Source organism: Streptomyces sp. NPDC051987, assembly GCF_040680735.1.
Lineage (GTDB): Bacteria > Actinomycetota > Actinomycetes > Streptomycetales > Streptomycetaceae > Streptomyces.
Map to the genome: position 1 here is coordinate 1 of NZ_JBFAXI010000046.1, position 57,671 is coordinate 57,671.

39 protein-coding genes, 1 tRNA gene and 1 pseudogene (1 of these 41 running past the window's edge) are annotated in these 57,671 nt (G+C 68.8%); 29 read left to right on the forward strand and 12 right to left on the reverse strand.

Annotated features, from left to right (window positions below):
• The first annotated feature begins 537 nt into the window (after positions 1 to 537).
• The 3 genes from AB0M11_RS24005 (at position 538) to pglW (ending at position 8,310) form a co-directional block, all read left to right on the forward strand.
• Positions 538 to 1,530: a DUF3883 domain-containing protein gene (locus AB0M11_RS24005; protein WP_365708696.1), complete on the forward strand. Its 993-nt coding sequence runs from the start codon at positions 538 to 540 to the stop codon at positions 1,528 to 1,530.
• Positions 1,531 to 1,628: 98 nt separating this feature from the next.
• Positions 1,629 to 3,491, forward strand: a complete 1,863-nt coding sequence (locus tag AB0M11_RS24010; protein WP_365708698.1) for a DUF2075 domain-containing protein — start codon at positions 1,629 to 1,631, stop codon at positions 3,489 to 3,491.
• 430 nt (positions 3,492 to 3,921) lie between these two features.
• Complete coding sequence (pglW, locus tag AB0M11_RS24015) at positions 3,922 to 8,310, forward strand: BREX system serine/threonine kinase PglW (RefSeq protein ID WP_365708700.1); 4,389 nt, start codon at positions 3,922 to 3,924, stop codon at positions 8,308 to 8,310.
• A 43-nt stretch (positions 8,311 to 8,353) separates the two neighbouring features.
• Here pglW and AB0M11_RS24020 read toward each other — a convergent pair whose 3' ends face one another.
• Genes AB0M11_RS24020 through AB0M11_RS24030 form a run of 3 tightly spaced genes read right to left on the reverse strand, consistent with a single transcriptional unit; the run spans position 8,354 to position 11,683 of the window.
• A complete protein-coding gene (locus tag AB0M11_RS24020; protein ID WP_365708703.1) occupies positions 8,354 to 9,823 on the reverse strand; it encodes a hypothetical protein in 1,470 nt (489 codons plus the stop codon).
• Positions 9,820 to 11,172 carry an AAA family ATPase gene (locus AB0M11_RS24025; RefSeq protein ID WP_365708705.1) on the reverse strand — a complete coding sequence of 451 codons (1,353 nt, stop codon included), beginning with the start codon at positions 11,170 to 11,172 and terminating at the stop codon, positions 9,820 to 9,822. The genes AB0M11_RS24020 and AB0M11_RS24025 overlap by 4 nt, the downstream gene beginning before the upstream one ends.
• 52 nt (positions 11,173 to 11,224) lie before the next feature.
• On the reverse strand, positions 11,225 to 11,683 hold the full coding sequence (locus tag AB0M11_RS24030; RefSeq protein WP_365708707.1) for a hypothetical protein: 459 nt from the start codon (positions 11,681 to 11,683) through the stop codon (positions 11,225 to 11,227).
• A gap of 261 nt (positions 11,684 to 11,944) precedes the next feature.
• On the opposite strand from AB0M11_RS24030, the gene pglX reads away from it, so the two are divergent.
• The gene (gene pglX, locus AB0M11_RS24035; RefSeq protein WP_365708709.1) at positions 11,945 to 15,697 is read left to right on the forward strand and encodes a BREX-2 system adenine-specific DNA-methyltransferase PglX; all 3,753 of its coding nucleotides are present in this window, start codon (positions 11,945 to 11,947) and stop codon (positions 15,695 to 15,697) included.
• A gap of 66 nt (positions 15,698 to 15,763) precedes the next feature.
• Here the strand turns inward: pglX and AB0M11_RS24040 are convergent, their stop codons facing one another.
• Both AB0M11_RS24040 and AB0M11_RS24045 read right to left on the reverse strand, forming a co-directional pair.
• Complete coding sequence (locus AB0M11_RS24040; protein WP_365708711.1) at positions 15,764 to 15,955, reverse strand: DUF397 domain-containing protein; 192 nt, start codon at positions 15,953 to 15,955, stop codon at positions 15,764 to 15,766.
• A complete protein-coding gene (locus AB0M11_RS24045; protein WP_365708713.1) occupies positions 15,952 to 16,782 on the reverse strand; it encodes a helix-turn-helix transcriptional regulator in 831 nt (276 codons plus the stop codon). The genes AB0M11_RS24040 and AB0M11_RS24045 overlap by 4 nt, the downstream gene beginning before the upstream one ends.
• Positions 16,783 to 16,973: 191 nt before the next feature.
• On the opposite strand from AB0M11_RS24045, the gene AB0M11_RS24050 reads away from it, so the two are divergent.
• Positions 16,974 to 17,369 (forward strand): ATP-binding protein, encoded by a 396-nt coding sequence (locus tag AB0M11_RS24050; protein WP_365708782.1) that lies wholly within the window; start codon positions 16,974 to 16,976, stop codon positions 17,367 to 17,369.
• Between the two features lie 15 nt (positions 17,370 to 17,384).
• On the opposite strand, the gene AB0M11_RS24055 is transcribed toward AB0M11_RS24050, so the two are convergent.
• On the reverse strand, positions 17,385 to 18,491 hold the full coding sequence (locus AB0M11_RS24055; RefSeq protein ID WP_365708715.1) for a hypothetical protein: 1,107 nt from the start codon (positions 18,489 to 18,491) through the stop codon (positions 17,385 to 17,387).
• Positions 18,492 to 18,814: 323 nt separating this feature from the next.
• Between AB0M11_RS24055 and AB0M11_RS24060 the strand changes: the two genes are divergently transcribed.
• From AB0M11_RS24060 to AB0M11_RS24075, 4 genes are read left to right on the forward strand one after another with little or no spacing between them, the layout of a single operon-like run.
• Positions 18,815 to 22,717 carry a PglY protein gene (locus tag AB0M11_RS24060; RefSeq protein ID WP_365708717.1) on the forward strand — a complete coding sequence of 1,301 codons (3,903 nt, stop codon included), beginning with the start codon at positions 18,815 to 18,817 and terminating at the stop codon, positions 22,715 to 22,717.
• Positions 22,717 to 25,482 (forward strand): BREX-2 system phosphatase PglZ, encoded by a 2,766-nt coding sequence (gene pglZ / locus AB0M11_RS24065; RefSeq protein WP_365708719.1) that lies wholly within the window; start codon positions 22,717 to 22,719, stop codon positions 25,480 to 25,482. Before AB0M11_RS24060 ends, pglZ begins: the two co-directional genes overlap by 1 nt.
• Positions 25,479 to 26,810, forward strand: a complete 1,332-nt coding sequence (gene brxD, locus AB0M11_RS24070; protein ID WP_365708721.1) for a BREX system ATP-binding protein BrxD — start codon at positions 25,479 to 25,481, stop codon at positions 26,808 to 26,810. Before pglZ ends, brxD begins: the two co-directional genes overlap by 4 nt.
• Positions 26,807 to 28,936 (forward strand): DEAD/DEAH box helicase, encoded by a 2,130-nt coding sequence (locus AB0M11_RS24075; RefSeq protein WP_365708723.1) that lies wholly within the window; start codon positions 26,807 to 26,809, stop codon positions 28,934 to 28,936. Before brxD ends, AB0M11_RS24075 begins: the two co-directional genes overlap by 4 nt.
• 298 nt (positions 28,937 to 29,234) lie before the next feature.
• On the opposite strand, the gene AB0M11_RS24080 is transcribed toward AB0M11_RS24075, so the two are convergent.
• The gene (locus AB0M11_RS24080) at positions 29,235 to 29,858 is read right to left on the reverse strand and encodes an IS3 family transposase (RefSeq protein WP_365708725.1); all 624 of its coding nucleotides are present in this window, start codon (positions 29,856 to 29,858) and stop codon (positions 29,235 to 29,237) included.
• The gene (locus tag AB0M11_RS24085; RefSeq protein ID WP_365708727.1) at positions 29,858 to 30,052 is read right to left on the reverse strand and encodes an IS3 family transposase; all 195 of its coding nucleotides are present in this window, start codon (positions 30,050 to 30,052) and stop codon (positions 29,858 to 29,860) included. Before AB0M11_RS24085 ends, AB0M11_RS24080 begins: the two co-directional genes overlap by 1 nt.
• A 16-nt stretch (positions 30,053 to 30,068) precedes the next feature.
• Here AB0M11_RS24085 and AB0M11_RS24090 point away from each other — a divergent pair, with 16 nt between their 5' ends.
• Entirely contained in the window at positions 30,069 to 30,242 is a 174-nt protein-coding gene (locus AB0M11_RS24090) for a BTAD domain-containing putative transcriptional regulator (protein WP_365708729.1), read from the forward strand.
• Here AB0M11_RS24090 and AB0M11_RS24095 read toward each other — a convergent pair.
• Positions 30,197 to 31,486, reverse strand: coding sequence for an IS256 family transposase (locus tag AB0M11_RS24095; RefSeq protein WP_365708731.1), 1,290 nt, complete (start codon positions 31,484 to 31,486; stop codon positions 30,197 to 30,199). The two genes, AB0M11_RS24090 and AB0M11_RS24095, sit on opposite strands and share 46 nt — an antisense overlap.
• Before the next feature lie 146 nt (positions 31,487 to 31,632).
• Here AB0M11_RS24095 and AB0M11_RS24100 point away from each other — a divergent pair.
• Positions 31,633 to 31,806, forward strand: a pseudogene (locus AB0M11_RS24100) (site-specific integrase); the annotation flags it as partial.
• Positions 31,807 to 31,810: 4 nt separating this feature from the next.
• On the opposite strand, the gene AB0M11_RS24105 reads toward AB0M11_RS24100, so the two are convergent.
• From AB0M11_RS24105 to AB0M11_RS24115, 3 genes are all read right to left on the reverse strand, one after another.
• Positions 31,811 to 32,944 (reverse strand): ATP-binding protein, encoded by a 1,134-nt coding sequence (locus AB0M11_RS24105; protein ID WP_365708734.1) that lies wholly within the window; start codon positions 32,942 to 32,944, stop codon positions 31,811 to 31,813.
• A gap of 197 nt (positions 32,945 to 33,141) precedes the next feature.
• Positions 33,142 to 35,814 carry an ATP-binding protein gene (locus AB0M11_RS24110; protein ID WP_365708737.1) on the reverse strand — a complete coding sequence of 891 codons (2,673 nt, stop codon included), beginning with the start codon at positions 35,812 to 35,814 and terminating at the stop codon, positions 33,142 to 33,144.
• A 335-nt stretch (positions 35,815 to 36,149) separates the two neighbouring features.
• Positions 36,150 to 36,221 (reverse strand) — tRNA-Arg (locus tag AB0M11_RS24115).
• A 98-nt stretch (positions 36,222 to 36,319) separates the two neighbouring features.
• Between AB0M11_RS24115 and AB0M11_RS24120 the strand changes: the two genes are divergently transcribed.
• From AB0M11_RS24120 to atpB, 18 genes are all read left to right on the forward strand, one after another.
• A complete protein-coding gene (locus AB0M11_RS24120) occupies positions 36,320 to 36,811 on the forward strand; it encodes a response regulator (protein ID WP_365708739.1) in 492 nt (163 codons plus the stop codon).
• 292 nt (positions 36,812 to 37,103) lie between these two features.
• Positions 37,104 to 38,081 carry an ArgS-related anticodon-binding protein NrtL gene (gene nrtL, locus AB0M11_RS24125; RefSeq protein WP_365708741.1) on the forward strand — a complete coding sequence of 326 codons (978 nt, stop codon included), beginning with the start codon at positions 37,104 to 37,106 and terminating at the stop codon, positions 38,079 to 38,081.
• A 19-nt stretch (positions 38,082 to 38,100) separates the two neighbouring features.
• Entirely contained in the window at positions 38,101 to 39,492 is a 1,392-nt protein-coding gene (gene lysA, locus AB0M11_RS24130) for a diaminopimelate decarboxylase (protein WP_365708743.1), read from the forward strand.
• Positions 39,493 to 39,892: 400 nt separating this feature from the next.
• On the forward strand, positions 39,893 to 41,182 hold the full coding sequence (locus AB0M11_RS24135; RefSeq protein ID WP_365708784.1) for a homoserine dehydrogenase: 1,290 nt from the start codon (positions 39,893 to 39,895) through the stop codon (positions 41,180 to 41,182).
• A gap of 6 nt (positions 41,183 to 41,188) precedes the next feature.
• Positions 41,189 to 42,247: a threonine synthase gene (gene thrC, locus AB0M11_RS24140; protein ID WP_365708745.1), complete on the forward strand. Its 1,059-nt coding sequence runs from the start codon at positions 41,189 to 41,191 to the stop codon at positions 42,245 to 42,247.
• A gap of 452 nt (positions 42,248 to 42,699) precedes the next feature.
• Positions 42,700 to 43,641 (forward strand): homoserine kinase, encoded by a 942-nt coding sequence (thrB, locus tag AB0M11_RS24145; RefSeq protein ID WP_365708747.1) that lies wholly within the window; start codon positions 42,700 to 42,702, stop codon positions 43,639 to 43,641.
• A 406-nt stretch (positions 43,642 to 44,047) separates the two neighbouring features.
• Complete coding sequence (gene rho, locus AB0M11_RS24150; RefSeq protein ID WP_365708749.1) at positions 44,048 to 46,111, forward strand: transcription termination factor Rho; 2,064 nt, start codon at positions 44,048 to 44,050, stop codon at positions 46,109 to 46,111.
• 279 nt (positions 46,112 to 46,390) lie between these two features.
• Positions 46,391 to 48,103, forward strand: a complete 1,713-nt coding sequence (locus AB0M11_RS24155; RefSeq protein WP_365708786.1) for a trypsin-like serine protease — start codon at positions 46,391 to 46,393, stop codon at positions 48,101 to 48,103.
• 228 nt (positions 48,104 to 48,331) lie between these two features.
• Positions 48,332 to 49,447, forward strand: coding sequence for an LCP family protein (locus tag AB0M11_RS24160; protein ID WP_365708751.1), 1,116 nt, complete (start codon positions 48,332 to 48,334; stop codon positions 49,445 to 49,447).
• A 209-nt stretch (positions 49,448 to 49,656) separates the two neighbouring features.
• Positions 49,657 to 49,881: a 50S ribosomal protein L31 gene (gene rpmE / locus AB0M11_RS24165; RefSeq protein ID WP_030049623.1), complete on the forward strand. Its 225-nt coding sequence runs from the start codon at positions 49,657 to 49,659 to the stop codon at positions 49,879 to 49,881.
• 115 nt (positions 49,882 to 49,996) lie between these two features.
• Positions 49,997 to 51,073: a peptide chain release factor 1 gene (gene prfA / locus AB0M11_RS24170; RefSeq protein WP_365708753.1), complete on the forward strand. Its 1,077-nt coding sequence runs from the start codon at positions 49,997 to 49,999 to the stop codon at positions 51,071 to 51,073.
• 42 nt (positions 51,074 to 51,115) lie between these two features.
• Entirely contained in the window at positions 51,116 to 51,961 is an 846-nt protein-coding gene (prmC, locus tag AB0M11_RS24175; protein ID WP_365708755.1) for a peptide chain release factor N(5)-glutamine methyltransferase, read from the forward strand.
• 61 nt (positions 51,962 to 52,022) lie between these two features.
• Entirely contained in the window at positions 52,023 to 52,670 is a 648-nt protein-coding gene (locus AB0M11_RS24180) for an L-threonylcarbamoyladenylate synthase (RefSeq protein WP_365708757.1), read from the forward strand.
• A complete protein-coding gene (locus AB0M11_RS24185; protein ID WP_365708759.1) occupies positions 52,667 to 53,350 on the forward strand; it encodes a protein-tyrosine-phosphatase in 684 nt (227 codons plus the stop codon). The genes AB0M11_RS24180 and AB0M11_RS24185 overlap by 4 nt, the downstream gene beginning before the upstream one ends.
• 230 nt (positions 53,351 to 53,580) lie before the next feature.
• Positions 53,581 to 54,819, forward strand: a complete 1,239-nt coding sequence (glyA, locus tag AB0M11_RS24190) for a serine hydroxymethyltransferase (RefSeq protein WP_365708761.1) — start codon at positions 53,581 to 53,583, stop codon at positions 54,817 to 54,819.
• Positions 54,820 to 54,968: 149 nt separating this feature from the next.
• A complete protein-coding gene (locus AB0M11_RS24195) occupies positions 54,969 to 56,423 on the forward strand; it encodes an MraY family glycosyltransferase (protein WP_365708763.1) in 1,455 nt (484 codons plus the stop codon).
• Between the two features lie 302 nt (positions 56,424 to 56,725).
• On the forward strand, positions 56,726 to 57,157 hold the full coding sequence (locus AB0M11_RS24200) for a hypothetical protein (protein WP_365708765.1): 432 nt from the start codon (positions 56,726 to 56,728) through the stop codon (positions 57,155 to 57,157).
• Positions 57,158 to 57,367: 210 nt separating this feature from the next.
• Positions 57,368 to 57,671: the 5' end (the start) of a F0F1 ATP synthase subunit A gene (gene atpB, locus AB0M11_RS24205; RefSeq protein ID WP_365708767.1), read on the forward strand. 533 nt of this gene lie beyond the right edge of the window; only the first 304 of its 837 coding nucleotides appear in the window; its start codon is at positions 57,368 to 57,370; its stop codon lies off the right edge, out of view.

A 57,671-nucleotide genomic window follows, 5' to 3' on the forward strand; every position in this document is an offset into this window, starting at 1 on the left:
CTGACCCCTCAATGAAGATCAGGATGATCAGACGATCGCGAGGTGGGTCACCGTTGATCCGCCGTTCAGCGGTCAGTTTTCACCCGTCGCCGACACCCGTGGTGAAGCGTGATCCGACTCCCGCGCCACCTCACTTGCACCCACCGTCTCGATGCGGTCCCCACTGACGGCCCACGCGGGGCGAGCCAGCGATATACGCGTCGTCGGCATTGTCGTTGGTGGGTCGGGCCACTCGGCTTGATGGGAATACAGATCGCGGGTGGCCAAGACCGGGCGAACCAGCGGGCCCTGGTTGAAGCGGGGCCAGTGCAAGCTGACGGGACATCGGCCGGTGATCGGTTCCGTGAAGTTGGGGCGCGACGTCGCCCCTCCCGCCCTGTGTCTGGTCTGCGTTGCCAAGTCGCCGCCCGATGGCCCTAGTTATATGAAAATATGATCGTCATGCGGACTGGTCGTGAAGCTCAGCCGATCGTTTGGACCGATGCAGAGGCAGGCGGTCACGGAGGAAGGCACTTGTCGAGGCGCGAGGACAGCCGCATGGACGACCTTCCTGCCCCCCTCCACCGTCCGCCGCGGACGGCCTCTTTCGTGATGGTCCACGTCGGCCAATCGCGCGAAACCCAGCGCAACCTGCAGTACGGGATCGAAACCCGGTCGTGGGGGTTCCCTCGGTGGAGGCCGGAGTACCGGTCCGCGCGCCCACGCTTCGCAGTGCTGGGCACGGGAGTGGGGCCGCGCGTAAAACTCGACGTATGGAGTACCAAAAGGATCACTCTGTATCTGTTCGAAGTACGTGAGAACTTCTACGAGGCAGAGGCTCCTCACTGGCCGGACGAGGAAGCCGAGAACGCAATCAAGTACCCGGTGCGCTTCGGCATCGAGCCGTTGGCTGTACTCCACGAGGTCGGTCTCGATGAGGACGGGCCGCTTGGAACGGCTGCCAGTGACGCCATACGTGTTTCAGGGACTCAACAAGGCGTAGGCGTGCTCGTCGACATGGATCCGCAGCCGTTGCTCGATGTGGCCGGGATCCGGGCGAACTGGGCCGAACAGCAGGCGGTGGCCCTGAACCGCACCCCCGGCTTTACCGCGGAGCAGGTGAAGCCGCCCAAGCCACCGAAGCGGCCCTCCAGTGGAGCGGGCTTCGTCTCCGACCCCAAGAAGCGCAAGGCCATCGAACTGCACGCGGAGGACATGGCAGTCGCTCACTACGAGGGGGAGGGTTGGACAGTCGAACGCCTGGGCAAGCCGTACGACCTCCAATGCACTCGTGGCGGGGAAGAGCGCCGCGTCGAGGTGAAGGGGACAACGGGAGCGGCCACGAGCGTCGATCTGACGATCAATGAGGTCGAGCATGCCCGGGACCCGCAGAACACCGTGGACCTGTTTGTGGTCAGTGACATCAAGGTGGACATGCAGACCGACAACTACAACGCGACTGGCGGCAGGGTGTTGCACCTTCATGACTGGGCGCCGGCTGAGGAGGACCTGAGGCCGCGGAGCTTCGAGTACCGACTACCGCTCGCCTGACTGCTCAGATGCACGTTCAGGGGGTTCCGGAAGCCTCCGCCGGCCCCTCGCCTTCGAGCCCACCGCCCTTATGGAGATCGTCCGTGCATCTTCTTCGCATGTCCGCACGTGCACTGTTCGATCGGTGCAGTGGCGGAGCCCTCTTCGAGCGGCTCGCGCAGAAGTACCGCGCCGTGCTCTTCCAGAACCCGTCGCCCAGTGAACGACGCTCGTGGGAGAACAGCCTTCCGGCCCTGGCAGAGGTCCTGTGCGACGCGGGCCTTGATGACATCGATGTGCTGATCGAGTACCGATTACCCCTTACCAGCCTGCGCGCAGACGTTGTCCTCGCCGGCTCCCACCCCGCGACGGGCAGACCGTCTTACGTCATCGTCGAGCTCAAGCAGTGGAGCGAAGCGCACCTCGTTCCTGGCACTGACAACCTCTGCTTAGTAGCGGGGATGCACAACCGGCCGCCGACTCTACATCCTGTGGTCCAAGTACGCCGCTATTGCGATTACCTGCAGGACTTCACCAATGTACTGAGTGATCAAGAGGACGCCGTCGCGGGCGTGGCCTATCTGCACAACGCAGTCGATCAGGGTGTCAGTGAACTATTAAGATTGCCTGACGCGAGTGCGCAACTTTTCACGGATACCTCCCGCGGCGAACTTATTAAGTATCTGCGGACCCGTCTCTCTGCCTTGGATGGTTCGCCAGAAGGAGATTCTCTCCTGGCTAGCCCTCATACTCCCGGTCGTCAGCTAATGCGTGCCGCTGCTGCCGAGTTAATTGACGGCGGCGAGTTCATCTTGATGGATGAGCAAGAGGTTGCGGCTCGTTTGGTGAAGCGGGCGGCGGACCTGTCGCGACAGTCCGGCCAAAAGGAAGTCATAGTGATATCCGGGGGTCCTGGTTCGGGTAAGAGCATCATTGCGCTGCACCTCATGGGACACCTCGGAAGGAACGGGCGAAGCGTTGTCCACGCCACCGGCTCCAAGTCCTTCACCACGACTCTCCGGCACGTCGTCGGCACTAAGAACGGCCGTATTCCAAAGCTCTTCCGTTATTTCTTCGACTTCACAAACGCTGAACGAAACGGGCTGGATGTCCTGATCTGTGACGAAGCCCATCGCATTCGTCAGCGGTCGGAGAGGCAGGGCCCGTACGCCGGGCATCGGAGCGGTCGAAGTCAAGTGGAGGAACTCATCGACGCAGCCAGGGTCCCCGTCTTCCTGCTCGACGAGCATCAGGTCGTGAGGCCGGGGGAGATGGGACGTGTCGAGACTATCGACGAGGCTGCTCAGGCGCGAGGCTGCATTGTTCGCCATGTCGATCTCAACAGCCAGTTCCGATGCGGTGGGAGTCGTGCCTACGAACACTGGGTCCTCCGTCTCCTCGGCCTTGAGCCTGGTGGTCCGATCCAGTGGCAGCCTGAGGAAAATTTCGAGTTACTCGTCGCCGAATCGCCCGAAGAGATGGAGAGCTACCTCCGTGGCCGACAAGAATCGGGCTACACCTCTCGCGTGACGGCGGGATTCTGCTGGCAGTGGAGCGATCCGCGGAGTGACGGCAGCCTGGTCGACGACGTGGTTATTGGGGAATGGCGTAAGCCCTGGAACGTTAGAGGTGAGAAACCTGTGGGTGGGGCACCCGTATCCTCGCTGTGGGCCACTGATCCGTCAGGCTTCGGGCAGATCGGGTGCATTTACACGGCCCAAGGATTCGAGTATGCCTGGAACGGAGTGATCTTCGGTCCTGACCTGGTGTGGCGCGGAAATGGATGGCGCGCTGTTCCTAGAGAGAGTAAGGACTACTCCGTGAAAAAGGCGACGCCAGAAGCTTTCGGTCACCTTATTCGAAATACATACAAAGTGCTACTCACGCGGGGGCTGGCCGGTACCGTACTATACTCAACCGATCCCGAGACTCGGGCCATGCTGGCTAGCCTGGTCCCGACTGGGATAAAGCAGACTCCGTGAGTGAGTAGCCCTTCGCCACCCACCTGGTTCGCCGGTGCCTTCGAGGAACCGGGCGGCGCCTACTTCCGCATCGTCCCTGCACGAGGCGAGCGCGACAGTTTTTTCCCTGCCGTTCGAGGACGAACCGCTCTCACTGATCCTCGGCAGGGCGTTCCTCCTCGCGCCGACACTGAGATCGCCCACGAATCCAGCCTCACGCGGATCGAGCGATGTGCCTGATGGCCACCGTGATGTCCCGGGGCGGGACCGCGACAGGCAATCCGGTCACCGAGCGGGAGGTCGCCGGGCGGCAAGGGGCACAGCCGTGAGAGAAACACAGATCCGGGCTATCGGTAGGCAGCGGTAAGGTCAACCAGGGAGTTTCGTCCCGAGCAGGGACCGGGAAGCAGACAGCGGAGGTCGGACGGTGACGGCAGGAGACTCGCGTCCGGTGCCCAAGCCCGGACCGCCGCGTCCGGCGCAGCAGTGGTTCCAGGAGCGGCCGTCTCCGTACCCCTGGGAGCAGGACGCTCTCGACCATGTCCGCCGCCTGATGCCGGCCGCCGAGCCGTATCGGGCCTGGGCCACGTTCTCCTTCACCGCGCAGTCGGGGCGTATCAACGAGTGCGACCTGCTGATCGCGGTGCCCGCGGGCCTCTACCTGGTCGAGATCAAGAGCCATCCAGGGCGGCTGGAGAACAACGGATCCACCTGGAACTTCCACGGCTCCGACCGCACCAGGACGATCAACAACCCGCTCCACTTCAACGACGCCAAGTCGAAAGATCTCAAGAGCAGACTCCTGTGGGCGGCGCGCAAACTGGGCATCCCGGAGCGGTCCGTGCCGCGCGTGGAACCGGCGATCTTCCTCTCGGCTCCGGACCTCGAGAGCCATCTCGACGACGTCCAGAGGGTGAAGGTCTACGGTCGTGACGACCGCCCCACCGGCCTGAAGCGCATCTGGCAGGACTTCCTCGGTCTGCCGCCGGACCGCCCCGACCGCCGTATCACGCCCGACTTCTCCCGGAACACGCTGCCGCGTCTGCTGAAGGCCATCGGCGTCCAGCAGTCCACGGCCCATCTCAGGTTCGGCGACGCCTGGAAGCTGCAGCCGCACCCCCTGGACCGCGGGCAGTCCTGGGAGGACCGCCTGGCCACACGCGACGACGGACTCGTCCAGGAGGAAGGCCGGGTCCGCATCTACCTGGTCGGCGACATGGCGACCGAGGCGGCGAAGAAGTCCACCGATCGTGCCGCCCGCCGCGAGTACCAGGTCCTGCAGGGCGTCACGCATCGCGGCATCGTCGAGGCCGTCGAGATCCGCGAGCATCAGGGCGGACCTGCGATCCTCTTCCGCCACCGGCACACGGACCTGCGCCTCGACCAGTACCTGGCGACCTACGGCGGCAAGCTCACCCCGGAGAACCGCCTCGATCTCGTACGACAGCTGGCCGAGGCCGTCCGCTACGCCCACAACCGCTCCCTCTACCACCGCGCCTTGGCGGCCTCCTCCGTCTACGTCTCCTTCAGGTCCGACGGCACACGCCCCGAGCTGCGCATCACCGACTGGCAGACGGCGGCCCGCGACTTCGACAGCAATGCCACCTTCTTCCGCTCCATCGGCGGCTCGGCGCTCGACGCCGCTCTGATCGAGGACGCGGCCCGTCTCTACCTCGCCCCCGAGACCGACCAGCCGTACGCGGATCCGGCCGACCTGGACATGTTCGGGCTCGGCGCGGTGGCGTACCTGATCCTCACCGGTCAGCCCCCCGCCACGCAGCGAAGTGCCCTGAGCGAGCGCCTGCGCACCGACGCGGGCCTGCATCTGTACTCCGTCGCCGACGGCTTCTCGGACGCGCTCGACGAGCTGGTCTTCAAGGCGACCCGCTCCGACGTCAACGAACGGCTCGGCTCCGCCGAGGAGTTCCTCGACCTGCTGGACAGGGCGGAGTGCGCCAGCGTGCTGCCCGAGGCACCCACCGCCGTCGGGGTCGACCCGCTGGAGGCACTGCCCGGCCAGTCGCTCGACGCGGAATGGTCCGTACGGCGCGTCCTCGGCACCGGCGCCACCGCCCGCGCCCTTCTCGTGGAGCGCGCTGTCGAGGACGAGGACGGCGACGTACAGATCGACGAGTGGGTCTTCAAGGTCGCCCTGGACGAGCAGAAGGCGGAACGGCTGCGTGCCGAGGCGGCCGTTCTCAAGGAGGTGGGCGGCGGCGCGATCGTGCAGCTGCGGGGCGAGGGATTGCGCGAGATCGGCGGACGGACCGTCCTGCAGCTCGAGTACGCCGGTGAGCAGTCCCTGGGTGCCCGGCTGCGAGGCAAGGGCAAGCTGACCTACCACGAGCTGGAGCGCTTCGGCGACGACCTGTTCAGGGCGATGGACCAACTGGCCGCCAACGGAGTCCTCCACCGAGACCTGAAGCCCGACAACTTCGGCATCCACCACAGCAAGGACCGGATCTGGCGCCTGAAGCTGTTCGACTTCTCCCTCGCCGACGCCTCCGAGCGTGACATCAAGGCGGGCACGCGCGGCTACCTCGACCCGTTTCTCGACTCCCTGCGGCGGCCGTACTACGACGACCACGCCGAGCGGTACGCGGCGGCCGTCACCCTCCACGAGATGGCCGCCGGCGAGCGCCCCATGTGGGGCGACGGACAGCTGGACCCGCTCACCAACGAGTCCGCGGAACTGTACGTCGCGTCAGAGCTGTTCGAACCGGCCCTCAGCGACGGTCTCACGTCCTTCTTCCGACGGGCACTGCACCGCGACACCGAACAGCGCTTCGACACGCTGCGGCAGATGCACGACGAGTGGCGCGAGGTGTTCCGGGCGGCCGACGCGACCAGGCCGGCCACCACCCCGGCCACGGTCGGCACCCAGGCCGAGGACGCCGAGGAGGCCCGCGACACCGCCGCGGCGGCGGCGGATGCCGGGACCCTGCTCGAGGCCGCGGGCCTGTCGCCCCGGGCCGTGTCCGTGGCACACGGGCTGGGGGCCACCACAGTGGGGGAACTGCTCGACGTCCAGCCGTACGCGATCTCGAAGGCGCGAGGCGCCGGCGCGCTCGTACGCAAGGAACTCAACCGGCGTCGCAAGCAGTGGGCGGTCGCGCTGCGGCAGCCCGCCGGGGCCGACGCCCGACCGGCCGCCCCGGCCGCGCGCACGGACGGCGACCCCGCGTCGGACGGACCGCTGGTCCTGTCGATCGACGACATGGCGGCCCGGCTCACCCCCGAGCCCGGCCGCAAGGGTTCCCACCGTGCGCCCGTGGTCCGGCTCACGCTCGGTCTGCCGCCCGAGGAGGGCGGCCTGTCGCCGTTGGGACCCTGGCCCGTCCAGGCCCGCATCGCCGACCACCTCGAGATCAAGCAGCCGCCGGTCTCCCGCCATCACCGTATCGAGATCAAGCAGTGGGCCGAGGCGGACTGGCTGGGGCGGGTACGCGAAGAGCTGGTCGAGATCGTGACCGCGGCCGGACGGGTCCTGACCGCGCAGGAGGCCGCCGCCGAGCTGCGGGTCCGGCACGGCGCGGGAGACGACACGCCCGAGCGCACGCTCGCCAGGGCGCTTGCCGTCGTACGGGCCGCCACCGAGGCCGAGCTGTGGGACGGCGAGGGCGCGGAGCAACACGAGCCGCGACTGGCCGTGCACCGGCGAGGTGACACCGTACTGATCGCCCTGGAGTCGCTGCCCGGCACCGACGACCCCAGCCCCCGTGAACTGGCCGACTACACGGCCGAGTTGGGTACGGTCGCGGAGCGTCTGGCGCGCCAGGAGCCGTTGCCGGGGCGGGCCGCGGTGGTCCGCGACCTGCGTGCGGTGCCCGCTCCGGAGGGCTTCGCCCCGCTCGCGGACACCCGGCTGGTCGCCCTGGCGGCCGCTGTCGCCGTGGGCACCGAGGTCACTCCGCGCCTCGAGCTGTATCCCCGTGACCTCAGTCTGGACCGCGCCCTGCGCATCTCCCAGGCGGGAGCGGGAGTACGACGGGACCGTGGCATCTCGGTCGCCGAGCTGCTGGCGCGGCTGCGCGCACGCTTCCCGGTGCTCGACGCGCTCTCCGGGGAGCGGGAGCCGACGTACGTCGAGCTGGAGGACCCGCTCAGGGAGGCGCGCTTCGACCTCCGGTACGACACCAAGCTGGAGCGGTTCTTCCCGCCGACCCTGGAGGCGATCGGCCAGTGGACGTCGACGGGGACGGGCACCAGCTACCTGCCACCCGGGCACGGCGTCCCGGCAGTCGCGGAGGTGGACGGCGATCTGCATGCCGCCACCCGTGCCAGGCTCGCCTCCAGCGTGCAGCGCGGCGGATTCCTCGCGCTGACCGTGAAGGGCAGCCGGCTGCCGGGTGCCGCCGAGGCGGTGGCCGCGGCCTTCCCCGTCGAACGCGTCGACCTGGGACGGGAGTTCCTCGCCGAGTTCCGCGCGCTGGCGGCGGAGAAGGGGCAGGACTGGGAGAAGGTCCTGCGCGCCGACGCGGGCTCCGCGCCGGGGCACATCAAGCGTGGTCTGGCTTCGTTCGTACGTGCGGTGTGGGTGCGCCTGGAGGCCGTACTGCTGGAGCGGGCCGCAGCACCGCGCACGGTCCTCTTCCTGCATGACGCGGGGCTGCTCGCCCGGTACTGGGACGAGGGCGGCCACGACCTCCTGGTCCGCCTCCAGACGGCGGCCCGCCGCCCGGCCGACGACCCGCACGGGCTATGGCTGCTGTGCCCGGTCGACACCCGGACACAGGTCCCGCACCTGGACGGACGGACAGTTGAGGTGATCGGCGGGGACGGCGAACGGGCCTACCTCGACGGCGACTTCCTGGCGACGGTGGCAGCGGCGGCGGCCTAGACCCGCGCCGCTGCCGACAGCGGGCGCAGGTTCCTGCCGGTCGTCATTGCGAGCGCCTGGAAACGCCGCCCTTGCGGCCGATGCCGAAGGCCAGGCGGTAGACGTCGGGGATGTCGACCGCGTAGTCGCGCAGGTCGGTGGCGCCCGCCGCGCGCCGTGTCATCACGCCGAGCCTCTCCAGCTCGTCGATCAGCTCGCGGTGGTTGTCGACGTCCTCCGGCCCGCTGCCCTGCGAGCTGTTCGCCAGAACCTCGCGCAGCTGCGCGGAGAGGGAGGCGTCCCGCCAGTAGGCGAGGACCACGGACGGCTGCATCGGCACCTGACCGCCCCGCAGCTGCTCGACGGCGACGGCGGCCCAGCGGATGTCCTCCGTGATCTCGTCCACGCGGATCTGGGAAGCCGTACTCACGGACTCCCGGATGGCGTCGTAGTGGAGGGCGTGCTCGTGCGTGGGATGCCGGTCCCGGCTGATCGTCGCCGCCGTGGAGACCGCTTGGAGCAGGGTGCGCGGACTCACCTGGCCCCGGCCGTCCTGCAGGTGGTTCGGAAGCCAGGTGTACGTGTAGCCGCGGCGGTGACTCGGGCCCATGTACGGGCCGGCCATCGCGACGAACAGATCGCGCTGACGTTCCGGGGTGGCGATGACGTCGACGGGCGCGATGAACCGGCCTTCGCCCTCCCTGCGCCAACTGCCGGTCGACGCCCGGAACTTCTCCGCCTCCGGGCTCGGGTGATTGCCCAGCTGGTGGTAGAGCAGGCCGTACAGATTCTCCGTCGTCCAGGTCAGGTCGGTCGCGTTGGCTCCGAGTTTCGACGCGTCCGGGAAGTGCTTGGGGGCGCTCTCGTACATGTCCGGGCGGACGAAGATCTTCGCCCGGATCGCGCTGGTGCTCATCCGGAGGTCGAGCGCCACCTCGAAGAGGCCGGACACCAGCCGGTCGACCACCTGCCGGTCGTTGTGGAGGTGCTCCAGGGCGTCGAAGATCAGCAGACAGGTGCGGCCGCTCTTGCGGGCCTCCTGGTCCGTCGTCCACAGGGCGCGTTCGTAGGACTCCATGTGGTCGGCGACCCAGCGGACCCGCTTGTCCCAGCCCTCGATGCGCAGGATCTCCGGGGCCCGGAGTCCGGTCAGGACCACCGCGGACCAGAGGTGCTGGGGCTTGACGCCATCGTCCACGAGCTTGCTGATGACGCTCTTGCTGGGGTGGTGCAGGTTGGGCTCGCCGCCCCGCGCATGCCCCGTGGCGACCGTCATCCGGTCCAGTCGGGGCATCATGTACGAGGCCGCCGCGATCTCGCGCATCCGGTCGTCGCTGAGCACCTTGGTCCACACGGTCTTGCCGGAACCGCGGGCGCCGCGCACCACCGTCACGTCGGGGTCCAGCGCGCGCCGGTGGCTCGACGGAGTGAACAGCCGCGTGACGTCCGGGCTGACGGTGTCGGCGTCGAAGGCGCTGCCGGGAGCGGTGGCCAGCAGCGTCCGGTACTCGTCGGTGGACAGCGAGTCCGTCATGACAGCTCCTCGCGCGGGAAGACCAGTTCATCGACCTCGCTGAGGAACCTCTTGTACGCGGCCTCCACGAAGGGCAGTTCGGGCCAGTCGCGGTCCTGGAGCGGGTCGAGGCCGATCAGGTCATGGCTGAAGAGGATCGGGATGGGCGAGTGCGGGGCCTGGTCGTCCTCGAGGGCGGGGTGGAATGCGTCCAGGTCCGCGCCCTCCGCGTCGTCGTAGAGCGTGTCGGCGAACATCTTCTGAGCGTTGTCGCGGAGCTTGTGCAGGCGCTGTATGTCCCCGGCGGAGCGGAACATGGCGGCCACGATGCGGAGCCGCTCGCGCAGCTCGACGGCGCGGTCCGGGCGTTGCTTCCACTGGGAGAGCAGCATGCCGTAGCCGTACCAGGTGGACGGGTTGTCGACGGCGAAGAGCAGCGACAGCCCGCTGAGCTGGGTCAGGGTGACGGCCGCGATGTCGTGGATACCGGCGCGGCTGTCGAGCAGGACCACGTCCGGCTGCCGCGAGATCCCGGCGACCTGGGCCTCACACGCGGCGATGGCCTCCTCCAGCCGCACGCAGAACGGCTTGGGCGCGCCGCCCGGTTCCGAGGCCGGCAGGTCGCTGTAGATGCGGTTCAGCTTCGCGAGGTAGTCGTAGCCCTCCCGGGGGCGGCCTCCGGCGGGCGCCAGCCAGATCTCGCCGTTGCTGTGGGAGGGCTCGAAGAACGAACTCTGGGTGACGAGCTCCAACCCTTCGGCGTTGCCGACGCCGGCCTCGACCAGGTGGTCGACGATGCCGTACTCCGGCAGCTGGTCGAAGCCGTGCAGGAGTGAGGAGACCCCCGGGGACTCCAGGTCGAGGTCGACGACGAGGACGCAGCGGCCCTGCTCGGCGAAGTAGCGGGCGAGGACGGCGGTGGCGGTGGAGCGCCCGACTCCCCCCTTGAACCCGTACAGCGCGACGCGCCGCTCCCGAACCTCGGGGTGCGGCGAGGCCCCCGCTATGGCGTCCCGGGCCCAGTCGGCGCCCACGACGGTCCGTTCGAGTACGGCGACCCGGCCGTGGTTGCCCGGCTCACCCTCCTCCTCCACGGCGAGTTCGGGAGAGTCGAAGAACATCTCGGGCGCGAACATGGTGGACGCGGTCTGGACGGCCTGGGCGCCCGCGAAGGCCTGGGTGTCGCGTCGGAACTCCTCCGCGAGGGCTGCCAGGTCCTCGGCAGGCAGCGGGTTGTCCTCGTCGTCGACGAGGAGCGACGCACGCCCGAACAGGTCGCGTACGAGGACGGTGTCCCGGCCGGTTTCGGCGGCACGGAAGGCGTGGCCCAGGGCTGCGTTCCACGCGGCGTCGAATCGGGTGGGGTTCATGGGGCGGGCGCCTGCTTTTCCACGTCGGCTGCGTCTTCTGCTTCTGCTTGGGCTACTTCGCCAGCTGGTAGGCGGCGATCACGGTACGAGCCGCCGCGAGGTGACGTTTCACGCGCTGCTCGGATATCTGGCCGCTGTCACGGTAGCGGTGGGCCACGTCCCACTCGTCGGCGGATTCCCGAAAGGGGTTCTGCTGGGGAACCTGCGCGAGGACGGTGGCGCCGCGGTGGCCGTTCGCGAGCAGGAGGAGTTGGTCCCAGACGTGGGGCAGGTGCCCGTGCTGGGAGTCCTTCCACGCCTTGTTGGCCTGAGTCTTGCTCTGCGTCGGCCTGTTCCTGATCGCCGGGCTGTACGGAATGCCGAGCGGGGTGTCCTGCGTGGAACCGAAGAAGTCGAGGAGCATCGCCTTGATGGCGCACTCTGCGGCGATCCCGGCAAGGTGGTCGGCGGAGCCGAAGAGCTGGGACGACTTGGCGAGTTGCGTTGCCGCGTCGTAGTGGGAGCGGCCCACCTCAAAGAAAGAGTGTTGGTGGGCGGGTGTGGGTGCCGGCACGGGCGTCGCGGGCGCCGGGGCCGCGGGCGTGGTCGACGCCGCCGGGACCGGGGGAGGTGTCTGAGCCGTCACGGTGATCACCTTAGCGGCGTGATCATGGCAGATGAGAGTACTTTGCCATGACTCCTGCGGGGGGCTGTTCCGGCCGACGGTGCTGGCAGGATTGGGATGCGAAACCGTATGGCGATGTGCGGTGGGTGACGTGGTGCTGCGAGAGGGATGCGAAGAGTGACGGTCACGGGCCAGGAAGCGCGGGCGGGGCTGGACCAGGCGGCGCTGCTGAAGGATCTGCGACGGCAGGTCGCTGTCCTGGAAGACGATCTGCGGGCTCGTAGTGAGTCCGAGGACGAGTACCGCGTCCGGCTGGAATCCGAGTACCGGCGGGCCCGCGAGGCGCAGCGTACGGCGGCGACGTACGGCGCGTGGCGGGACGAGCGGGTGACTCAGGCCGCCGTCGCGTGGGTGCTGGCCTGTGTCTTCGTACGGTTCTGTGAGGACCATGGGCTCATCGAGGCGCCGTTCATCGCCGGGCCTGGGGACCGGTTGGTCGAGGCGGAGGAGCGGCACGAGGCGCACTTCCGTGAGCATCCTGATCACAACGACCGGGACTGGCTGATTGCCGCGTTCACGCATCTTGCGGAGGCCCATGAGACGGTGGCCGGTCTCTTCGACCGTGCGCACAATCCGCTGTGGGAGCTGATGCCGGGCTATGAGGCCGCGACGGAGCTGTTGCGATTCTGGCGGCGGTGGGACGCGGACGGGCGGATCGTCTACGACTTCTCGTATCTGGAGTGGGACACGCGGTTCCTCGGTGACCTGTACCAGGACCTGAGCGACCATGCGCGCAAGACGTACGCGCTGTTGCAGACGCCGGAGTTCGTGGAGGAGTTCATCCTCGACCTGACGTTGGAGCCGGCCGTCGCGGAGTTCGGGCTGGATCCCGTGGTGGAGGGGCCGGGGGGCGTTGAACGGCGGGGGCTGCGGACGATCGACCCCGCGTGTGGCTCCGGGCACTTCCTGCTGGGCATCTTCGACCGGCTCGTGGAGAAGTGGCGGGAGTTGGAGCCCGGCGCGGATGAGTGGTCGGTGGTGCGGAGGGCTCTGGAGTCCGTCCACGGGTGCGACAAGAATCCCTTTGCGGTGAGTATCGCTCGGTTCCGGTTGCTGGTCGCGGCTATGAGGGCTGCGGGGGCTGGGCGGCTGGCGGATGCGCCGGTCTTTCCTATCAATGTGGCGGTGGGGGACTCATTGCTGCATGGGCGGGATGCGGCGGGTATTCAGACGGACTTGGGGACGTTGTTTGCGGAGGTGGAGGGGGGTGACTCTAGAGGTGGTGCCTTTGTTTACTCTTCGGAGGATGTGGGGGAGTTCGCTTGGAAGGTTGATCTGCTGGGGCGGGGGTCGTATCACGTTGTGGTGGGGAATCCGCCATATATCACGGTGAAAGACAAGCGGGAGAACGAGAATTATCGGGCGGCGTACGACGCCTGTGCGGGAACCTATGCCCTGTCAGTGCCATTTGCGCAGCGACTATTTGAGTTGGCTTTGAAGGGTGCTGGTGGTTCGACGGGTGGGGGTGGTTTCGTCGGGCAGATCACCGCGAACTCCTTTATGAAGCGGGAGTTCGGAAAGAAGCTGATTGAGGTGGTCTTCCGGAACCGGGTTGAGCTATCGTATGTGATTGATACGTCCGGGGCGTTCATTCCGGGGCACGGTACACCGACGGTGATTCTCGTGGGGCGGAACCGCGTACCGAACCCTGATCGGACGGTTCGGGCGGTGCTGGGAGTTCGAGGGGAGCCATCGCAGCCGCGAAATGCGTCTGAGGGGATTGTTTGGCGCGCCATCGTCGATCAGGCAGGTAGGCCTGGGAGTGAGTCAGACTGGGTGTCGGTCGAGGATGCGAGTGCGGAGATCTTCGCCGCGCATCCATGGTCGGTAAGCGGTGGCGGGGCCGGTGCCCTGTTGGCTCGACTGGAGCAGCTTGGGGTCCGGCTGTCATCACGTATGAGTGAGGGGGGGAGGACGACTCATACCGGCTTGGACGACGCGTTCTACCTTCCGTATACCGCTGCGCGTACGCGAGGCCTCCAAGACGGGTGCGTTCCAGTCGTGCTTGGCGACGGTGTGCGCGACTACCTTCTCACAGCGCCGATGCGGACCTTCTTCCCCTACGGGGCAACGGGCGATCCGCGAACCGTTGCCGTTAATGAGGAGGCGTTTCTTTGGCCGAATCGGACAGCACTAAGGGAGCGAGTCGATTTCGGAGAGAATCCTGAATCGCGTGGACTTCGATGGTTCGACCATAGTATGTTCTTTCCGCGCCGCTATAGGCAACCATTTTCGATTGCTTTTGCGGAAGTTGCGACACATAATCACTTCGTTTTGGATCGCGGCGGCAAGGTGTTCAAGCAGACTGCACCCGTAATCAAGTTGCCCGATGCGGCAACGGAAGGTGAACACCTTGAACTACTTGGAGTTCTCAACTCATCCACGGCTTGCTTTTGGTTGAAGCAAGTTTGCCACGACAAGGGAAACCGGGGTGAAGGGGGTGGAATCACAAGCGCGGCGTGGGAGCGATTTCACCAATACAACGCAACCAGGGTCAGTGACTTCCCGTTGCCTGACCGATTGCCCCTTGAGGTAGCTGGCCTTCTGGATTCTTTGGCCCAGGAGCTGACAAAGGCGGAACCTTCCGCTGTCAGTGAAGGGAACATTCCTACTCGTGGCGCCTTTGACGAGGCCAGCACCGGATATGCGCGTATCCGTCGACGCATGATCGCTCTCCAGGAGGAGCTGGACTGGCAGGTGTATGGGCTGTACGGGCTGCTATCTGAGGCTGAAACGGAGCGAACCACCGTACCGTCACTCGACCCGGGCACCATCCCCGAAGTGCAGCTCGGTGAGCGTGCGTTCGAGATTGTGCTGGCCCGGAAGCGGGCGAGTGGCGAGGCCGACACCGCGTGGTTCGAGCGGCACGGGTCGACACCTGTTGTCGAGATCCCAGGGCACTGGCCCCGTTGGTACCGGGACATCGTGCAGGCTCGTATCGACATCATCGAGCGGCGCAAAGACATCGCGCTCATTGAACGGCCCGAGTGCAAGCGGCGTTGGTCGGTCGAGCCCTGGGAGAGGAAGGAGAAGGTGGCCCTACGTGCCTGGTTGCTGGACCGGTGTGAGGACCCCGGGCTGTGGTTCAGCCTGCGTGACGGGGTGAATCAGCCCCGTACGCTCACCGTCAACCAGCTTGCCGATGCGCTGAGTTCCGACCCTGACTTCAACGCCGTCGCCGCGCTTTACGCTTCTGATCACCTCGACAAGCCCGACCTCCCCCTCGGCCAGGTGCTCGCCGACGTCATCGCGGACGAGCACGTGCCGTACCTCGCCGCCATGCGGTACAGGGACCCCGGTCTGCGCAAGCGTGAGCAGTGGGAAGAGGTCTGGGAGCAGCAACGAGAGGAAGACCGGACCGGGCGAAGGCTCGATATCCCCGTACCGCCGAAGTACTCGTCCGCCGACTTCCTCAAACATTCCTACTGGTCTCACCGCGGCAAGCTCGACGTGCCCAAGGAGCGGTTCATCTCCTATCTGGAAGCCGGGCCCGATGCCGACCCGACCGTGCTGCTCGGGTGGGCCGGATGGGATCACAAGGATCAGGCCCAGGCGCTCATCAACCTCATCGAGGACCGTACGGAGCAGAGCGGTTGGGACACCGAGCGGATCACCCCCTTGCTCGCCGGGCTGCACGAGGTCATGCCCTGGGTGCGGCAGTGGCACGGTGAGTACGACGCCGAGTGGGAGTCCGTGCCGGCGGAGGACTGCGATGCCTTCCTCGATGAGCAGATGGGCAAGCATCGGCTCAGCGTGACGGATCTCAAGGCATGGCGGCCTGTGAAGCGGGCGCGAGGGCGTAAGGCCGCCACGTTGAAGAAGGCGAGCGTCCCGGAGCAGTCTGCCCTCGACGCCGAGTAGGCGGAACGTGGCAGTGGGACTGCCGGAGTCCAGAACTCTGGCAGCCCCACGGGCCTTGGAGCGGTGTCAGACTCGGGTGTCTGCCGCGTACGCGACGAAGGTCGACCACGTGGTGCGAGAGACGGCGAGCTGGTCGCCCTCCTTGTTCTTGGAGTCCCGGACGCGGACAACTCCAGGGCAGTCAGCGACCTCAATGCAGTTGTCGCCAGAGCTGCCGCTGTAGCTGCTCTTGAACCAGTCCAGTTCGGTGCTACTCATAGTGCTCCTCGCATCTGCTCCAGCAGGCTCACGGTGGCTTCGCGGTCGAGCGCCTGCGACCGCAGCTTGCCATAGCGCTGAAGCATTGCGCTCACGTCATCTGGGTTGGTGAGCAGGACGCTCGACTGCTGTCCCTCGGTATAGCCGAGCCACTGGTGCTCTGAGGTCTCGGCCAGGTACATCTGGCCATCAACTCCAGCGTGTTCCTCCTGCCGCAATGACATGATCTGGAGCTCTACGTTGCGTAGGTTCCCGGCCTCCAGCAGATGGCCGATGAGGGTCCTGGTGACCTCTGCACCACCGACCCGTCGCTCCAGGAGTGCCTGCTCGATGATGAAGCTGAAGGCTGTGTTCTGCCGTTCCGTCAGTAACCGCTGCCGCTCCTGCCGCGCCACCACCTGCTGCTCGATCTGCTCCTCCGTCAGCGGTGGCAATCGGCGTTCGAAGATTGCCCGGATGTACGCCTCAGGCTGCAACAACCCAGGGATGGCTCGGCACTCGTACGTGTAGAGGGAGACCGCCTCCTCCTCGATCCCAGCCCACTGCACAAACCAAGACGCCAACCCCTGCCTCCGCGCCAGATGCCGCGCCGCAGCCTTGAGCACCCTCGGTGCCTCAAGCACCGCCCCCGCCCGCTCGATGAACCGCACCGAGGGGAACCGCTTCCCCTGCTCCAGCTTGGCCACCGCGTGCACCGAGTACCGCACCAGCGGCGCGAACTCCTCCTGCGTCAGGCCCGCTTCCTCCCGCAACGCCTTCAGGACCGCGCCGAAGCTCTTGAGGCCGTCCGATACTTCCGGTTCACTGCTCGCGACGCCGTCCAACACGCCCGGCCCACCTCTCACGTACACCACCGGACATCAACTCACCCATGGTCACGGGGTGTCACCCACCCTGTCCACTCAGTGAACCCACCCAACCGTGGCTGTACTAGTGCCGTGTCTGTCGAGTCACGGTCCCACCCGTGACTCTGGACCGCATGACCGCACCTCAGGCCCAATCAGACGTCGCCGTACGCATGTTCTTCCAGCAGCTCAGCGCCACCCGGCGCGGTGCCCGCCTCGCCCGCCGCCTCGCCACGCACCAACTCGACGTCTGGGGCATCCCGTTCGGCTCGGCCGCCTCCGACGACGCGGCCCTCGTCGTCGCCGAGCTGGCCTCCAACGCCGTACTCCACGCCCGCGTACCGGGCCGCGACTTCGCGCTCCGCCTCGAACACCGTACGGACGCGCTCCGCATCGAGGTCGCCGACGCGCGAGGCGACCGCCCCGTCGCCCCACCGTCGTTGATCACGGACACGACCACAGACCACGGCCGTGGTCTCGTCATCGTCGATGCCCTCGCCTCCCGTTGGGGTGTGACCGACCGCCCGGGACCCGGCAAGGTCGTCTGGGCCGAGATCGATCTCCGCTGAGGGTCCATGCGACCGTCACGGCATCGGAATCGCCGGCGGGCTCGCCTGCTGCCAGTAGTGCAGCACCGGAGGATGCGCGACCTCCTGCCCGAGGTCGGACGTCAGCAGGTGATGCCGGGCGACCGCGTCGTCGACGATCTGCCGCCACCACTCCAGCCGGTCCCGTCCCGCATCAGCGGAGATCAACTCGTCGTGCAGTGCGTACAGCTCGCACGTGTTGTGCCACTGCGACTCGCGCACGTCGGCGTTGCTCTCGCTGAACCGCGACAACTCGGCGCCCTCGCACACCGCGCACCCGCAGGTCCACGGATCGACACGCGTGAACCAGTCCTGGAGCACCTCCACCCGGTGGTACTTCAGCAGATCACGCACGAGCACCACCGGATACGGCCGCCAGCCCCGGCCCTTGCGGCGCGGGTCCATGCCGTGCCGGAGCATGGCGGTGACCCCCACCGCCGTGCCCAGCGCCCCGTGCGCCAGCGCATCGAACGCCGCCAGGTCCGTACGCCACAGCAGCAGACGCGGACACGACCGGCACAGCACGCGCAGGCCCTCGGCCACGCCCGCCCGCTCCAGCGGGTCCTTGTCGTGCTGCATGATCAGCGCGACCGGATGCCGGCTGGCCCGCACCGCCGCCACCAGGTGCAGCAGTGACTCGTCCCGCAGCCAGCGGTAGCTGCACGGCAGCAGGACGACCGTGTCGGTCCGCTCCAGCCGGTCGGCCTGGGTGATCACCGCACGCAGGACGCGGGCGTCGCCGTCCTCGTCCGGCGGTATGAAGCAGGTGGGGGTGACCGCGAACGCCGCCTTGTTGGCGAGCTGGCCGTTCAGGACCTCCTCCAGGCCGGAGGAGTCGAGTGCGTGCCAGCCGTCGGCCGCCTGGTAGCCGAAGGGCCGGTCGACGGTCGCGACCCGGTGCTCGTGGCCGCCGTAGTCGACGGCCACGACCGTGTCCGGGTAGCTGTTGCGTATGTTCCGGCACCGCACCGCGGCATCCATGCCCGTGAGGAGCAGGCCCCCGGAGTTTCCGTCGATGTGCGGCAGCAGGCCGATCGCCGACCTGTCGTTCACCATGATCAGTAACCGGTCGCGCAGTAAGCCCTCGATACCGTCGGCCCCCATGGGGTCCCCCTCACGGTCATGAAGCACGTCCGCTGGTCACGAGTGTCGGAGCCGGTCAAAAAGGAGCGCAAGACGGTCGTATGCGGGCGTAAGCGGTTCTCGGCCAGGCCGGGAACGGGGTTACACCAGGCATGCGTCACGGTGAGGTGTGCATCAGTCGCAGTCCGTTACGAATTCGTCCCGCTCGAGTCGCTCAACGTGACACTTGCGTCACGGAACTTGCGTCTGGCCTGGGCACAAGGCATGGCAAGACTGGCAAGATTGGGTGTCGCGTGTGAGATCAGCGCGTACCGACTGCCGTCGAGTGAGGGAACGAGAGCCGGATGCCCACCAGTGAGCTCTTCCTGAAGGATGTCATCGACATCAAGGAAGACGTCCATGCCGGCGATTTCAAGGTCGAGCTGTCCGGTGGGTTCACCGAAACCGACGCTCGCGTCGCCGAGTACGTGGTCACCGAGCAGCTGCAGGGGGCCTTCCGGAGCGCGCTCGGGCTGGTCGGGGCTGCGGTCAGGTCGGGGAACTCGCACGCCGCCTATCTGCACGGATCGTTCGGTGCCGGTAAGAGCCACTTCCTGACCGTGCTGCACGCCGTGCTGAACAACAACGCGGCGGCCCGCTCCAAGCCCCGGCTGCAGGAGGTCATCGCCGAGCACGACGACTGGCTGCGCGACAACCGGTTCCTCATGGTGCCGTACCACCTCGTGGGTTCCACGGACCTCGACTCGGCCCTGCTCGGCGGGTACGTGCAGGCGGTGCGCTCCCTGCACCCGGACAAGCCGACGCCCGCCGTCTACCGGGCCGACTTCGCCCTCGCGGACGCACGCAGGCAGCGGGAGTTCCTGGCCGACGACGCGAAGTTCGTGCAGTGGCTCGGGGAGGGCGCCGCCGCGGTGGCGCCGGGCGGCGGGGTCGCCTTCGACGCCGATGACGACGACCTCGACCTGCTGGACGCGGACGACGCCGCCCCGGCCGCCGGCAGCTGGACCTCCGCAGACCTGACCCGTGCCTTCGACGCGCCCGCCGGGGACCCGTACCGCGAGGCGCTCGTGTCCGCGCTGCTCTCCGGGCCCATGGCGGCGTACGCGCAGGGAGCCCGCGGCGACAAGGACGCCTTCGTGCCGCTGGAGAACGGGCTGTCCGTCATCTCCCGGCACGCCAAGTCCCTCGGCTACGACGGCATCGTGCTCTTTCTCGACGAGCTGATCCTCTGGCTCCAGGCGCACATGGGCGAGCAGGACTTCGTACGCGACCAGGTGCAGCGGCTGGTCAAGCTGATCGAGTCCGGGGACGCCGACCGGCCCGTGCCGATCGTGTCCTTCATCTCGCGTCAGCGCGACCTGTCCCAGCTCATCGGCTCCGACGTGGCGGGCGCCGAGGTACAGAACCTCGAGCAGCAGATCGAGTACCTCGCCGGACGTATCGACGTCGTCAACCTGGAGGACAGCAACCTCGTCGAGATCATCAAGCGCCGCGTGCTGGAACCCAAGCCCGGGATGGAGCCGGTACGCGACGAGGCCTTCACGCTCGTCGAGTCGTCCAAGGACGAGGTCCGGCAGGTGCTGCTCGACGCCCATGGACGGACCGAGGCCAGCTGGGACGACTTCCGTACGCTGTACCCGCTCTCGCCCGCGCTGCTCAACGTCCTCGTGGACCTGTCCGGGGCGCTGCAGCGCGAACGCACCGGTCTGAAGCTCGTCCAGGAGCTGCTGCGGCGCCGTCGCGACGACCTGCGGATGGGGGAGCTGATCCCCCTCGGCGACCTGTGGGACGTCATAGCGACGGGCACCGGCGAGGCGTTCACCGCCAAGCTGCGCCGGGAGTCCGAGATCGCGCACCGCTTCCACGCGCGTGTTCGGGCCCATCTGCTGGAGAAGTACGGGTCCGTCGACGACGCGCGCTATCGGCGGGACGACCGGCTCGTCAAAACGCTGCTGCTCGGCGCGCTCGCCCCCAATGTGCCGGCTCTGGCACGGCTGACCGGCGGACGGCTCGCCGCGCTCAACCACGGCACGATCAGGGCCCGAGTGGGGTCGGCCGGATCGGTCGCGGTGAAGGCGCTGCGCGATCTGCAGGCCCAGGGCTTCGGGGAGCTGCGGAGCGAGGGCGACGCGGACCCGGTGTTCCATCTGCACCTGTCCGACCTGGACGTCGAACCGCTGCTCGAAGAGGTGCAGGGGGTCGCGGACAAGGACGGCCACCGCCGGCAGTGGATCAAGGACCAACTGTGGTCGGCCTTCGGTATCCGGGACACCCAGGCGTTCGTGTGCGAGCGCGAGATCGTCTGGCGGGGCACCAAGCGGACCGCCGAGTTCGTCTTCGGGAACGTGCGCGATCTGCACCTGCCCGACGAGCAGTTCGAACCGCAGATGGAAGGAAACATTCGCTTCGTTCTGGACTATCCCTTCGATGAACCTCAGCGTTCGCCCATCGAGGACGTCCACCGGATCGAGACCCTGAGGCGGTCGGGACGGACCGGGAGCACCATCGTCTGGCTGCCCGACTTCTTCTCCGAGCAGCGGGCCCGGCAGCTCGGACGGCTGCTGAAGATCAACTATCTGCTGGAGCGGGACCGGCTCGACGACGTCACCGCCACCCGCTCGACCGAGGAACGGATCCAGATCCGCCACCAGCTCAAGGCGCAGAGCGACAACCTCACCACCCAACTCTCCGCCGTTCTCGAGCAGTTGTACGGGATCAGCAAGGCGGAGGCCGCGAACGTCGGAGCCGAGGTCCCGGCGGACCAGCACGTGTGGTCGCTGCGGCCCGGCTTCACGCGCAAGAAGCCCGAGCCCGGGGTCGGCTTCGAGAAGAACCTCTACGCCCTCGCCGACGAGATGTTCGCCGTGCTCTACCCGAAACACCCCGACTTCGACCCCGCCCTCACCCGCAAGCCGGTCACCCTGCGCGAGCTGAAGACCGCGCTCGAATGGATCGGGCGCGCCATGGAGAGCGGCGAGCGCCGGGTCGTCGTCGACAGCCACCAGCTGGCCACGGTGAAGAAGATCGTGCATCCGCTGGGACTGGGCGAGGTGCACGACGGTCCGCTGAACGTCAGCCGCGACTGGCGGCTGCGGATCAACCAGAAGGCCGCCGAGGCACACGCCGGGACGGACCTGTCCGTCGAGGACGTCCGCAAGTGGATCGGCCAGCTCGGGTTCACCGGCCTGGAGAAGAACGTCAGCAACCTGATCATCGCGACGTACGCGCTCCTCGACGACCGGACGTGGGTGTATCAGACCTCGCCTCTGCAGCAGCCTCCGGAGCTGGACAAGATCGGTCCCGGCTACGGCCTGCGCGCCGTCGAGCTGCCGACCGAGGAGGAGTTCGCGACCGCGCGCGAACGGGCCGGCAGGATCTTCGGGGTTCCCGTGCCGCCCGTGCTCTTCGCGCCGAACGTCGCCAAACTCGCCACCGGCGTACGGGAAGTGAGCGCGAGGTACCGGGACGCCGTGAGCGGGGTCCGGGACGTGCTGCAGAAGCGGGCCGGGGAACTGGGGCTGCGTGGGCCGCAGGGCGCGGACGCTCCGCGCATGAGGTCCATGAAGGCCGCGGCCGACCTGGTGGCCCGGCTCGCCCGCAGCGACGACGCGACCGTGGTGGTGCGCGAGCTCGCGGGGGTGGCGTACGACGTGACCGACCAGGAGATCGGGGCAGCTCTCAAACAGGCGCCCGAGGTGCTGGCCGCCCTCGACGACACCAACTGGAAGCTGCTGGGCAGCGTGCGCGGCTTCGCCGGGCGGGACGACAGCGTGGGCGACCGCGCGGCCCGCCTGGTCCGCGTCGTCGAGGAGACGGCCAACGACCACGAGCAGGCCCGCTCGCTGGTTCCTGTGCTGGAGCGCCTTCAGGACCAGGCACTGGCTCTCGTCAACGAGGTGGCACGCCTCGCGCAGGTCGCCCAGCCCGTGGTGCCGCAGCCGCAGCCGACCCCGGACGACGTCAGCTTCACCGAACACGGGCAGCCGGTGGTCCAGTCGGGGCCGGTCGGGACGGAGGGCGAGCCCCGGCGGATCGACGGCGGCGAGCAGGCTGCCGACGTGCCCGCCCGGGATGTGCGCCCGGGGGCTCCGCATCTCGTCGAGCCCACTCGGCTCGAAGCGTCCCTCGCCGCCACGGTCGCCGGTGTGGAGGAGGAGATCAGGTCGTACCTTGCCGCCCATCCGGGCACGCGCATCCAGGTCACCTGGCGTCCCGTCCCCGTCGACGGCCGGGAGGCCGGACACTGATGGGCGCCGCCCTGCCCCAGGTGGGCCGCCGCACCATCGAGGCCCTGCTCGTCACGCACGCCGAAGGGCTCGGAGAGCGTCGTCTCGTCCTCGTACACGGGCGCTACTCGGCCGGCGCGCCCGAGGAGTTCACCGTGCGGACGGGGGAGGAGACGCGGCGCGTTCGCGTCAGCCACCAGGCATCCGTCCTGGGCATCCTCGAGGAGTGGACGAAGCACCGGGACAAGGCGGCCGGTGCGGACCTCCTCGTCGTCACCACCGGCGTCGACGACGGCCAGATCGGCTGGGACCTGCGCGGCCAGGCGCTACGGCGGCAGACGCTCACCGTGGAGAACGCCGAGATCGTCATGCAGCGCTTCGGCGCCGCAGGACTCGACCCGCGCATGTACGACGAGGGGTGGCTGCTGGAGGCGCTGCTCGACGCCGAGCCTTCCCAGGGCTGGAAGCGCGCCGGTTCCGTCCTGACCCGGGACGCGGCACTCCGCGCACTGGTCGTGGCCCGGCTCGGGCTGGGCAACGGCGACGACGAGGCCGACCCCGCGTCGGGAGCCGTCGTCGACCTGGACGCCCTGCTCACCTGGTCCCGTACGCCCGCGGGACCCCTGCGCTTCGCGGAGCTGGAGCGGACCGAACGCGACGAGCTGAAGAAGTGGCTCGGTGAGACCACGGGCCCCGCGGCGCCGGTCCTGATGTCCCTGGCGGAGACCGGACGCGGCCAGGACGCGATGCCGCTCGGCCTGCTGGGCGCCGTCCTGCGCGACCAGGCCGCGAGCCCGGACGTGGCGCTCGCGGTCGGCGGGCTGTTCGGGCAGGTGATGCCGCGCCGGACCGAGCTGCAGTCCTTCACCGAGGCCGTCGAAGGCGCCCTCATCCGCTGGATCGGAGAGGCCCGTCACAACGCCGACGCCCGGGCGCGGGTCTTCGCCGTCCTCGACCGCGCCGACCAACTGGCCGACGGCGCCGGACTCACCACGGCCCTCGAATCCAACCGCTTCCTGCCGTCGAGCTTCACGGCCCAGCTGCGGCACGTGACGGCAGCGGCCCGCACCTCTCCGGCGGCTGGGGAAGCGGCCCTGGCCGAGCTGAACGCGCACATGCTGGCCCGACTGAACACGGACCGCGTCGGCGTGGCCGAGATGGCCGTGAGGACCGCCCGCTGGCTGGCACTTCCGCGGCCCGCGGTGACGTCGGTGGCGGCCGGCGTGCGGGGCCAGGCCGGAGACTGGGGCTGGGCGGACCGGGCCCTCGCCGTCCTGTGGGCCGGAGACCCCGACGGAGACACCGCCACGGGCGAGGACCTCCGCGCCCTGTACGAGGCCGCCCGGGAGCGGCGCGAGCGGCTGGACGAGGAGTTCGCCCGGCGGCTCGCGTCCTGGACACCGAACGCCACCGCGCTGCACCCCGGCGGCTGCCTGGTCGTCGAGAACGTGCTGGCCGAAGCGGTCAGGCCCCTGGCCGGGGACACGGCTCCGCTCGTCCTGGTACTGGACGGCATGAGCTGCGCGGTCGCGGCCCAACTGGGCGAGGAGGTCGAACGCGAGGGCTGGACCGAGGTCGTGCCGAGGGAAGCGGGCTCGGAGGAGGAACCGCAGCGAATGGCCGCGGTCTCCATGCTCCCCTCCGTCACGGAGGTCAGCCGCGCGTCCCTGCTCACCGGTAGAGCGGTCAAGGGCGGGCAGACGAAGGAGAGCGCGGGCTTCGCCGCCTTCTGGGGCCAGCGGCGACTCGACGCCCAGCTCTTCCACAAGGCCGGGATAGAAGGAGGGGCGGGAAGGTTCCTCTCCGAGGAGCTCATGGCCGCGCTCGCCTCGGATGCGGTGGTCGGCGTCGTACTGAACACCATCGACGACGCCCTCGACAAGGGACAGCAGGGGCGGCGTACCCGGTGGAGCCTGGGGGACGTCACATACCTGCGGGAACTGCTGTCGGCGGCCAGGGGGTACGGGCGCCCGGTCGTACTCGTGGCGGATCACGGGCATGTGCTGGAGCGGGGCGCGAGCGACGGACCTGTGGGTGACGAGGACACGGGGCCCGGCTCGGCCCGATGGCGCACGGGTACGGCCAGGGACGGCGAGGTCCAGCTGTCCGGGCCCCGCGTGCTGGAGGGCGGTGGCACCGTCGTCATGCCCTGGCGGGAGGACATCCGCTACACCGGCCGCCGGGCCGGGTACCACGGCGGAGCCTCGCTCGCGGAGGTCACCGTGCCGCTGCTCGTCCTGGTGCCCGACCGGGACCAGGTGCCGAGAGGGTGGGAGGTCCTGCCCCGGGAGCAGGCCGTCCCGTCGTGGTGGACTCCTCACAGGGGCGGGCGGCCCGAGGCCGTCGCGGTGCAGGAGACGTCGCGCAAGCCGAAGCGGGGCAAGCCGAAGGAACAGCCCGCGGGCGAAGGGCTCTTCGCCGCAGCGGATCTCGTGGCGCCGGCCGCGGACGCGGCCGCCCCTGCCACCCTGGGCGAACGTGTGGTCGCCAGCGAGGTCTACGAGGCGCAGAAGGAGTACGTACGCAAGGCTCCCGAGAGCAAGGTCGTGGCAGCCGTCATCGACGCGCTGGCCGGGGCGGGCGGCACCATGTCACCGGCCGCGCTCGCAGGCGCCATCTCGGCGACCGGGCGGGTACGGCGCAACATCGACGGGTTCATCGCCACCCTGCAGCGGCTGCTCAACATCGAGGGCTACCCCATCCTCGGCTTCATCGACGCCGGACACACGGTGAAACTCGACATGACCCTGCTCCGTGACCAGTTCTTCCCCAAGGAGGAAACGTGACGTCGTCGCCCGACGTGAGCGCGGTCCGGCGGCGGGAGGTCGTCGACGCACTGCGCCGGGGAACTGTGCCGCACTCCGGGCTCGACCTCTTCGCGGTCGGCCTCGACCGGTTCACCGGCGCCCTCGACGAGGACGTGTCCACGGTGGCGCGGGGCGGAGCGGCCTTCCACGCGATCCGTGGCGAGTACGGATCCGGCAAGACCTTCTTCGCACGCTGGCTCGCCGAGCGGGCCAAGCGCGCCGGGCTCGCCACGGCCGAGGTGCAGATCTCCGAGACCGAGACACCTTTGCACCGGCTGGAGACGGTGTACCGCCGGCTCACCGAACGGCTGTCCACGGCCACCCACCAACCGAGTGCGCTGCGCGCGATCGTCGACTCCTGGTTCTACACGCTGGAGGAGGAGATCCTCGACAACGGGGACGTGGACGAGGAGGACGAAGCGGCACTGGGCGAAGCGGTCGACGAGTTGATGGAACGTCGGCTCGCCGAAGTCGCCCGCACCACACCGGCGTTCGCCGCGGCCCTGCGCGGATACCGGCGCGCGGTCGCGGCCGACGACGCGGTGACCGCGGAAGCCCTCATCGCCTGGCTCGGCGGTCAGAAGTCCGTCGCCGCCTCGGCGCGCCGGGCGGCCGGGGTGCGGGGTGACCTCGACCACTTCGGGGCACTCGGCTTCCTGCAGGGCCTGCTCACGGTGTTGCGGGACTGCGGCCACCCTGGTCTGCTGGTCGTCCTCGACGAGATCGAGACCCTTCAGCGGGTGCGCGGTGACGTACGGGAGAAGGGACTCAACGCCCTGCGGCAGCTTCTCGACGAGATCGACGCGGGACGCTTCCCTGGGCTGTTCCTCGTCATCACGGGGACACCGGCCTTCTTCGACGGCCAGCAGGGCGTGCAACGGCTTCCCCCGCTCGCACAGCGGCTGGCGACTGACTTCACCACCGACCCGCGCTTCGACTCTCCACGGGCCGTCCAACTGCGGCTCGCAGGCTTCGACCTGGAGCGCCTGGGCGAGCTGGGCAGGCGCGTGCGCGACCTGTACGCAGGCGCCGCCCGGCACCCAGAACGAGTCGAGCAACAGGTGGACGACACGTACCTGATGGAGCTCGCCACGGCCGTCACTGGCGGACTCGGGGGCAAGGTCGGGGTCGCGCCCCGTGTCTTCCTGCGCAAACTCGTCGCCGATGTGCTCGACCGGGTGGACGAGTTCCAGGACTTCGATCCACGCAAGCACTACGCGCTCACCATCTCGGACGGCGAGCTGACGGAAGTCGAACGTAACGCGGCCGCCACACGCGCGGACGATATCAATCTGGACCTGCCGTGAGCGGCATCGACGATCTCGAACCCGCGCTGGTCCACCACATCGTCAACACGCTCGGCTGGCCCGGTCTGCGCCCACTGCAGGAAGAGTCCATCAAGCCGCTGCTCGCGGGCGACGACGCGATCCTCCTGGCGCCCACGGCCGGAGGCAAGACGGAGGCCGTTTCGTTTCCGTTGCTGTCGAAGATGGTGCAGCAGAAGTGGTCGGGGACGTCCGTCCTCTACGTCTGTCCGCTCAAGGCGTTGCTGAACAACCTGCTGCCCCGGCTGGAGACTTACGCCTCCTGGCTCGGTCGCACGGCAGCCCTGTGGCACGGGGACGTCACTACCGGCGCGCGCAAACGGATTCTGGCGGCGCGGCCCGACATCCTGCTCACCACGCCGGAGTCTCTGGAGGCGATGCTGGTGAGCGCGAACGTCGACCACACCTCCTTCTTCTCCGGATTGCGCACCGTAGTCGTCGACGAGGTACACGCCTTCGCCGGGGACGACCGGGGCTGGCATCTGCTGGCCGTTCTGGAGCGGCTTCAGCGCGTGGTCGGACGTCCCGTCCAGCGAGTCGGGCTGTCCGCCACCGTGGGAAACCCGGACGAGTTGCTGCTGTGGCTGCAGGGATCCGGAGCGGGGAAGCAGCCGGCGGTGGTGGTGGCACCGCACCTGGCAGATCCGAAGCCGGGGGCATCGGGAGCGGCGCCACCAGTACCGGACATCCAGCTCGACTACGTTGGTTCCGTCGACAACGCCGCCACCATGATCGCGGCGCTGCACCGCGGCGAGAAACGGCTCGTCTTCTGCGAGTCCCGCAGGCTCGTGGAGGAACTGGGCGAGAAGCTGCGCGCCAAGGGCGTGACAACCTTCCTCTCCCACGCCTCCCTCTCCGTCGACGAACGCCGACGCGCGGAACAGGCCTTCTCCGAGGCCCGCGACTGCGTCATCGTCTCCACGAGCACCCTCGAACTCGGCATCGACGTCGGCGATCTGGACCGGGTCATCCAGATCGATGCCCCGCTCACCGTCGCCTCCTTCCTGCAACGGCTCGGCCGCACCGGACGCAGGCCTGGGACGTCACGCAACTGCCTCTTCCTCGCACTGAACCACGACGGACTCCTCGGCGCTTCGGCCCTTCTCCTGCAGTGGTCGCGCGGCTGGGTGGAGCCCGTCGTCGCCCCACCGGAGCCTCGGCACATCGTGGCCCAACAGCTGCTCGCGCTGTGCCTGCAGGAGCCACAGGTCGGGGACAGGCTCTGGCAGGAGTGGTGGAACGGCCTCGGCCCGTTCGGCCAGTCCGCCGAGCCGATCGTCCGGCACCTGGTCGACAACGGCTACCTGGACCAGGACGGCGGACTCCTGTTCATCGGTCCCGAGGCAGAACGGCGCTTCGGGCACCGGCACTTCATGAATCTCACGGCGGTGTTCACCGCGCCTCCGCAGTTCACCGTGCTGCAGGGCCGCAGAGAGATCGGCCGGACGGATCCGAGCCTGCTCACCGAACGCATCGACGGACCAAGGCGGTTGCTCCTGGCCGGGCGGAGCTGGCAGGTCACGTACATCGACTGGAAGCGCAAGCGGTGCTTCGTCGAACCCGTCGACGGCGGCGGCAGAGCGAAGTGGAGCGGCGCCGGGCTCGACTTCGGCATCTCCTTCGAACTGACGCGGGCGGTCAGGGAAGTGCTCCTCGGGGCGAACCCGCCGGTGGATCTCACAGGGCGCGCGGAGAAGTACCTGGCCGAAGCACGAGAGCACTGCATGGAAGAGGTACATCCTGGAGGCACCGTGATCACTCGCGGCTCGGGCGGATACGTGAAGTGGTGGACATGGGCCGGCCACCGGGCGAACGCCACGCTCGCGGCGACGCTTGCTGAGGTTGCTGTACCTGTCCAGCAGATCAACGACTGCTGGATCCGTCTGCGAGAGGACCTCACCCCTGACACTTGGAAGCAAGTTTCGGCGGCTGCTCCGGACCACCTGTGCCTGCCGGAGGTCGACGAGCGGGCGGTCAAAGGACTGAAGTTCGCGGATGCACTGCCGCCCAGGCTCGCCGAGTCGACGCTGGCGAGGCGGCTGGCGGATCTGCAGCCGGCAGCGCAAGTTCTCTCCGAACCTGTGCGCTTCGTTATGCGTCCACTATGAATACCTGGTTCCTGTGAGGAGCCGCGTCACGTCGTCAGGCTTCGGCCAGCTCAGTGTACGAGCCGAAGCTGCTGGTGGTGGCGCCCGTTACCGAACTGGCCGCCATCGCCTCGCTGCAAAGATGAGTGCCAGGATGCGACTTCCGCCTCGGAGGCCAGAGTGGGTGCCCGGGGGTGAGGCGATAGAGGAATGGGCTGCGTAATGGTGTGCGCTTCCGTTAACGTTGTGCGGCTTGAGTCACTCGTGTTGGGCCCGGTGGCTCGAATGAAGTTCCCCCCGCGAACTGGGCAGCGGGTATTTACGCTGCCGGGACGAGGCTCTGCCTGAGCAAGGATCTCGTTTCGAGCGGGTTGACGTACCCGTAGTCGGGGTGCCGACGGAGCCGGCTGCGGTAGTACTCGACCTCGACGTAGCGGAAAACGTCGGCCCGGGCGGCCTCCCGGGTCTCCCACATGGTCGTCCCGATCTCCGCTTTCAGGATGGCGAACCAACTTTCTGCGGCGGCATTATCGTAACAAGAGCCGACGCGCCCCATCGACTGCCTCATGCCCAACTTGCCTATTTCGCTGCGGAATTCTTCACTCGTGTACTCGCTGCCGCGATCCGTATGCATGACGCAACCCGGCTCCAGACCGCCACGCCCGGCCGCCATCCGCACGGCGGCGACCGGCAGCTCGGCGCGGTGGTGTTCGGCCATCGCCCGGCCGACCACCTCCCGTGTCGCGAGATCGATACAGGTCGGCAGGTACAACTTCCCTTCCAGCGTGCTGAGTTCAGTCATGTCGCCGACGAGCCGCATCCCGGGCCGGGGCGCGGTGAAGTCCCGGCCGATCAGGTCGAGCGCGAACACCGCCCGCTTCGCCTGCCGGGTCAGGCCCCGCCGCCGACGGCGGGTGATCCCGACGATCCGGTGCTTGCGCATCAGCCGCTCGACCTCTTGGAGTTCACCACCCGCCCGGCCCGCCGCAGGGCGGCGTGGATCCGCGGGGCCCCGTAGGCGCCGCGAGATCCGGCGTGAAGCACCCGGATCTCGCCCACCGGCGCCTCCTCGGCCCGCTCCCGCACCGACCGGGCCGGCGGTGACGCCCTGTGCGCGCAGTAGGCGGAACGGGGCACTCCCAATGAAGACCTTGTGCGCCTGCTGCTTACGGCGCTGTGCGAGAGCGGTAGGCGTTCAGATGCCATCGCCAGATATCACTCATTCCGGGAACTTTTGACGCATGAATACGGTGTTTCTCCCAGCGGCCAGTTGCAAGCTTTCTATGAGCAGATTCTGCAAGAGGTCGTGTCCCTTGTCGTGGTGTAGCCGATCAATCGGCCGTTGTGTTGGTGGTTGGGTAGTCCGGGGGCGCTTTCGGGGAGCTCGGCGGGGTAGATCTGGTCCATGCTGCCCTCGGGGAGGTAGCGGCGGGGGAAGGCGATCCACTCGTCGTGCATTTCGAAGTGGACGGCGGTGACCAGCCTCAGCAGCGCGTCGTCGTTGGGGAAGACCTGGACGACATCGACACGACGCTTGATCTCCCGGTTGACCCGCTCCAGCGGATTTGTGGACTGGATCTTCTTCCAATGTCGTTCCGGGAAGGCCGCGAAGGCCGTCAGGTCGTCTTTGGCTTCCAGGAGCATGTGCTTGACCTGCGGGAACTGTGCGCCGAGCATGTCAGCGACCGTGTCGAGCTGGCCGCGGACGGCGGCCTGGTCAGGCTGGGCGAAGATAGTACGGATGGTGGCAGCGACCATCTCCGCGGCGTCCTTCGGAATCACGCCGAAGACGTTGCGCAGGAAGTGGACCCGGCAGCGCTGGTAGGCAGCGCCGAGCATGACCTTGCGGATCGCCTTGACCAGGCCTGAGTGGTGGTCGCCGAGCACGAGTCGGACCCCGTTCAGGCCGCGTTCGCGCAAGGAGCGCAGGAACTGGGTCCAGAACACCTCGGTCTCGCTGTCGCCGACCATCACTCCCAGCACTTCGCGGCCGCCGTCCTCGGTGATTCCGGTGGCGATCACCACGGCCCGGGAGACGATCTGGTGGGCGACCCTGGCCTTGCAGTACGTCGCGTCCAGGTACATGTAGGGGAAGCGGACGTGGTCCAGGGACCGGCTGCGGAACGCGGTCAGCTGGGTGTCCAGGTCGGCGCAGATCCGCGAGACCTCGCTCTTGGAGATCCCGCTGTCCGCGCCCAGGGCCTTGACCAGCTCGTCGACCGAGCGGGTGGACACTCCGTGGACGTACGCCTCCATGACGACGGCGAACAGTGCCTGGTCGATGCGGCGGCGGCGCTCCAGGAGGCTGGGGAAGAAGCTGCCCGAGCGCAGCTTGGGTATGCCCAGGTCCAGGTCGCCGGCCTGCGTGGTCAGTGTCTTGTCCCGGTGCCCGTTGCGCAGCGCGGTGCGCGTGTCGGTGTGCTCGTTCCACTCCGCGCCGATCCTCGCACTCGCCTCGGCCTCGATCAGTTCCTGGAGCATCCGCTCGGCCACCGAGCGGACGAGTTCGAGCCCGTACGCCGAACGTAGTGACTCCAGCAGGCGTAGTAGGTCAGACTGGGACAGGGCCACCGTGCACCTCCCGGGTTGAACTGGCCGTTCACCAAGGAGAGTTGCAGGTGGCCCGCCTTATCGGCAGGGAGCGGAATCGCTGTCAGCACACGCCCCCAGGCGTACGCCCCAGCCTTGATCGGCTACACCACCATGCGGGACGCCATCTGCGGCACACCTGCATCACCACGTGGCTCAACGCCGGAGTGCCAGTCGCCGAAGTGGCGCGCAGGGTCGGCAACTCACCTGGGGTGATCCACCGCGTCTACGAGGGATGTATCTACGGTCAGGAAGAAGCCATGAACAACAAGATTGAACGCGAGCTCGATTGGCCGGGCTGAGTGCCTAATCGGCTGGCTGATCTGGTACCTGGCCGCGCCTCAGGAGGGCGCGGCCAGCGGCCAGTGTGGAGTGGATAGCCGGAGCGGTGATAGGGATGGATCCTTCCCCTCGGCGGCGCACGATGCTGATAAAAGCTCCCTCCACTTGGCCGTCCACTACAGCACCGTGCACCAGGAAAGGTTTCAGCTCTTCAGGCTGCGGGGGGATGTGAAGGAAGACGATCCCCTTACCGTCGGTTTCGTAATGCTCGATATCCAAGAGGTCGGGCGGTGGATAGAGATGATGTTCTAGGGCGCTCTGATATCGGCGTAGCGTTCTGCCGTCGACCGGGACGGGATGAACACTATGGATCACCTCGCCACCTGGAACCTTCTTTCCCTTCATCCCGACCACGACGATGCCGCCGAACTCTGCGTTGGCGAACCTTGAGACGGCCTGTGCAAGGGAAATCTTCCCTTGTGTCGAGTCGAGGTCATAGTGACTGCTCTTTACATCGAGCCAAGGCCCCTCAGGCTGCCCTAGCAGGACATCGGCATGTCTGGCTCTGAGTAGGTCCAAGGTGGTCTCGCGCGTGAGGTGGCCACTTGCGAAGGCATCCAGTAGGGCAATCGCGCCATGCCCGATCTCGTACAAGTCCTCCAGGGTTCTTTGGCGGAGACTACACTCGATGTCGAAGTCCCACACCCAAGGAGAGGTCACCTGGCTGCCGAACATTTCTACGTTTTGTAGTGCAGCTCTACGGCGGGTGAGATAGGGCTGCAGGGCCGATCGGTAGAGCGGCTCTGGTGAGCCCTCGGCGTCTTCCTCATGCGCCTTTGTGACTACCTCGACACGTACGAGTAGCTTGCCCTCCCGCTGAACAAAGCTCACTGGGCCGGGAGTGCTGTACTCGTCGTCGAACTCCTGGTAGTCCCCCTCTACGACGTAGACCTGCTCGTCGTCCGCCAGGCAGCTCATCAGAGCTGTTCGGAAGTCCGTAGCCTTGATGGATGGCAGCTCAGACGCGTGAAAGGTGAAGCCCGCGTCACGATAGACCCGCTCCGTCTCTCCAAAAACCAGGCGATCGTTTCGCTTGTCGTGGCGGATGGTTCTTTGCAACGGGCCCCTCCCGAGCGCCAGTCCGCCGGCGGCGGTCATGTGCTAGGCCGCCGGGGCTCGCCTGTGTGGCTGCGCGACACTGAGTTGTTGACCGGACTACTGGGCGACACGCCGGGTGTGAGCGCATCCTCCTCGCACGGCCTAGTCGGTAGACGCTGCGCATCGAACGACCGGCAGCTGATTTAACTTGGCCTGCCCATCTTCATTGACACACGCCTACCCTAATGCGAACAGCTTCAGGCGCCAGGCTGTCGGTTGGCGATCTCTTCGATGAGCTGGCTCTGGTGCCGGATGTCCTCGCTTTGGTTACGGGTGAGGTCGTACCGCGAGAGCACGTCAATCTCCGCGCGGGCTCCGGCGATGTCGCCCGTATGAGCCAGGATCAAGGCACGCTGTGACCGGACCCCGATAACCATGTCTGGCAGGTTGTCTTCTTCGGCTGCGAGTCGCAGTGTGTCGAGCATCTTTAGGGCCTCGGCGGGATCGGTGAGGCGCAGCACGTCCGCGACGTCCTGTCCCGAGTTGATGGCTGACCGCGTGGCGCCGGAGACGGCATAGAGCCGCCGTGCCCAGACGGCCCAGTTACCGAAGGCCATGCTGTTCAGTTTGCGATGGACCACAACCACCAGGTTGAAACAATCGGCGAGCCGCTTGAAGTCGTCAGGCGTGTCGTGATTGAGGCATTGCGCATGTAGCACGTTCATTGGGGCCATGATGTCGTCGACCTCAAGGCCAAGGTGGTCCAGGTAGGCGCGGGCGACATCCACGGCAAGTTGTCCTGTTTCCTGGTACTGCCCGGCCTCCCACAGAGCACTGGCATACTCGTAACGCAGGCCTCGCTCGTACCGGGATGGAGCAGGCGTCTGCACGATGGCCTCGGCGTAGGCCTTGCGGAGTTGAGCGAGGGCGCCCGACTCGCCGTAGAGACGGAACTGTCGGGAGGCGAGGAGCATCCTCTCTCGCGGGCCGAAGTCTGGATGCCCGGCTCGATGGAGCGTTTCCATAGCCTGTACATGCGTCGAGAGCGCGTCCAGGTCCCCTTCCCTGAAGGCCCACGCCGACAGGGCGTTGTGAGCGTCGAACCGCAGAGCCGGGTCGGCGTCAGGCGCGTGCGCCGTGTCAGCGAGCACAGCGTGCAGCTCACGGGGATACCCGCGCTCGAAGAATCCCTCCTGCTCGGTGAGGGCGATCAGGTGGTCGATCTGCCCTGTCGAGCCCAGGAGCCGCATCCAGCGGGAAAGCCGGGCGGGAGCCCTCTCGCCTTCGAGGACCCGGCACAAGGTCCGCTGCACTCGGTCGGTTGTGTCGTCATCTAGCGCATCAACCATAGAAGCGGCAATGGATCGTGCTGCGTCATGGAGCTTGAGGTGACCATCGCCGAACGACTGCGTTAGCCCGTGGGCAGCAAGTTCCCGAAGGGCACGGGCGTTGACAGATGCGCGCGCCAGGCCTATCTCTGCGGCCAACTGCTGCAGTTCATCGCGCATCAACGGGACTTCGGCAAGGGCGAGGAGACCGGCTAGTGCTGCGGCTACCTCACCGAGACCGTCGAAGGCCTGTTCCAAGATGAGCTCTTGGGCCGTGGACGTTACGTGTGTCCTCTTCTCGAACGCGTCACAGAAGGCTGCTGCGTCGGCGCCGTACTGGCTGCGTGTCAAGGCGGCAGCCTGGCCGATGTACAAAGGCAGGCCGCCGGCGAGTGTGTTGACGCGCTGCGCCGTCGGGTAGTCGGTTCTGCAGCCTTCGGCCGCGAATACCTCGGCAACGGTATCGACTGTCCAACCGGGCAGCACTTGTGGCGTGATTCCGAGATGGGCCTCAAGGACAGGCTGGGCAGGCCAGGGCTGTGCTAGCAGGATCCACCGTGCAGTGGGCAGCGCGTCGATGAGCATGCGAAGCCCGTCGGTGGGGAGACGGTGGGCGTTGTCGAGTACAACGGCGACGACGGTCGCTGTCTCTGTCAGCCGCAGGTGGACTGCTCGCAAGACATCCACGCTCGACCCGTGGGGCAGTGCCGATGTTGTTGGACTGCTGAGGTGCCGGGCTGCGAGTTCGCGGGCCAGTGACTCGGCGAGGGAGTCGGCCGACAACCCCTCCGCGGCATTGCAGTAGGTGACGGATAGGGGGCACCGTTTAGCCGCATGCGCGGCCCAGGTGGTCTTTCCGGCACCGGAGTACCCCACCACCAACCGCACTCGCTGATCATTGACCAGCTCCGGATCGGTCCTCTGAGGCCGGTACGTGATGGGGTCCTCGGGAAATGCCTGGAGCTCCTGCACGAACTGTTCGAATAGCTGGGGCAGGTCAGCCGCTACGAAACCCTGACCGAGGGCCCCCGTGGATGCGTACTGCACCCGTGCTGCCAGCTTTTCCACTAGCGTCTGCGGCCTGAGCGACAGAAACGGGACCTTGCCAGCCTCCGCCGTGCACCACCGCAGCATCGCATCGAGATCCGTTGTTGGCGGCGGCAGCCACGCGTCCGTCCCTGAAGGTCCTCCCGGGCATAGCAAATGGACGTCGTCCGGCCAGCCCGCTGCTTGTGTCTTGTGGAGCAGGTCAGGTCCAGGTTGAGCGTTCGTGATCACAACCAGTGCCGGAGTGCCACTGCGACGGCCTTCGTCGTGCTCCGCCCGAATCCCACTCCGGTAGTCATCAACAGCGGATTGGATGTCGCTCCAGACAAGGACGCCACTCTGTCGGGTCTTGACCTGAAGGTACAGGCGGCGTTCCGGGAGCACGACCTCTAGGTCCTCATCCCGTTCCAACAGCAAGGACTCGGCACCCGCATCCTGCAGCCTCAGCAGGCACCCCACGGCATACAGATTCTGATACGTGAACCCGCGATGGGTTGCCCGGATCCGCAGCTGCTGCGCGCCGTCGAGCGGGAGCTCGCCAATGAAATCCTGCATGGCGTCATGATCAGCACCCTGCGGTACGGCTCCGTTCCCACCCATGGCGCAATTGTCTCAGGCCCATAGCCCTTTCCGTTGCTGCCCTGATTCGGGCAGCACGAGCGGTGCGCGCGCCCTCGCTCGCGGCGGCCAAACGTCGTCCCGCGGCAGTGGGCGTGTATCGCTCCGGCGGCATGACGTGGCTGTCTTAGTCCGGAGAAGATCTCTATCGCAGGTCTATCGCAACTTGTGCGTACCAACGACAAAGAGCGGGACCCAGTGAGACTGGATCCCGCTCTCTCGCATCGGCATCCGCCCTGGTCAGCGCTTGATTTCTGCTGATCCTTGGCGAGTGCCCCCGGCAGGATTCGAACCTGCGCACACGGCTCCGGAGGCCGTTGCTCTATCCCCTGAGCTACGGGGGCGTCTGGCCTTGAGCTGTTGCTCGCGGCGACGGGTAGAACACTACCAGCTCGGTCGGGGTGATCAGGAACAGGTTTCCCGGGGGCGTCCCCTCGCGGCGGTGGAAGTCGGGAAAACCCGGACGCGGTGGCCGGTCCCGACCTACTCTCGAGTTGTGCCAGGGGCGTCGGGTCGGGTGCTTGTTGTGGACGACAACAAGGTCATCCGGCAGCTGATCAGGGTCAATCTCGAACTGGAGGGTTTCGAGGTCGTGACCGCGGCCGACGGTGCCGAGTGTCTGGATGTCGTTCACCGGGTGCGGCCCGACGTGATCACCCTCGATGTCGCGATGCCCCGGCTCGACGGGCTGCGGACCGCCGCCCAGCTGCGTGCCGATCCCCGTACCCGTGATCTTCCGCTCGCCATCGTCAGCGCCTGTACGCAGTACGAGGTCGAGGCCGGACTCGACGTCGGCGTCGACGCGTTTCTCGCCAAGCCGTTCGAGCCTGCCGAACTGGTGCAGATGGTGGGGGAGTTGATCACGCGGGGGCCTGGTTATGGTGCGGGCGAGCGGGCCGAGGAGCGGGCCGGGGGCAACCCCGCTTATCCGTGATCGCCCTGACGGCCCGGCGGTGATCGCCCTGACGGCCCGGCGCGGCCCGAGCCGTCAGGCCAGGTCCGACCCGGCCCGGCGAGGCGAGGTGCGGGCAGCCCTGCCGACCCCGCCCGACGCAGCCCACCCCAGCGAGGCCCGGCGTGGCCCGACCCGGCCCACCCAGCGATGCCCGACGAGGCCCGACCCGGCGGCCCACCCCAGCGACGCCCGAGCAGCCCCGCCGTCCACATCCCGGAACCCGTCCGAACCGGCTCGCCTACCCACCCCCTTCCTCCCCTACGCTTGTCCCGTGACCCCCGTCGAGCTCTCCCGCACCGTGCTGCGCGCGGTGCGCCGTGCCGTGGACGAGGGAGAGCTGAGCGTGACCGTGCCGGAGCGGGTCGTGGTGACGCCGCCGGGGCCGGGCGGGTGCGGGGACTACGCCACCAATGTCGCGCTGCAGCTCGCCGGGCCCGCCGGGCAGCCGCCGGTGCGGGTCGCCGAGATCCTGGTGCCCCACCTCGCGGACGCGACCGGCGTCGCGGACGTCGTCGTCACCGGGCCCGGGTTCCTCAACATCTCCCTCGCCTCCGGCTCCTCGCCGACCGCGACCCTGGTCCGGGAGATCCGCCGGCTCGGAGCCTCCTACGGTCACGGCGACGCCCTCACCGGGCAGGTGGTCGCGCTGCGCGTGCCGTACGACGTCCGGGCCGAGGTCGTCGCCGACGCCGTGGTGCGGATCGTCGCGACGCAGGGCGGGCGGGGTGAGGTGGATCACGGGGAGCCGGTGAACCTGCGGCCCGTGCCGGCGCCGGAGGACCCGGCGCCGCTGGGGCCCGACGCCGCCCAGTGGGCGCTGCTGCATCCGGCCGCCCACGACCGCCCCCGGATCACCGCCGACCACCTGGTGCAGCGGGAGAGCAATCCGCTGTTCCGGGTGCGGTACGCGCACGCCCGGGTGCGGGCCGTCGGGAGAGGTGCGGGGCGGCTTGGGTTCGCGGCCGTGCCCGGCGACGTTCCCGACGCCCCGAGCGGCCTCGTCGCCGCCCTCGCCGACTACCCCCGCGTCCTCACCGGCGCTGCCGTCCGTCGCGCCCCCGACCGGCTCGCCCGGCACCTCGTCACCGTCGCCGACGCCGCCCTGCCGTTCCTGCCGGCCGTGCTGCCCCGTGGCGAGGAGAAACCCGCGGCCGCCCACCGCGCCCGGCTCGCCCTCGCCGAAGCCGCCGGGACGGTGCTGGCCGGCGGCCTGTCCCTGCTCGGCATCGACGCACCCGATCACCTCTGAAGAGAGCGCCAGAAGAGCAATGAGCCGTTCCGCACACCCCGCCGGCCCCCGGCACGCCGATGTCCTGCCCGAGGGGCACTACGCCGCTCCGCCCACCGACCTCAACGCCCTCGACGCCAAGGTCTGGGCCCAGACCGTCACCCGGGACGCCGACGGGGTCGTCACCGTCGGCGGAGTCGACGTGAAGTCCCTCGCCGAGGAGTTCGGCACCCCCGCCTACGTCCTCGACGAGGCCGACTTCCGGTCCCGGGCCCGCGCCTGGCGCACCGCCTTCGGACCGGACGCGGACGTCTTCTACGCCGGCAAGGCGTTCCTGTCGCGGGCCGTCGTGCGGTGGCTGCACGAGGAGGGGCTCAACCTCGACGTCTGTTCGGGGGGTGAGCTGGCCACCGCGCTGTCCGCCGGGATGCCGGCCGAGCGCATCGCCTTCCACGGCAACAACAAGTCGGAGGCGGAGAGCCGCCGGGCCGTCGAGGCCGGTGTCGGCCGGATCGTGCTCGACTCCTTCCAGGAGATCGTGCGGGTCGCGCACATCGCGCGGGAGCTCGGCCGGCGCCAGCGCGTGCAGATCCGCATCACCGTGGGGGTGGAGGCGCACACCCACGAGTTCATCGCCACCGCCCACGAGGACCAGAAGTTCGGGATTCCGCTCGCCGGGGGGCAGGCCGCGGAGGCCGTCCGGCGGGCACTGCAGCTCGACGGGCTCGAACTCATCGGGATCCACTCGCACATCGGGTCGCAGATCTTCGACATGTCGGGGTTCGAGGTCGCCGCGCACCGCGTGGTCGGGCTGCTCAAGGACATCCGGGACGAGCACGGCGTCGAACTGCCCGAGATCGACCTCGGGGGCGGGCTCGGGATCGCGTACACCAGCGACGACGACCCCCGCGAGCCGCACGAGATCGCCAAGGCGCTCACCGAGATCGTGACCCGGGAGTGCGAGGCCGCCAGGCTGCGGACGCCGCGGATCTCCGTGGAGCCGGGGCGGGCCATCGTCGGCCCCACCGCCTTCACCCTCTACGAGGTCGGCACCATCAAGCCGCTCGACAACCTCCGCACCTACGTCTCCGTCGACGGCGGCATGTCCGACAACATCCGCACCGCGCTGTACGACGCCGAGTACAGCGTCGCCCTCGTGTCGCGGACGAGCGACGCCGAGCCGATGCTGGCCCGGGTCGTCGGCAAGCACTGCGAGAGCGGGGACATCGTGGTGAAGGACGCGTTCCTGCCGGGCGACCTGGCACCCGGTGACCTCATCGCCGTACCGGCCACGGGCGCCTACTGCCGGTCCATGGCCAGCAACTACAACCACGTGCTCCGGCCGCCGGTCGTCGCCGTGCGGGACGGCGCGGCCCGGGTGATCGTCCGGCGGGAGACGGAGGAGGACCTGCTCCGGCTCGACGTCGGGTGATGACGGGCGGAAGGGCGGAGGGTGAGGGTGTGGAGGGTCGAGGGTGGAGGTTCGAGGGTTGCGGGCGGAGGCGGCGGCTACCGGGCGCCGAGAGCCGCCCGCCGAGAGCCGCCCGCCGGGCTCCGGCCGCCGTCGCCTGCCGCCCTACGGGCTCCGGGCCCTGCTCTACGGGCTCCGGGCCCTGCTCTACGGGCTCCGGGCCCTGCCCTCGGGCTCCGGCCGCCGCCCTCCGGGTTCCGGCCGCCGCCCTCCGGGCTCCCGGCTCCGGGAGAAAGATCTCCTGTCCGCCCGCCCCGCACAATGAAATAGATGTCTCACGATCCGGACCAAGGGTAGAAACTCCCGTCCGGTGAGTGAGACTGGTCCAACCGTAGACGGTATGAGGAAACGAGGTCGGATGATGCGTACGCGTCCGCTGAAGGTGGCGCTGCTGGGCTGTGGGGTAGTCGGCTCAGAGGTGGCGCGCATCATGACGACGCACGCCGACGACCTCGCCCAGCGGATCGGCGCCCCGATCGAGCTCGCCGGTGTCGCCGTACGACGGCCCTCGAAGGTCCGTGAGGGCATCGACCCGAGCCTCGTCACCACCGACGCCACCGCCCTCGTCAAACGCGGCGACATCGACGTCGTGGTGGAGGTCATCGGCGGTATCGAGCCCGCCCGCACCCTCATCACCACCGCCTTCGAGCACGGTGCGTCGGTCGTGTCGGCCAACAAGGCCCTGCTCGCCCAGGACGGCGCCGCCCTGCACGCGATCGCCGACCAGCACGACAAGGACCTCTACTACGAGGCCGCCGTCGCCGGTGCCATCCCGCTGATCCGGCCGCTGCGCGAATCCCTCGCCGGCGACAAGGTCAACCGGGTGCTCGGCATCGTCAACGGCACGACCAACTTCATCCTCGACAAGATGGACTCGACCGGGGCCGGCTACCAGGAGGCCCTCGACGAGGCCACCGCGCTCGGGTACGCGGAAGCCGACCCGACCGCCGACGTCGAGGGCTTCGACGCCGCCGCCAAGGCCGCCATCCTCGCCGGGATCGCCTTCCACTCCCGGGTGCGGCTCGACGACGTCTACCGCGAGGGCATGACCGAGGTCACCGCCGCCGACTTCGCCTCCGCGAAGAACATGGGCTGCACCATCAAGCTGCTCGCCATCTGCGAGCGCGCCGGGGACGGCGGCTCGGTGACGGCCCGCGTGCACCCCGCCATGATTCCGCTGACCCACCCGCTCGCCTCCGTGCGCGGCGCGTACAACGCCGTGTTCGTGGAATCGGACGCGTCCGGGCAGCTGATGTTCTACGGGCCGGGCGCCGGCGGCGCCCCGACCGCCTCCGCGGTCCTCGGCGACCTCGTCGCCGTCTGCCGCAACCGGCTCAGCGGGGCAACGGGGCCCGGCGAGTCGGCGTACGCCGCCCTGCCCGTGTCGCCGATGGGCGATGTCGTCACGCGCTATCACATCAGCCTCGACGTCGCTGACAAACCGGGTGTTCTCGCCCAGGTCGCCACCGTGTTCGCGGAGCACGGGGTGTCCATCGATACGGTTCGGCAGACCGGCAAGGACGGCGAGGCCTCCCTCGTCGTCGTCACCCACCGGGCCTCCGACGCCTCCCTGTCCGGGACCGTCGAGGCGCTGCGCAAGCTCGACACCGTGCGGGGTGTCGCCAGCATCATGCGGGTTGAAGGAGAGTAACCAGCAATGACCCACCAGTGGCGCGGAATCATCGAGGAGTACCGGGACCGGCTGCCCGTCTCCGACAGCACGCCGGTCGTGACGCTCCGCGAGGGCGGCACGCCCCTCGTGCCCGCGCAGGTGCTCTCCGAGCGCACGGGCTGCGAGGTCCACCTGAAGGTGGAGGGCGCCAACCCGACCGGGTCCTTCAAGGACCGCGGCATGACCATGGCCATCAGCAAGGCCAAGGAGGACGGCGCGCAGGCGGTGATCTGCGCCTCCACCGGCAACACGTCGGCCTCCGCGGCCGCCTACGCGGTGCGCGCCGGGATGGTCTCCGCCGTCCTGGTGCCCCGCGGCAAGATCGCGCTCGGCAAGATGGGCCAGGCCCTGGTGCACGGCGCGAAGATCCTCCAGGTCGACGGCAACTTCGACGACTGCCTCACGCTCGCCCGCAAGCTGAGCGAGAACTACCCGGTGGCCCTGGTCAATTCGGTCAACCCGGTGCGCATCGAGGGCCAGAAGACGGCCTCCTTCGAGATCGTGGACATGCTCGGCGACGCACCCGACATCCACGTCCTGCCGGTCGGCAACGCGGGCAACATCACCGCGTACTGGAAGGGTTACAAGGAGTACGCCGGCGACGGCATCTCCACCCGGACGCCCCGGATGTGGGGTTTCCAGGCCTCCGGCAGCGCCCCGATCGTGCGCGGCGAGATCGTCAAGGACCCCTCGACCATCGCCACCGCGATCCGCATCGGCAACCCCGCCTCCTGGCAGTTCGCGCTCGCGGCCCGGGACGAGTCCGAGGGCCTCATCGACGAGGTGACGGACCGTGAGATCCTGCGCGCCTACCGGCTGTTGGCCGCCCAGGAGGGCGTCTTCGTGGAGCCCGCCTCGGCCGCGTCCGTCGCCGGTCTGCTCAAGGCCGCCGAGCAGGGCAAGGTCGACCCCGGCCAGCGCATCGTCTGCACGGTCACCGGCAACGGCCTGAAGGACCCCGACTGGGCCGTCGCCGGCGCCCCGCAGCCGGTCACCGTGCCGGTCGACGCGGCCGCCGCGGCGGAGCGCCTCGGCCTCGCCTAGAGCATCCCCCCTCGCCCCCCTCGACGAGGGGGGCGAGAGGGCACTCAAGAAGTGCTCAAAGGGCGCTCAAGGGGTACTCAGGGGGTACTGGACGAGGGCTCGACGGGCATCGGACGGGCACTGGACGGGTACGCAAGGGATACTCGACGCGGGCTCGACGGGCACCGGACGGGCACTCAGCGAACGCTCAAGAAGCACTCGGCAGGGAGCGCAGCAAGGGCTCTCCCTACGGAGGGGGCACAGGGGGCTTACGACACGCATCGTGCGCCTCCCGTGCGCCCTATGTCGCCACAGAACCTTCCTTCGATAGGCTGTACCGAACCCGCCCGCTGCATATGCCTCCGCATACGGCGCGGTGCCGCGCCGTCTCCACGGCCCCGGCCCGAGGGTCCCCCGTTGCAGCTATCGAATGTCATTCGACCATCACGCAGCTCAAGGAGAGTCATCGAGCGATGGCCGGTCCAGCGTTCCGCGCCGCCGCCGTCCGGGTGCGCGTCCCCGCCACCAGCGCCAACCTCGGTCCGGGCTTCGACGCCCTGGGCCTCGCGCTGGGGCTCTACGACGACGTCGTCGTCCGGGTGGCCGACTCAGGGCTGCACATCGACATCGCGGGGGAGGGCAGCGAGACGCTGCCACGTGACGAGAGCCACCTTCTCGTACGGTCCCTGCGCACCGCCTTCGACCTGCTGGGCGGACAGCCCCGCGGCCTGGAGATCGTGTGCGCCAACCGCATCCCGCACGGCCGCGGCCTCGGCTCCTCCTCCGCGGCCATCTGCGCCGGCATCGTCGCCGCGCGCGCCGTGACCATAGGTGGCGAGGCCCGACTCGACGACGCGGCCCTGCTGGAGCTCGCGACCGAGATCGAGGGCCACCCCGACAACGTGGCGGCCTGCCTGCTCGGCGGGTTCACCCTCTCCTGGATGGAGTCCGGCGCCGCGCGGGCGATCAGGATGGAGCCCGGCGATTCCATCGTTCCGGTGGTTTTCGTGCCCGGAAAGCCGGTCCTGACCGAGACCGCGCGCGGACTGCTCCCGCGCACCGTGCCGCACGTCGACGCCGCCGCCAACGCGGGCCGTGCCGCCCTGCTCGTCGAGGCCCTCACGCGGCGCCCCGAGCTGCTGCTGCCCGCCACCGAGGACCGGCTGCACCAGGAGTACCGCGCCCCCGCCATGCCGGAGAGCGCCGCTCTGGTGGAGCGGCTGCGCGCCGACGGCGTCCCGGCCGTGATCTCCGGCGCCGGACCCACCGTGCTGGCGCTCGCCGACGCGGGCAGCGCCGACAAGGTGCAGGCCCTGGCCGGTGCGGGCTGGGCCGCCAACCGGCTGAACCTCGACGTCCAGGGCGCGAGCGTGCTGCCGCTGGCGCCCGCCCACGACACGTCCAGCGACATGTGACGCGCACGATTGCCGGATTTGGAGAGGGGGAATGTTTGTTGGATCCGGTAGTGTTAACCTCAAGTCTGCACCCGACCTCACCATGGCGAGGTGCTTCGTGTCCCCCTCCGGGACAGACATTCTTCCGGGAGTCTCCCAAGCCACTCAGCGTTCTGTATGACGTACCTGGGCAGTACGCCGTACCCGGGCACTGAGAGGGCCGCTGGGCACGCTCCGGAACAGGTGCGACCACGCCACGTGACACGGGGTGCCACGGCTCGTCGGAAGCGCCGTCACCAGAAATTTCTCCGCCGCTTAGGCGGACCACCGCCCCGGCACGGTCCACACAAGCAAGGACCGAAAGCCGGACAGCACAACCGGTCGCCGAGCCAGACAGGCCGACGTCCGCTCCAGGGAAGGACCCTTCGTGAGCGACACCACCGATCTGATGGGCGCACGTGTCGAGGAGACCGCTGCCGCGCCCGCCACGGACGCCTCCGCGCCTGCCTCCGGTGCCGGCTCCCGGCGGCGCCGCGGTACCGGCCTCGAGGGCATGGTGCTGGCCGAGCTTCAGCAGGTCGCATCCGGCCTCGGCATCAGGGGCACCGCGCGTATGCGCAAGAGCCAGCTGATCGAGGTCATCAAGGAGGCCCAGGCCGGCGGGGGCGCCCCCGCCAAGGCCGAGTCGGCCACCGAGACCAAGCCGAAGCGCCGGGCCACCTCCAAGGCCCGCACGGGCGACGACGCCGTCGAGAAGAAGGCCGAGCAGTCCGCCGAGGCGCCCGCCGAGAAGGCCGTGGCCCAGCAGCAGATCGAGATCCCCGGCCAGCCGGGCGCCGGCACCTCCCGCGCGGGCGAGGCCGAGCGCGGCGCCGACGACGCGCCGGCCGAGCGCCGCCGTCGCCGGGCCACCGCCGAGGCCGGCAGCCCCACCGCCACCGGCGCCGAGACCATCGCGGCCGAGGCGAAGAGCGAGCCGAAGGCCGAGACGCCCGCACAGTCCCAGCAGCAGGGCGACGCCAGGGGCGACGCCGGCGAGGACGGCCGTGGCCGCCGCGACCGCCGTGACCGCGGCCGTGACCGCGACCGGCGCGGCAAGGGCGACGAGCAGCAGGGCGGCGGCCAGGGCGGCCAGGGAGGTCGGCAGGACCGCTCCGACCGTCAGGACCGGCAGGACCGCCAGCAGCAGCCGCAGCAGCAGGGCGGCGGACGTCAGGACCGCAACGTCGGTCCGCAGGACGACGACGACTTCGAGGGCGGCCGCCGTGGCCGTCGCGGCCGCTACCGGGACCGCCGCGGCCGCCGCGGCCGTGACGAGATCGGCGGCGCCGAGCCGCAGCTGGCCGACGACGACGTGCTGATCCCCGTCGCGGGCATCCTCGACATCCTCGACAACTACGCGTTCATCCGGACCTCCGGCTACCTGCCCGGTCCGAACGACGTGTACGTCTCCCTCGCCCAGGTCCGCAAGAACGGCCTGCGCAAGGGCGACCACATCACCGGCGCGGTCCGCCAGCCGAAGGAGGGCGAGCGCCGCGAGAAGTTCAACGCGCTGGTCCGCCTCGACTCCGTCAACGGCATGGCGCCCGAACACGGCCGCGGCCGCCCGGAGTTCAACAAGCTGACCCCGCTCTACCCGCAGGACCGCCTCCGCCTGGAGACGGACCCGGGCGTGCTCACCACCCGCATCATCGACCTCGTCTCGCCCATCGGTAAGGGCCAGCGCGGTCTGATCGTGGCCCCGCCGAAGACCGGCAAGACCATGATCATGCAGGCGATCGCCAACGCGATCACGCACAACAACCCCGAGTGCCACCTGATGGTCGTCCTGGTCGACGAGCGTCCGGAAGAGGTCACCGACATGCAGCGGTCGGTCAAGGGCGAGGTCATCTCCTCGACCTTCGACCGCCCGGCGGAGGACCACACCACGGTCGCCGAGCTCGCCATCGAGCGCGCCAAGCGTCTGGTGGAGCTGGGCCACGACGTCGTCGTGCTGCTCGACTCGATCACGCGTCTGGGCCGTGCGTACAACCTCGCGGCGCCGGCCTCCGGCCGCATCCTGTCCGGTGGTGTCGACTCGACCGCCCTGTACCCGCCGAAGCGCTTCTTCGGTGCGGCCCGCAACATCGAGGACGGCGGCTCGCTGACCATCCTCGCCACCGCCCTGGTGGACACCGGGTCCCGCATGGACGAGGTGATCTTCGAGGAGTTCAAGGGCACCGGCAACATGGAGCTCAAGCTCGACCGGAAGCTCGCCGACAAGCGCATCTTCCCGGCGGTGGACGTCGACGCGTCCGGCACCCGCAAGGAGGAGATCCTGCTCGGCGCCGAGGAGCTGGGCATCGTCTGGAAGCTGCGGCGCGTGCTGCACGCGCTGGACCAGCAGCAGGCGATCGAGCTGCTCCTCGACAAGATGAAGCAGACGAAGTCGAACGTCGAGTTCCTGATGCAGATTCAGAAGACGACGCCGACGCCGGGCAACGGCGACTGACGGTCGTACGCCGGCCGCACATTCCATGCAGTACCGCGCCCCTGACGGGGCGCGCGAAGGGACCGCTCCCCGCAAGGGCAGGGAGCGGTCCCTTCGCGTTCTCCTCCTCGGTGTACGATCACGCCCTTCGGTCAATTGACCGAATGTCGAACTCCTTATCCCTAGGGGGGGACCTAGGTGGGTACACCCACGTCCGGGAGCGGTCGTCACCGACGCCGCATACGGTTCGCGCTGCCCGTCGCCGCGGCCGGAGTCGCCGCCGCCGTCACGGCCGCACTGATGTCGACCTCCGCCAACGCGGCCACGCAGCCGGCGCCGACGCTCAAGCCGGCCGTCAGCACGCCGTCGCAGGCCGTCCTGAAGCAGCGCGTCGCCGAAGCCGTCGCCGCCGTCGGCAGCAAGGCGACCACGACGCGGAAGTCGAGCAGCGGCTCGGCTGTCTCGCCGAAGATCATCGGTGGTGACACGACCACCATCAAGGCGGCGCCCTGGATGGCGCAGCTCTGGTACTACGACAAGAGCACCGGCAGCGGCTTCTTCTGCGGTGGCTCGGTCATCTCGCCCACGAAGATCCTCACCGCCGCGCACTGCGTCAAGGGCTTCAAGTGGAGCACCACCGACTCCGTGGTCATCACCGGCACCGAATCGCTGCCCACCACCGACAGCGACGGAAACACCGACCTGCACGGCGGCACCGCGACCGCCGTCCTGCGCCAGTGGAACCACCCCTCGTACACCGTGTCGCGGAACGGCGCCCCCAACAACGACATCGCCGTGCTCACCCTGGCGGCCCCCGTCAAGGCGACCCCGATCCGCATGACGACGAACACCGACACGGCGTCGTACACGGGTACGGCGGCGAAGACCGCCAAGGCCTACGGCTGGGGCCGGACCAGCTCCACCTCGGACGACCTCTCCGAGACGCTGAAGACGGCCACGCTGCCGATCGACTCGGACACCGCCTGCACCGCCGCCTACGGCAGCACCGACTTCGTCAAGGGCCACATGGTCTGCGCGGGCGCGGCCGCCACCGGCAGCGACATCGGCACGACGACCACCTGCAACGGCGACTCCGGCGGTCCGCTGGTCGTCGGCGGCCGGATCGTCGGCGTGGTCTCCTGGAGCGTCGAGAACTGCGTCGCCAAGGGTGCCTACGCCGTCTTCACGAAGGTCAGCACCTACGTCGGTGCCGCCTACGCGCAGATCGCCGACACCAACCTGAGCTACACCGACGGCAAGGCCGACCTGTTCGCCCGCAAGTCGTCGACCAAGGTCGGCTACGAGCTGGACTCCAAGGGCACCTCGCTGGCCGCCCGTCAGTCCTGGGGCGACTGGAGCGGCGTCAACGCCGTTCTGCAGGCCGACCTCAACCGGGACGGCTTCCAGGACCAGGTCTACCGGGTGGCGTCCTCCGGTGACGTCTACTGGGACCACTTCAAGCTCAACAGCGCCCAGACCAGCGGCTCCTGGGTCACGACGAAGATCTTCACCAACTGGAAGACCCGCAAGGCGATCGTCGTCCCCGGGGACCTCACCGGGGACTACCTGCCGGACGTGCTCTCCGAGGACTCCGGGGGGGTGCTGTGGCTGTACCCCGGCAAGGGCGACGGTACCTTCGCGGCCCGGGTCCGGATCGGCGGCGGCTGGAGCCAGTACAACCAGCTGCGCGGCGTCGGCGACTTCAACGGCGACGGCAAGGCCGACCTGCTGGCCCGCAAGAGCAGCGGCGGCGACCTGTACCTCTACAAGGGCACCGGGAAGTCCGGCACCGGCCTCTTCTCGGCCCGCGTGAAGGTCCGCACCGGCTGGACCGGCTTCAACACCCTGGTCGCGGTGGGCGACCTGACCGGCGACGGCAAGGCGGACCTGCTGGCCCGGACGACCGGCGGCACGCTGTACCTCTACCCGGGCACCGGCAAGGCGACCAGTGAGATCTTCGGCACAAGGAAATCGCTCGGTACCGGTTTCCAGCAGTACGACATCTTCGGCTGACATGGCTGGTGAGCGCGGATTCGCCCCGCTTGCCCGATGACGTCCCGTCACTCGGTGTGCCCATCGCTCCACGCGGTGGGCACACTGCGTTGTGCAACCCTTTCCCGAGTTTCGCCGTCTGACCCGGCGGAGCGACGATGGTCCGGTACGCGCCGACGATCCGGTTACGCCGGGCCTGACCCTGAAAGCAGGGGGTAACCGAGCAGTCGTAGGAGAGCAGAGGAGCCCATGTCCCCCGAGAGCACGCCCGGCCCTGGCATATCCGGGCCGGGTTCGAAGGCCACCAGCCGCCACAGACCCCGAGGAGCGGGCCGCAGGGCGCTCCTCGTCACGGCCTGGACGGCGGCCGGCATCCTCGTCCTCGGCGGCACCGGCGTCGGCTACCTGTACGTCAAGCTCAACGGCAACCTCAGGACCGTCGACATCAACCAGGCGCTCGGCGGTGACCGGCCCGTCAAGGTCGACGACGGCTCCGAGAACGTCCTGGTCCTCGGCTCGGACACGCGTTCCGGTGCCAACCGGAAGCTCGGCGGCGGCGCGGACGACGGCAGCGCCCGCTCCGACACGGCGATGATCGTCCACGTGTACAAGGGGCACAGGCGGGCCGCCGTGGTCTCCGTCCCCCGGGACACCCTGATCGACCGCCCCTCCTGTACCGACGCGCGGGGCACCACGCACGCCGCGGCACGCGACGTGATGTTCAACTCCGCGTACTCCACGGGCGGTGCGGCCTGCGCGGTCAAGACGGTCGAGTCGATGACCGGCATCCGGATGGACCACTACCTGGAGGTCGACTTCTCCGGCTTCCAGAAGCTGATCGACGAGCTCGGCGGAGTCCAGGTCACCACGACGAAGGCGATCGACGACCGGGAGAGCCACCTGGACCTCAAGGCCGGCACGCACACGCTGGACGGCGAACAGGCCCTCGGCCTCGTCCGCACCCGGCACGGCGTCGGTGACGGCTCCGACCTGGGCCGCATCCAGCTCCAGCAGGCGTTCGTGAAGGCCCTCGTCAACCAGGTCAGGCAGGTGGGCGTCTTCACCAGCCCCAGGAAGCTGTACGACCTGGCCGACACCGGCACGAAGACGATCACCACGGACTCCGACCTCGGCTCGGTGAACTCGCTCATCGACTTCGCGAACGGCCTGAAGTCCATCGCCGCGAAGGACATGCGCATGGTGACGATGCCGGTCGAGTACGACCCGTCGAACCCGAACCGGGTGATCGTGGTCGAGGCGAAGGCGAAGCAGGTGTGGGCGGCGCTGAAGAACGACCGGCCGATCCCGGCGTCCGCGACGAAGGGGACGGCGACGGGGCAGGCGAAGGGGGTCGTGACGTCGTAGTCCGGGTGCGGCCCCCACCGGGCCGCACGCGCCCACGACGAAACCGCGGCACCCCGCTGAGCGCACCCTCCGCCCTCGCGGAATAAAGATCAAAGCCCCCCGGTTTTGGGAGATACGGCCAGCCCTGGCAGACTGGTACGTCGGCCCCGGTTCACGTCCCGCAAGCCCGCGAGGGCGACCCGGTGCCCTCCCGATACCTAGGAGACACCTTGAAGCGCGAGATCCACCCCGAGTACGTCGAGACGCAGGTCAGCTGCACCTGTGGCGCGTCGTTCACCACCCGTAGCACGATCACCAGCGGCACCATCCGCGCTGAGGTCTGCTCCGAGTGCCACCCGTTCTACACGGGCAAGCAGAAGATCCTCGACACGGGTGGCCGTGTGGCCCGCTTCGAGGCCCGCTTCGGCAAGGCTGCCGCCGGCTCCAAGAAGTAGCGAGCCCTCTTTCGCCGGTCCACGGCCACGCCCCCGCGAGGGGTGTGCCCGGGACCGGCGTTTTTGGTCGCCCGCCTTCCCCCGCCCCACGCCGCAGCAGTATCAGGAGCCCAACATGTTCGAGGCCGTCGAGGAACTCGTCGTCGAGCACGCAGACCTGGAGAAGAAGCTCGCCGACCCGTCGGTCCACGCCGACCAGGCCAACGCGCGCAAGCTGAACAAGCGCTACGCCGAGCTCACCCCGATCGTCGCCACGTTCCGCTCCTGGAAGCAGACCGGCGACGACATCGAGACCGCGCGCGAACTGGCCGCCGACGACCCCGACTTCGCCGCCGAGGTCAAGGAGCTGGACAAGCAGCGCGAGGAGCTGACCGAGAAGCTGCGGCTGCTGCTCGTCCCCAGGGACCCGTCCGACGACAAGGACGTCATCCTGGAGATCAAGGCGGGGGCCGGCGGCGACGAGTCGGCGCTGTTCGCCGGTGACCTGCTGCGCATGTACCTGCGGTACGCCGAGCGCGTCGGCTGGAAGACCGAGATCATCGACGCCACCGAGTCGGAGCTCGGCGGCTACAAGGACGTCCAGGTCGCCGTGAAGACCAAGGGCGGCCAGGGCGCCACCGAGCCCGGCCAGGGCGTCTGGGCGCGGCTGAAGTACGAGGGCGGTGTGCACCGCGTGCAGCGCGTGCCGGCCACCGAGTCCCAGGGCCGCATCCACACCTCCGCGGCCGGTGTGCTCGTCACGCCCGAGGCGGAGGAGGTCGACGTCGAGATCAACCCGAACGACCTCCGCATCGACGTCTACCGGTCCTCCGGGCCCGGCGGACAGTCCGTGAACACCACCGACTCCGCCGTGCGCATCACGCACATCCCGACCGGAGTCGTCGCCTCCTGCCAGAACGAGAAGAGCCAGCTGCAGAACAAGGAGCAGGCCTTGCGTATCCTGCGCTCCAGGCTGCTCGCCGCGGCGCAGGAAGAGGCGGAGAAGGAGGCCGCGGACGCTCGCCGCAGCCAGGTCCGCACCGTCGACCGCTCCGAGAAGATCCGCACGTACAACTTCCCGGAGAACCGCATCTCGGACCACCGCGTGGGCTTCAAGGCGTACAACCTGGACCAGGTCCTGGACGGCGACCTCGACGCGGTGATCCAGGCCTGCGTCGACGCGGACTCGGCCGCCAAGCTCGCGGCCGCGTAAGGCACGTACGCACCACGACCGAGTACGACACGGAGGACCAGCGTGAACCTGCTGCTCGCCGAGGTGGCCCAGGCCACCCAGCGGCTGGCCGACGCCGGCGTGCCCTCGCCGCGCACCGACGCGGAGGAGCTCGCCGCGTTCGTGCACGGCGTGAAGCGGGGCGCGCTGCACTCCGTCAAGGACTCCGACTTCGACGCCCGCTACTGGGAGGTCATCGCCCGCCGGGAGCAGCGCGAGCCGCTCCAGCACATCACCGGCCGGGCGTACTTCCGGTACCTCGAACTCCAGGTGGGCCCTGGTGTGTTCGTGCCGCGGCCGGAGACCGAGTCCGTCGTCGGCTGGGCCATAGACGCCGTCCGGGCGATGGACGTCGTGGAGCCGTGCATCGTCGACCTGTGCACCGGTTCCGGTGCCATCGCGCTCGCCCTCGCCCAGGAGGTCCCACGCTCGCGCGTGCACGCCGTGGAGCTGTCCGAGGAGGCGCTCCAGTGGACCCGCAAGAACATGGCGGGCTCCAGGGTCGACCTGCGCCAGGGAGACGCCCTGGACGCCTTCCACGACCTCGACGGCCATGTCGACCTGGTCATCTCGAACCCCCCGTACATCCCGCTCACCGAGTGGGAGTACGTCGCCCCCGAGGCCCGCGACTACGACCCGGAGCTCGCCCTGTTCTCCGGCGAGGACGGCCTCGACCTGATCCGGGGCATCGAACGCACCGCGCACCGGCTCCTGCGTCCCGGCGGCGTCGTCGTCATCGAGCACGCCGACACCCAGGGCGGCCAGGTGCCGTGGATCTTCACCGAGGAGCGGGGCTGGGCCGACGCGGCCGACCACCCGGACCTCAACAACCGCCCCCGCTTCGCGACCGCCCGCAAGGCGCTGCCGTGAGCATCGCCCAGGCAGTGTTTTCCGAACGCCAGATGTACGTGTACGAGGAGGCCCGCTAGACATGGCACGGCGATACGACACCAACGACGCGACCGACCGCGTGACGGGTCTGCGCGAGGCCGCGTCCGCCGTCCGCCGGGGCGAACTGGTGGTGCTGCCGACCGACACGGTGTACGGCATCGGCGCCGACGCGTTCACCTCGGAGGCGGTCGCCGACCTCCTCGACGCCAAGGGCCGGGGCCGCAACATGCCCACCCCCGTGCTGATCGGCTCCCCGAACACGCTGCACGGTCTTGTCACCGACTTCTCCGAGCTGGCCTGGGAACTCGTCGACGCGTTCTGGCCGGGTGCCCTCACGCTGGTCGCCAGGCACCAGCCGTCCCTGCAGTGGGACCTGGGCGACACCCGCGGCACGGTCGCCGTGCGCATGCCACTGCACCCGGTCGCCATCGAGCTGCTCACCGAGGTCGGCCCGATGGCCGTCTCCTCCGCCAACCTCACCGGCCACCCGGCCCCGGAGACCTGTGACGCCGCGCAGGAGATGCTCGGCGACTCCGTCTCCGTGTACCTCGACGGCGGTCCGACCCCCGGCAACGTGCCCTCGTCGATCGTCGACGTCACCCGCGACGTTCCGGTGCTGCTGCGCGCGGGCGCGATCTCGGCGGAGGAGCTGCGGAAGGTCGTACCCGACCTTGAGGTGGCGAATTGACAGCCCCTGACGCGGGGCGTGGCATAGGCAACGGGGAGAGCGCGGCGGAGATCACGACGACGTTCGTGGGGCTGCCGCGCGACAGCTTCCGCATCCTCCACGTCAGCACCGGCAACGTGTGCCGCTCGCCGATCACCGAGCGGCTGACCCGCCATCTCGTGACGGACCGGCTCGGCGCCTTCCTCGGCGGCGGGCTGGTCGTGGAGAGCGCGGGCACCTGGGGCCACGAGGGCGCGCCGATGGAGGCGAACGCGGAGGCCGTCCTCGCCGACTTCGGGGCGGACGCGTCCGGGTTCGTGGGCCGCGAACTGCTCGACGAGCACGTGATCCGGGCCGACCTGGTCCTGACGGCCACGCGGGACCACCGCGCCCAGGTCATCTCCATGGGGCACTCGGCGGGGCTGCGCACCTTCACCCTGAAGGAGTTCACCCGACTGGTGCGGGCGATAGACCCGGCGACCCTGCCGCCGCTGTCCGACGGCGTGGTCGTCCGCGCCCGCGCGCTGGTCCGCGCCGCCGCCGCGCTGCGGGGCTGGCTGCTGGCGCCGACGGCGGAGGCGGACGAGGTCTACGACCCGTACGGCGCCCCGCTGCCGTTCTTCCGGTCGATCGGGGACGAGATACACGAGGCGCTGGACCCCGTCGTCACGGCACTGACGGGCGTCCCGGCGCGGACGTAAGTCCACGTTCCCCGAACAGGTCACGAGGCGAGGCGCCCCGCAAGGGGCGCGGGGAACTGCGCGAGCAACCCCCACCCGCGCCCGCCCAACCCTCCGCACCCACCCCTCCGGCGGCGCCCCCCGCACCCACCCCCTTCGGCGGCTAGCCCGTACGTGTGGGCAAACCGCGCGTGCGCTCCGCACCGGGCCTACATTGGTCGTACGTCACCGTCGACCGCCCGGAGCCCCTCATGTCGGTCACCTCTGCCCTCGTCGAGGGCGATCTGCGGCAGGATCCGGAGCTGGCCGAGGTCCTCCTGGGGGAGCTGACGCGGCAGTCGACGTCGTTGCAGCTGATCGCCGCCGAGAACTTCACCTCGCCGGCCGTGCTGGCGGCCCTCGGGTCGGCGCTCGCCAACAAGTACGCGGAGGGGTATCCCGGCGCCCGGCACCACGGCGGCTGCGAGTTCGTGGACGTCGCCGAGCGGCTCGCCGTCGACCGGGCGAAAGCCCTGTTCGGCGCCGCGCACGCCAACGTGCAGTCGCACTCGGGCTCGTCCGCCGTCCTGGCCGCGTACGCGGCGCTGCTGCGGCCCGGGGACACCGTGCTCGCCCTGGGCCTGCCCTACGGCGGTCACCTCACGCACGGCTCGTCGGCCAACTTCTCCGGCCGCTGGTTCGACTTCGTGGGGTACGGGGTCGACGCCGAGAGCGGGCTCATCGACCACGACCAGGTGCGCGCGCTGGCCCACAGCCACCGGCCCAAGGCGATCGTGTGCGGGTCCATCGCCTACCCCCGGCACATCGACTACGCCTTCTTCCGCGAGATCGCCGACGAGGTGGGCGCCTATCTGATCGCCGACGCCGCCCACCCCATCGGGCTCGTCGCCGGGGGAGCGGCACCGAACCCGGTGCCGTACGCCGACGTGGTGTGCGCGACCACGCACAAGGTGCTGCGCGGGCCCCGCGGCGGGATGCTGCTGTGCGGTGCGCCCGAGCTGGCCGAGCGGCTCGACCGGGCGGTGTTCCCGTTCACCCAGGGCGGCGCGCAGATGCACACCATCGCCGCGAAGGCGGTCGCGTTCGGTGAGGCGGCGACCCCTGCGTTCACCGCGTACGCCCATCAGGTGGTCGCCAACGCCAGGGCCCTCGCGGCCGCGCTGGCGGCGGAGGGGCTGGCGGTCACCACCGGGGGCACCGACACGCATCTGATCACCGCGGACACCGCACCCCTCGGGGTCGACGGCCGGGCCGCCCGGGGACGGCTCGCGGCCGCCGGGATCGTGCTGGACTGCTGTGCCCTGCCGCACGGCGACGCGCGGGGGCTGCGGCTGGGCACCGCCGCCGTGACCACGCAGGGCATGGGGGAGGCGGAGATGCCCATGATCGCCGCGCTGCTGGCGGGTGTGGTGCGCGGGATCACAGAGACGGGGAGGGCGCGTGCTCAGGTGCGTGAGCTCACCGGTAGATTTCCGCCGTATCCCGGGTGAGACGGGGTAGGCGCAGCGTCGTACACGCGTTGTGCACCCGGCTCACAGCCACCCGTGCAACCATCGTCGCTACCCGGAAGTCCCCATACATATGCGTCCCTCGCTAGGGTGTGGGGCTGTGATGGCCAGCGAGACATGTGGGGAAGCCTGTGCGTGAATACCTGCTGACGCTCTGCATCACGGCCGCGGTGACGTACCTGCTGACGGGGCCGGTGCGGAAGTTCGCGATCGTGGCGGGGGCCATGCCGGAGATCCGGGCGCGTGACGTGCACCGGGAACCCACTCCGCGGCTCGGCGGTATCGCGATGTTCTTCGGCCTGTGCGCGGGGTTGCTGGTCGCCGACCACATGTCCAACCTCAACGAGGTCTTCGAGAAGTCGAACGAGCCGCGGGCGCTGCTCTCCGGAGCGGCGCTGATCTGGCTGATCGGTGTGCTCGACGACAAGTTCGAGATCGACGCGCTGATCAAGCTGGGCGGTCAGATGATCGCCGCCGGCGTCATGGTCATGCAGGGTCTGACGATCCTGTGGCTGCCCGTCCCGGGTGTCGGGAACGTGGCCCTGACGCCGTGGCAGGGCACGCTGCTGACGGTGGCCCTGGTCGTCATCACGATCAACGCGGTGAACTTCGTCGACGGCCTGGACGGCCTGGCCTCCGGCATGGTGTGCATCGCGGCCGCGGCGTTCTTCCTGTACGCCTACCGCATCTGGTACTCGTACGGCATCGAGGCCGCCGCCCCGGCGACGCTGTTCGCGGCGATCCTGATGGGCATGTGCCTGGGCTTCCTGCCGCACAACATCCACCCGGCGCGGATCTTCATGGGCGACTCGGGCTCGATGCTGATCGGGCTGGTGCTGGCCGCGGGCGCGATCTCGATCACCGGCCAGGTCGACCCGGACGTGATGAACCTGTTCGCCGGGTCCGAGCGCAACGCCGTGCACCAGACGGTGCCGGTCTACATCCCGTTGCTGCTGCCGCTGACCATCATCGCGGTGCCGGCCGCCGACCTGGTGCTGGCGATCGTGCGGCGCACCTGGCGCGGTCAGTCGCCGTTCGCGGCGGACCGCGGGCACCTGCACCACCGGCTCCTGGAGATCGGCCACTCGCACAGCCGGGCGGTGCTGATCATGTACTTCTGGTCGGCGCTGATCGGCTTCGGCACGCTGGCCTACTCGGTGAACTCGGCATCCATGTGGATCGTGCTCGGCGTGGCCTTCCTGAGCGCGGTCGGCCTGGTGCTGCTCCTGCTGCCGCGGTTCACGCCGCGGGCCCCGCTGTGGGCGCAGGCCTTCGTGCCGCCCCGCTACCGGCGCCGGGCGCGCGCCGCGGCGGCCGTCGAGCCGGCGGCGGCAACTCCCCAGCCGGCGGCCTCCGTTGCCCCTGAGGAGCCGGAACGGGCCGAGCCCGAGAAGCCCTGCGACGACGAGTACCGCTCTCCGGTGACCGCCGCGGCGGCCCCGCTGAACGGCGGGTCCACGGCCCCCGTGAACGGCGCGGCCAAGGCCTCGGCAACCGGCGTGACCACGGCCTCGGTCAACGGCGCGACCGCGCTCGGCGCCCGTTCGCGCTTCCTGGACCGGCGCGCTTCCGAGACCTCCCGCTGACCCCGGCAAGGTAAGAATCTGACTAGAGCATTGCCAAGTCGTGGGGGAGCAAAGCCCCCCAATATCAGACACAACGGCCTGGTTTTCGCTCAGACGCGCAGGTTCACTCTCATGTGTGACGCCGAGCACACCTACCAGGTAAAGACCTCATCAAATAGTTTGTGATACGGTTCACGAGAACCCCGGACAGAGTCGAAGGACCCGACTGCGACGGTCCGTCAGCGTGAGGTCTTCGACCCTCCGACCGGGACTACGCTCGTCCATGACGACACCTGCCCCCCTGTGAAAGCGGAGTTGCCGCCATGCCGTCCAATGACGCCCGGAACCTGGCCCAGGCCGCCGTACCCACGGCCGCCGTCGGCGTGCTCGCCGCCGTCGTCAGCGGGGTGGTCGCGGGCGGCAAGGGGGCGATCGGGGCGCTCGTCGGGACGGTGATCGTGATCCTCTTCATGGGGATCGGTCTCTACGTCCTGCAGCGCACCGCCAAGTCGTACCCCCAGCTGTTCCAGATGATGGGCCTGATGCTCTACGCGGCCCAGCTGCTGCTGCTGGTCGTCTTCATGGCGGCCTTCAAGAACACGACGCTGTTCAACCCCCGGGCCTTCGCCATCACGCTCGTGGTCGCCACCCTCACGTGGATCGCCGCCCAGACCCGTGCGCACATGAAGGCCAAGATCCTCTACGTCGAACCCGACAAGACCGACAAGGCCGAGAAGACCGGGCATTCGTCGTGAGAGGTAGGGCCGGGATAAAGGCGCACCAGAGATGCTGCTATCGTCCGGTGCCAACTGCGGCATCGCGGGCGCGGGCATCTGAGCTGACGCCTGCTCAATCGCGAGGCGAGATGCCCCCCAGCCGCCCCCACATCCGTAACACCAGTCCCGTGCCGAACCGCGGCTCCGCGCCGCGCCGACACAACGAGGTTGCCGTACCCATGCGCCACGATGAAGGAGCCCGCGGTGAGTGCTGACCCGACGCAGACGCTCGCTTTCGACACGAGCTGTCACCTGTTCGACGGGTGTGGCTTCCCGGCTCCGGGCCTCCACTCGTTCCTGTTCAAGCCGCTCTTCGGCGACGCGGACAGCAACCTGTACTTCAACAAGACGATGCTGCTGGCGCTGCTCGGGTCGATCGTCATCGTGGGCTTCTTCTGGGCCGCCTTCGCCAAGCCGAAGGTCGTCCCGGGCAAGCTCCAGATGATCGCCGAGACCGGCTACGACTTCGTCCGGCGCGGTGTCGTCTACGAGA

Bases quoted from the DNA above. Each gene is read 5' to 3' on its own strand.
- AB0M11_RS24005 (WP_365708696.1), top strand. From the start codon at position 538: ATGGACGACCTTCCTGCCCCCCTCCACCGTCCGCCGCGGACGGCCTCT.
- AB0M11_RS24010 (WP_365708698.1), top strand. From the start codon at position 1,629: ATGTCCGCACGTGCACTGTTCGATCGGTGCAGTGGCGGAGCCCTCTTC.
- AB0M11_RS24020 (WP_365708703.1), bottom strand. From the start codon at position 9,823: ATGACGGACTCGCTGTCCACCGACGAGTACCGGACGCTGCTGGCCACC.
- AB0M11_RS24025 (WP_365708705.1), bottom strand. From the start codon at position 11,172: ATGAACCCCACCCGATTCGACGCCGCGTGGAACGCAGCCCTGGGCCAC.
- pglX (WP_365708709.1), top strand. From the start codon at position 11,945: ATGCGAAGAGTGACGGTCACGGGCCAGGAAGCGCGGGCGGGGCTGGAC.
- AB0M11_RS24040 (WP_365708711.1), bottom strand. From the start codon at position 15,955: ATGAGTAGCACCGAACTGGACTGGTTCAAGAGCAGCTACAGCGGCAGC.
- AB0M11_RS24050 (WP_365708782.1), top strand. From the start codon at position 16,974: ATGTTCTTCCAGCAGCTCAGCGCCACCCGGCGCGGTGCCCGCCTCGCC.
- AB0M11_RS24055 (WP_365708715.1), bottom strand. From the start codon at position 18,491: ATGGGGGCCGACGGTATCGAGGGCTTACTGCGCGACCGGTTACTGATC.
- AB0M11_RS24060 (WP_365708717.1), top strand. From the start codon at position 18,815: ATGCCCACCAGTGAGCTCTTCCTGAAGGATGTCATCGACATCAAGGAA.
- pglZ (WP_365708719.1), top strand. From the start codon at position 22,717: ATGGGCGCCGCCCTGCCCCAGGTGGGCCGCCGCACCATCGAGGCCCTG.
- AB0M11_RS24080 (WP_365708725.1), bottom strand. From the start codon at position 29,858: ATGCGCAAGCACCGGATCGTCGGGATCACCCGCCGTCGGCGGCGGGGC.
- AB0M11_RS24105 (WP_365708734.1), bottom strand. From the start codon at position 32,944: ATGACCGCCGCCGGCGGACTGGCGCTCGGGAGGGGCCCGTTGCAAAGA.
- AB0M11_RS24110 (WP_365708737.1), bottom strand. From the start codon at position 35,814: ATGCAGGATTTCATTGGCGAGCTCCCGCTCGACGGCGCGCAGCAGCTG.
- lysA (WP_365708743.1), top strand. From the start codon at position 38,101: ATGAGCCGTTCCGCACACCCCGCCGGCCCCCGGCACGCCGATGTCCTG.
- AB0M11_RS24135 (WP_365708784.1), top strand. From the start codon at position 39,893: ATGCGTACGCGTCCGCTGAAGGTGGCGCTGCTGGGCTGTGGGGTAGTC.
- thrC (WP_365708745.1), top strand. From the start codon at position 41,189: ATGACCCACCAGTGGCGCGGAATCATCGAGGAGTACCGGGACCGGCTG.
- thrB (WP_365708747.1), top strand. From the start codon at position 42,700: ATGGCCGGTCCAGCGTTCCGCGCCGCCGCCGTCCGGGTGCGCGTCCCC.
- AB0M11_RS24155 (WP_365708786.1), top strand. From the start codon at position 46,391: ATGTCGACCTCCGCCAACGCGGCCACGCAGCCGGCGCCGACGCTCAAG.
- AB0M11_RS24160 (WP_365708751.1), top strand. From the start codon at position 48,332: ATGTCCCCCGAGAGCACGCCCGGCCCTGGCATATCCGGGCCGGGTTCG.
- prfA (WP_365708753.1), top strand. From the start codon at position 49,997: ATGTTCGAGGCCGTCGAGGAACTCGTCGTCGAGCACGCAGACCTGGAG.
- AB0M11_RS24180 (WP_365708757.1), top strand. From the start codon at position 52,023: ATGGCACGGCGATACGACACCAACGACGCGACCGACCGCGTGACGGGT.
- glyA (WP_365708761.1), top strand. From the start codon at position 53,581: ATGTCGGTCACCTCTGCCCTCGTCGAGGGCGATCTGCGGCAGGATCCG.
- AB0M11_RS24200 (WP_365708765.1), top strand. From the start codon at position 56,726: ATGCCGTCCAATGACGCCCGGAACCTGGCCCAGGCCGCCGTACCCACG.